Origin of the sequence: Mesorhizobium sp. B3-1-6 (genome assembly GCF_006439555.1) — a bacterium.
Taxonomy (GTDB): Bacteria; Pseudomonadota; Alphaproteobacteria; order Rhizobiales; family Rhizobiaceae; genus Mesorhizobium.
In genome coordinates this window covers 1-56,420 of record NZ_VFTM01000001.1, presented here as the reverse complement: position 1 = coordinate 56,420, position 56,420 = coordinate 1, and the positions used below count along the sequence as shown (strand labels likewise).

General features: G+C 64.7%; 54 protein-coding genes and 1 pseudogene (1 of these 55 running past the window's edge). 40 read left to right on the top strand and 15 right to left on the bottom strand.

The window, feature by feature from the left end:
* From FJ414_RS00280 to pcaQ, 7 genes are all read right to left on the bottom strand, one after another.
* Positions 1–189, bottom strand: the 5' end (the start) of a protein-coding gene (locus FJ414_RS00280) for a coniferyl-alcohol dehydrogenase (RefSeq protein ID WP_140640814.1). It extends 597 nt beyond the left edge of the window; 189 of the gene's 786 nt are visible here — the first part of the coding sequence; its start codon is at positions 187–189; the stop codon falls past the left edge of the window.
* Between the two features lie 2 nt (positions 190–191).
* Complete coding sequence (locus tag FJ414_RS00275; RefSeq protein WP_140640103.1) at positions 192–1,253, bottom strand: branched-chain amino acid ABC transporter permease; 1,062 nt, start codon at positions 1,251–1,253, stop codon at positions 192–194.
* Complete coding sequence (locus FJ414_RS00270; protein ID WP_140640101.1) at positions 1,250–2,146, bottom strand: branched-chain amino acid ABC transporter permease; 897 nt, start codon at positions 2,144–2,146, stop codon at positions 1,250–1,252. Before FJ414_RS00270 ends, FJ414_RS00275 begins: the two co-directional genes overlap by 4 nt.
* Positions 2,143–2,871, bottom strand: a complete 729-nt coding sequence (locus FJ414_RS00265; RefSeq protein ID WP_140640099.1) for an ABC transporter ATP-binding protein — start codon at positions 2,869–2,871, stop codon at positions 2,143–2,145. Before FJ414_RS00265 ends, FJ414_RS00270 begins: the two co-directional genes overlap by 4 nt.
* Positions 2,868–3,599, bottom strand: coding sequence for an ABC transporter ATP-binding protein (locus FJ414_RS00260; protein WP_140640812.1), 732 nt, complete (start codon positions 3,597–3,599; stop codon positions 2,868–2,870). The genes FJ414_RS00265 and FJ414_RS00260 overlap by 4 nt, the downstream gene beginning before the upstream one ends.
* A gap of 28 nt (positions 3,600–3,627) precedes the next feature.
* Positions 3,628–4,944 carry an ABC transporter substrate-binding protein gene (locus FJ414_RS00255; RefSeq protein ID WP_140640097.1) on the bottom strand — a complete coding sequence of 439 codons (1,317 nt, stop codon included), beginning with the start codon at positions 4,942–4,944 and terminating at the stop codon, positions 3,628–3,630.
* A 181-nt stretch (positions 4,945–5,125) separates the two neighbouring features.
* The gene (pcaQ, locus tag FJ414_RS00250; protein ID WP_140640095.1) at positions 5,126–6,043 is read right to left on the bottom strand and encodes a pca operon transcription factor PcaQ; all 918 of its coding nucleotides are present in this window, start codon (positions 6,041–6,043) and stop codon (positions 5,126–5,128) included.
* Positions 6,044–6,111: 68 nt separating this feature from the next.
* On the opposite strand from pcaQ, the gene pcaD reads away from it, so the two are divergent.
* From pcaD to pobA, 6 genes are read left to right on the top strand one after another with little or no spacing between them, the layout of a single operon-like run.
* Positions 6,112–6,948, top strand: a complete 837-nt coding sequence (pcaD, locus tag FJ414_RS00245; RefSeq protein WP_181181475.1) for a 3-oxoadipate enol-lactonase — start codon at positions 6,112–6,114, stop codon at positions 6,946–6,948.
* Positions 6,941–7,339 (top strand): 4-carboxymuconolactone decarboxylase, encoded by a 399-nt coding sequence (gene pcaC / locus FJ414_RS00240; RefSeq protein ID WP_140640091.1) that lies wholly within the window; start codon positions 6,941–6,943, stop codon positions 7,337–7,339. Before pcaD ends, pcaC begins: the two co-directional genes overlap by 8 nt.
* On the top strand, positions 7,332–8,084 hold the full coding sequence (gene pcaH / locus FJ414_RS00235) for a protocatechuate 3,4-dioxygenase subunit beta (protein WP_181181474.1): 753 nt from the start codon (positions 7,332–7,334) through the stop codon (positions 8,082–8,084). The genes pcaC and pcaH overlap by 8 nt, the downstream gene beginning before the upstream one ends.
* Positions 8,084–8,698, top strand: a complete 615-nt coding sequence (gene pcaG, locus FJ414_RS00230; protein WP_140640087.1) for a protocatechuate 3,4-dioxygenase subunit alpha — start codon at positions 8,084–8,086, stop codon at positions 8,696–8,698. The genes pcaH and pcaG overlap by 1 nt, the downstream gene beginning before the upstream one ends.
* 11 nt (positions 8,699–8,709) lie before the next feature.
* Positions 8,710–9,762: a 3-carboxy-cis,cis-muconate cycloisomerase gene (locus FJ414_RS00225; protein ID WP_140640808.1), complete on the top strand. Its 1,053-nt coding sequence runs from the start codon at positions 8,710–8,712 to the stop codon at positions 9,760–9,762.
* Positions 9,762–10,934, top strand: a complete 1,173-nt coding sequence (gene pobA / locus FJ414_RS00220; RefSeq protein ID WP_140640085.1) for a 4-hydroxybenzoate 3-monooxygenase — start codon at positions 9,762–9,764, stop codon at positions 10,932–10,934. The genes FJ414_RS00225 and pobA overlap by 1 nt, the downstream gene beginning before the upstream one ends.
* A gap of 13 nt (positions 10,935–10,947) precedes the next feature.
* Here the strand turns inward: pobA and pcaF are convergent, their stop codons facing one another.
* From pcaF to FJ414_RS00205, 3 genes are read right to left on the bottom strand one after another with little or no spacing between them, the layout of a single operon-like run.
* Complete coding sequence (pcaF, locus tag FJ414_RS00215; RefSeq protein ID WP_140640083.1) at positions 10,948–12,153, bottom strand: 3-oxoadipyl-CoA thiolase; 1,206 nt, start codon at positions 12,151–12,153, stop codon at positions 10,948–10,950.
* Entirely contained in the window at positions 12,154–12,957 is an 804-nt protein-coding gene (locus FJ414_RS00210) for a CoA-transferase subunit beta (protein ID WP_140640081.1), read from the bottom strand.
* Entirely contained in the window at positions 12,954–13,811 is an 858-nt protein-coding gene (locus FJ414_RS00205; protein WP_140640079.1) for a CoA transferase subunit A, read from the bottom strand. Before FJ414_RS00205 ends, FJ414_RS00210 begins: the two co-directional genes overlap by 4 nt.
* 107 nt (positions 13,812–13,918) lie before the next feature.
* Between FJ414_RS00205 and FJ414_RS00200 the strand changes: the two genes are divergently transcribed.
* The 8 genes from FJ414_RS00200 to FJ414_RS00165 all read left to right on the top strand — a co-directional run bounded on the left by FJ414_RS00200 (position 13,919) and on the right by FJ414_RS00165 (position 21,375).
* Positions 13,919–14,689, top strand: coding sequence for an IclR family transcriptional regulator C-terminal domain-containing protein (locus FJ414_RS00200; protein ID WP_140640077.1), 771 nt, complete (start codon positions 13,919–13,921; stop codon positions 14,687–14,689).
* A 93-nt stretch (positions 14,690–14,782) separates the two neighbouring features.
* Positions 14,783–15,508: a GntR family transcriptional regulator gene (locus tag FJ414_RS00195; protein WP_140640075.1), complete on the top strand. Its 726-nt coding sequence runs from the start codon at positions 14,783–14,785 to the stop codon at positions 15,506–15,508.
* A 2-nt stretch (positions 15,509–15,510) separates the two neighbouring features.
* Positions 15,511–16,542: an ADP-ribosylglycohydrolase family protein gene (locus FJ414_RS00190; protein WP_140640073.1), complete on the top strand. Its 1,032-nt coding sequence runs from the start codon at positions 15,511–15,513 to the stop codon at positions 16,540–16,542.
* On the top strand, positions 16,539–17,507 hold the full coding sequence (locus FJ414_RS00185; RefSeq protein WP_140640071.1) for a PfkB family carbohydrate kinase: 969 nt from the start codon (positions 16,539–16,541) through the stop codon (positions 17,505–17,507). Before FJ414_RS00190 ends, FJ414_RS00185 begins: the two co-directional genes overlap by 4 nt.
* A 39-nt stretch (positions 17,508–17,546) precedes the next feature.
* Positions 17,547–18,626 carry an ABC transporter substrate-binding protein gene (locus FJ414_RS00180; protein WP_140640069.1) on the top strand — a complete coding sequence of 360 codons (1,080 nt, stop codon included), beginning with the start codon at positions 17,547–17,549 and terminating at the stop codon, positions 18,624–18,626.
* 27 nt (positions 18,627–18,653) lie between these two features.
* Positions 18,654–19,523, top strand: coding sequence for an ABC transporter permease (locus tag FJ414_RS00175; protein ID WP_140640067.1), 870 nt, complete (start codon positions 18,654–18,656; stop codon positions 19,521–19,523).
* Positions 19,523–20,311 carry an ABC transporter permease gene (locus tag FJ414_RS00170; RefSeq protein WP_140640065.1) on the top strand — a complete coding sequence of 263 codons (789 nt, stop codon included), beginning with the start codon at positions 19,523–19,525 and terminating at the stop codon, positions 20,309–20,311. The genes FJ414_RS00175 and FJ414_RS00170 overlap by 1 nt, the downstream gene beginning before the upstream one ends.
* Positions 20,311–21,375, top strand: coding sequence for an ABC transporter ATP-binding protein (locus FJ414_RS00165; RefSeq protein WP_140640063.1), 1,065 nt, complete (start codon positions 20,311–20,313; stop codon positions 21,373–21,375). Before FJ414_RS00170 ends, FJ414_RS00165 begins: the two co-directional genes overlap by 1 nt.
* A gap of 33 nt (positions 21,376–21,408) precedes the next feature.
* On the opposite strand, the gene FJ414_RS00160 is transcribed toward FJ414_RS00165, so the two are convergent.
* Positions 21,409–22,437: a LacI family DNA-binding transcriptional regulator gene (locus FJ414_RS00160; RefSeq protein ID WP_140640061.1), complete on the bottom strand. Its 1,029-nt coding sequence runs from the start codon at positions 22,435–22,437 to the stop codon at positions 21,409–21,411.
* Between the two features lie 352 nt (positions 22,438–22,789).
* Between FJ414_RS00160 and FJ414_RS00155 the strand changes: the two genes are divergently transcribed.
* The 14 genes from FJ414_RS00155 (at position 22,790) to FJ414_RS00090 (ending at position 36,926) form a co-directional block, all read left to right on the top strand.
* Complete coding sequence (locus tag FJ414_RS00155) at positions 22,790–24,403, top strand: extracellular solute-binding protein (RefSeq protein ID WP_140640059.1); 1,614 nt, start codon at positions 22,790–22,792, stop codon at positions 24,401–24,403.
* Between the two features lie 81 nt (positions 24,404–24,484).
* Positions 24,485–25,345, top strand: coding sequence for a carbohydrate ABC transporter permease (locus tag FJ414_RS00150; protein WP_140640057.1), 861 nt, complete (start codon positions 24,485–24,487; stop codon positions 25,343–25,345).
* Positions 25,342–26,298, top strand: coding sequence for a sugar ABC transporter permease (locus FJ414_RS00145; RefSeq protein WP_140640055.1), 957 nt, complete (start codon positions 25,342–25,344; stop codon positions 26,296–26,298). The genes FJ414_RS00150 and FJ414_RS00145 overlap by 4 nt, the downstream gene beginning before the upstream one ends.
* On the top strand, positions 26,295–27,380 hold the full coding sequence (locus FJ414_RS00140; RefSeq protein ID WP_140640053.1) for an ABC transporter ATP-binding protein: 1,086 nt from the start codon (positions 26,295–26,297) through the stop codon (positions 27,378–27,380). The genes FJ414_RS00145 and FJ414_RS00140 overlap by 4 nt, the downstream gene beginning before the upstream one ends.
* Positions 27,381–27,383: 3 nt before the next feature.
* Positions 27,384–28,445, top strand: coding sequence for an ABC transporter ATP-binding protein (locus tag FJ414_RS00135; RefSeq protein ID WP_140640051.1), 1,062 nt, complete (start codon positions 27,384–27,386; stop codon positions 28,443–28,445).
* A 35-nt stretch (positions 28,446–28,480) separates the two neighbouring features.
* On the top strand, positions 28,481–29,569 hold the full coding sequence (locus tag FJ414_RS00130) for a Gfo/Idh/MocA family oxidoreductase (protein WP_140640049.1): 1,089 nt from the start codon (positions 28,481–28,483) through the stop codon (positions 29,567–29,569).
* A gap of 61 nt (positions 29,570–29,630) precedes the next feature.
* The gene (locus FJ414_RS00125; RefSeq protein ID WP_140640047.1) at positions 29,631–30,545 is read left to right on the top strand and encodes a sugar phosphate isomerase/epimerase; all 915 of its coding nucleotides are present in this window, start codon (positions 29,631–29,633) and stop codon (positions 30,543–30,545) included.
* A gap of 60 nt (positions 30,546–30,605) precedes the next feature.
* Positions 30,606–31,550: a substrate-binding domain-containing protein gene (locus FJ414_RS00120; protein ID WP_140640045.1), complete on the top strand. Its 945-nt coding sequence runs from the start codon at positions 30,606–30,608 to the stop codon at positions 31,548–31,550.
* Positions 31,551–31,610: 60 nt separating this feature from the next.
* Positions 31,611–32,615, top strand: a complete 1,005-nt coding sequence (locus FJ414_RS00115) for an ABC transporter permease (RefSeq protein ID WP_140640043.1) — start codon at positions 31,611–31,613, stop codon at positions 32,613–32,615.
* 2 nt (positions 32,616–32,617) lie between these two features.
* Positions 32,618–33,394 (top strand): ATP-binding cassette domain-containing protein, encoded by a 777-nt coding sequence (locus tag FJ414_RS00110; protein ID WP_140640041.1) that lies wholly within the window; start codon positions 32,618–32,620, stop codon positions 33,392–33,394.
* A 4-nt stretch (positions 33,395–33,398) separates the two neighbouring features.
* The gene (locus tag FJ414_RS00105) at positions 33,399–34,580 is read left to right on the top strand and encodes an aldose 1-epimerase family protein (protein ID WP_140640039.1); all 1,182 of its coding nucleotides are present in this window, start codon (positions 33,399–33,401) and stop codon (positions 34,578–34,580) included.
* Positions 34,581–34,647: 67 nt separating this feature from the next.
* On the top strand, positions 34,648–35,733 hold the full coding sequence (locus FJ414_RS00100; RefSeq protein ID WP_140640806.1) for a fatty acid desaturase family protein: 1,086 nt from the start codon (positions 34,648–34,650) through the stop codon (positions 35,731–35,733).
* Between the two features lie 45 nt (positions 35,734–35,778).
* Positions 35,779–36,093 carry a MocE family 2Fe-2S type ferredoxin gene (locus tag FJ414_RS00095; RefSeq protein WP_140640037.1) on the top strand — a complete coding sequence of 105 codons (315 nt, stop codon included), beginning with the start codon at positions 35,779–35,781 and terminating at the stop codon, positions 36,091–36,093.
* Between the two features lie 29 nt (positions 36,094–36,122).
* Positions 36,123–36,926 carry a 3-methyl-2-oxobutanoate hydroxymethyltransferase gene (locus tag FJ414_RS00090; RefSeq protein WP_140640035.1) on the top strand — a complete coding sequence of 268 codons (804 nt, stop codon included), beginning with the start codon at positions 36,123–36,125 and terminating at the stop codon, positions 36,924–36,926.
* Between the two features lie 13 nt (positions 36,927–36,939).
* Here the strand turns inward: FJ414_RS00090 and hutH are convergent, their stop codons facing one another.
* Together hutH and FJ414_RS00080 are read right to left on the bottom strand one after the other, a co-directional pair.
* Entirely contained in the window at positions 36,940–38,436 is a 1,497-nt protein-coding gene (hutH, locus tag FJ414_RS00085) for a histidine ammonia-lyase (RefSeq protein ID WP_140640033.1), read from the bottom strand.
* Positions 38,433–39,434, bottom strand: coding sequence for an ornithine cyclodeaminase family protein (locus FJ414_RS00080; RefSeq protein ID WP_140640032.1), 1,002 nt, complete (start codon positions 39,432–39,434; stop codon positions 38,433–38,435). The genes hutH and FJ414_RS00080 overlap by 4 nt, the downstream gene beginning before the upstream one ends.
* Before the next feature lie 111 nt (positions 39,435–39,545).
* On the opposite strand from FJ414_RS00080, the gene FJ414_RS00075 reads away from it, so the two are divergent.
* The 12 genes and pseudogenes from FJ414_RS00075 to FJ414_RS00020 all read left to right on the top strand — a co-directional run bounded on the left by FJ414_RS00075 (position 39,546) and on the right by FJ414_RS00020 (position 54,141).
* Entirely contained in the window at positions 39,546–40,988 is a 1,443-nt protein-coding gene (locus FJ414_RS00075; RefSeq protein WP_140640804.1) for an MFS transporter, read from the top strand.
* 281 nt (positions 40,989–41,269) lie between these two features.
* Positions 41,270–42,256: an ABC transporter permease gene (locus FJ414_RS00070; protein WP_140640030.1), complete on the top strand. Its 987-nt coding sequence runs from the start codon at positions 41,270–41,272 to the stop codon at positions 42,254–42,256.
* Positions 42,257–42,346: 90 nt separating this feature from the next.
* Positions 42,347–43,372, top strand: a complete 1,026-nt coding sequence (locus tag FJ414_RS00065) for a sugar ABC transporter substrate-binding protein (protein WP_140640028.1) — start codon at positions 42,347–42,349, stop codon at positions 43,370–43,372.
* A gap of 78 nt (positions 43,373–43,450) precedes the next feature.
* Positions 43,451–45,574, top strand: a complete 2,124-nt coding sequence (locus tag FJ414_RS00060; RefSeq protein ID WP_140640026.1) for an SMP-30/gluconolactonase/LRE family protein — start codon at positions 43,451–43,453, stop codon at positions 45,572–45,574.
* Positions 45,571–46,626 (top strand): hypothetical protein, encoded by a 1,056-nt coding sequence (locus FJ414_RS00055; protein ID WP_140640024.1) that lies wholly within the window; start codon positions 45,571–45,573, stop codon positions 46,624–46,626. The genes FJ414_RS00060 and FJ414_RS00055 overlap by 4 nt, the downstream gene beginning before the upstream one ends.
* Positions 46,626–48,122 (top strand): sugar ABC transporter ATP-binding protein, encoded by a 1,497-nt coding sequence (locus tag FJ414_RS00050; RefSeq protein ID WP_140640022.1) that lies wholly within the window; start codon positions 46,626–46,628, stop codon positions 48,120–48,122. Before FJ414_RS00055 ends, FJ414_RS00050 begins: the two co-directional genes overlap by 1 nt.
* Before the next feature lie 381 nt (positions 48,123–48,503).
* A complete protein-coding gene (locus tag FJ414_RS00045; protein WP_140640020.1) occupies positions 48,504–48,911 on the top strand; it encodes a carboxymuconolactone decarboxylase family protein in 408 nt (135 codons plus the stop codon).
* Positions 48,912–49,118: 207 nt separating this feature from the next.
* Positions 49,119–49,952: a metallophosphoesterase gene (locus FJ414_RS00040; protein WP_140640018.1), complete on the top strand. Its 834-nt coding sequence runs from the start codon at positions 49,119–49,121 to the stop codon at positions 49,950–49,952.
* Entirely contained in the window at positions 49,952–51,109 is a 1,158-nt protein-coding gene (locus FJ414_RS00035; RefSeq protein ID WP_140640016.1) for an ABC transporter ATP-binding protein, read from the top strand. Before FJ414_RS00040 ends, FJ414_RS00035 begins: the two co-directional genes overlap by 1 nt.
* A pseudogene (locus FJ414_RS00030) lies at positions 51,102–52,025 on the top strand (sugar ABC transporter permease). The gene FJ414_RS00035 and the pseudogene FJ414_RS00030 overlap by 8 nt, the downstream one beginning before the upstream one ends.
* Positions 52,022–52,852, top strand: a complete 831-nt coding sequence (locus tag FJ414_RS00025) for a carbohydrate ABC transporter permease (RefSeq protein ID WP_140640014.1) — start codon at positions 52,022–52,024, stop codon at positions 52,850–52,852. The pseudogene FJ414_RS00030 and the gene FJ414_RS00025 overlap by 4 nt, the downstream one beginning before the upstream one ends.
* Positions 52,853–52,875: 23 nt before the next feature.
* Entirely contained in the window at positions 52,876–54,141 is a 1,266-nt protein-coding gene (locus FJ414_RS00020; RefSeq protein ID WP_140640012.1) for an ABC transporter substrate-binding protein, read from the top strand.
* Positions 54,142–54,194: 53 nt separating this feature from the next.
* Here the strand turns inward: FJ414_RS00020 and FJ414_RS00015 are convergent, their stop codons facing one another.
* Positions 54,195–55,082 carry an amidohydrolase gene (locus FJ414_RS00015; protein ID WP_181181472.1) on the bottom strand — a complete coding sequence of 296 codons (888 nt, stop codon included), beginning with the start codon at positions 55,080–55,082 and terminating at the stop codon, positions 54,195–54,197.
* The gene (locus tag FJ414_RS00010; protein WP_140640008.1) at positions 55,082–56,212 is read right to left on the bottom strand and encodes a VWA domain-containing protein; all 1,131 of its coding nucleotides are present in this window, start codon (positions 56,210–56,212) and stop codon (positions 55,082–55,084) included. The genes FJ414_RS00015 and FJ414_RS00010 overlap by 1 nt, the downstream gene beginning before the upstream one ends.
* Positions 56,213–56,420: the final 208 nt, after the last annotated feature.

The window sequence follows — 56,420 nt, the reverse complement described above, 5'->3', positions numbered from 1 at the left end:
CCGCGCGACGAGATCGTCGACGCCGGCCTTGGACGAGAGGTCGGCCTGGACGAAGACGCCCTGGTGGCCGGCCGGCTCGCGCATGTCGACGCCGATCACGTCGGCGCCGAGTTGGCCGGCGAGTTCCGCGGTGCGCGCACCGATGCCCGAGGCGACGCCAGTGATGAGGATCGTCTTACCTAACAGGATGCTCATGCCTTCTCCCGAGAATCGGTGGTCTGCAGCGGCGAAGCAATCTCGCCGGTCGGATTTGATGCCCCCGCGGGAAGCCTGACGCGGTAGCCGACCGACAGCAGGCGCCAGCCAAACCGCTCCTCGAGCGTGCCCCAGAGGCCTCGCGGCAAGAGCAGCGAGAAGACGAGCGCCGTAGCGCCGAGCCCGATCAGGTACCAGACGCCGGTGCCGCCGAACCAGGTTTCGATGAGGAAGAAGAGCAGCGCGCCGAGGATGGCTCCCTCGAAGGTGCCGATGCCGCCGACCAGCACCATGAAGATCATGTAGGCCGTCCACTGCACGCTGAAATAGGTCTTTGGCTGGAAGGTGATGGCAGTCGCCAGCCACAGCGCGCCGGCGACGCCGATGCCGAAGGCGGCGAGCACGAAGAGCAGCCGCTTGGTGCCGGTGACGCGCACGCCGACGGAGGCTGCCGCATCCTCATTGTCGCGGATGGCGCGGATGGCCGCACCGGTGCTGCCGCGCAGCAGGCCGAAGAGGATCGCGAGCAGCGCCGTCATCGATGCCAGCGCCAGCCAGTAGATGGTCAGCCTGCGTGTCGATGCATCGTAGACGTTGAGCGAGATCAGCGACGTGCCGGTCTCGCCCTGGATCAGCCGATCGAGATTGACGAGCAGGTGAGTAAGGGCGGCGATCACCCACATGCCGATGGCGAACTCGCCATTCTTCAAGCGCAGCATGAACAGCGAGATCGGCCACGACACCGCGCCGACAATGACCGCTGAGACAAAGAGCGAGACGAATGGATTGAGCCCGGCATTGGCGAGCCGGATGGCGAAATAGGCGCCGAGCCCGAAGAACACCTGCTGGCCGACCGACACCAGTCCGCCGAAGCCGGCGAGCGCGTTCCACATGGCGGCGAGGATCACATAGATGAACAAAGCGGTCATGCGGTCGACGGCGCCGGCGGACAGGAACTGCGGCGCGATGGCGAGCAGCAGGATGACGGCCGCCACGCCGATGCCGGCAAAGCGCGAGGCGGCGGTGCCGCGCTCGATGACAGGGGAGGCGGCGCTCATGATGCCTTCCCCGTGGAGATGCGCAGCAAGCCGCGCAGGCCGAGGCCGGAGGTGTAGAGGCGGATGAACAGAACGATCAGGAAAGCGACATGGCCGCCGATGAGAAAACCTTGCGGATGTATCTTGGCGCCGAGCGTCTGGGCGAGCGCCAAGACGATGCCGCCGATCAGCGTTCCCCAGAGCGAACCGGCGCCGCCGATCACGGCCGCCTCGAAGGCGAACAGAAGTTGCGTGGCGCCGGCATAGGGATCGAAGGTGGCGCGCATCCCGAGGAAGGCGCCGGCGAGACCGACGGTGACCATGGCGATCGCCGCGGCGATGGCGTTGGCGCGGCGCGCATCGACGCCGACCAGCCCCGCCGTATCAGGGTCTTCCGAAGTCGCACGGATCGAGCGGCCGAGCCCGGTGCGGGTCAGAAACAACTGCAGTCCGCCGAGCATGACGACGGCGGCGACGAAGATGATCACCGCGAGCTTGCCGACATAGATGCTGCCCGGCCATTCCCAGGAATCGTAGGACAGGCTGCCGATGAAAGGCGCCAGCGAGCGCGTGTCGGCGCCGAATTGTTCGAACAGCACATTGTCGATGACGATGGCGAGACCGAAGGTGGTGAGGATCGGCAGCAGCGCGCCACCGCGCGCGCTGTGCTCGAGCAGGAAGCGCTGCAAGGCCCAGCCGATCGCCGCCATCAACGGCAGCACGATGAGCAAGCCGAGGTAGGGCGGGATGTGGAAGCGCGAGGCGAGCAGCCACAGCGCGAAGGCCGACAGCACGGCGAGGCTGCCATGCGCAAGGTTGATGATGCGCATCACCGAGAACATGAAGGAGAGGCCGCAGGCGATCAGCGCGTAGTAGCCGCCAAGCAGGATGCCCTGGACGATCTGGTTCATCATGCCGGCACGCCTGTGGCGCCTTTCCGGTGCAGGCCGAAATAGGCTTTGGTCACCTCGTCGCGCGAAACGGTCTTGCTGTCGCCGGCGAGCGCGATCCGGCCCTCCAGCATGCAGATGACCTTGCTGGAGACGGAGAGTGCGCGGTTGAGATCCTGTTCGACGAGGATGATCGTCGTGCCGGAACTGATCAGCCCCTGCAGCGAGGCGTAGACGCGGTCGACGACCAGCGGCGACAGGCCGAGCGAGACTTCGTCGAGCAGGAGGAGGTCGGGATTGCTCATCAGCGCGCGGCCGATCGCCGTCGCCTGCTGCTCGCCGCCCGAGAGATGCCCGGCCTTGGCGTGGCGGCGCGGTTTGAGGTTGGGGAAGGTTTCGAGCACGCGCTCGACGCTCCACTCGCCGGGACGACCGGCGCTGCGGCCAAGCAGGAGGTTTTCCTCGACCGTCATCTGCACGAAGAGCCGCCGGCCCTCGGGCACCAGGGCGATGCCCTTGCGGACACGTTCATGCGAAGGCACGCCGGAAAGGTCGGCGCCGTCGAAGACCACGCGGCCGGAGGCTGCCTGATGAGCGCCGGCGATTGCCCTGAGCAATGTCGTCTTGCCAGCGCCGTTGGCGCCGACCAGCGCCAGCGTCTCGCCGCGTTCGACGCCGAAGCTGGCGCCGCGCACTGCTTGAAGCAGGCCATGCCGGACAACGAGATCCTCGACCGACAGCAGGCTCATTTCGGGCCTCCGCCGAGATAGGCGCTGATCACCTGCGGGTCGGCCATCACCGCGTGCGGCTCGCCGTCGGCGATGACCTTTCCGGCATCCATGCAGATCAGCCGCTCGGCCACCTGCAACAGGATGTGGACGATGTGCTCGATCCAGACGATGCCGATCTTGCGGCGGCGCAATTCGCGGATGGTCTCGACGAGTTCGCTGGCCTCGCCGTCGGTCAGGCCGCCGCCGATCTCGTCTAGCAGAAGCAGCGTTGGTTTTGCGGCGAGCGCGCGCGCCAGTTCCAGCCGCTTGCGGTCGAGCAGGCCGAGCGTCTCGGCGCGCCGGTTGGCGACGCCAAGCATGCCGCACAGTCTCAGCGAGCCGAGCGCTTCCTCATAGGCCTCGTCGCGGCCGAGCCCGGCGCCATGCGAGGCGGCGACGAAGACATTCTCGAAGGCGGTCATGCCGCCGAAGGGTTTCGGCACCTGATGGGTGCGCACCAGACCCAGCCGGCAGCGCTGCGTTGCCGGCAGCGCGGTCACGTCACCGCCCTTGAAGGCAATCGTTCCGGCGCCCGGCGGATAAGCGCCCGAGAGTACGCTGAGCAGCGTGGTCTTGCCGGCGCCGTTGGGGCCGACGATGCCGACCGCCTCGTCGGCGCCCATGGCGAAGTCGATGTCGTCGAGCACCACAAGCGCGCCGAAGCGCTTGTGGATGCCGGCGGCGCTGAGGATCGCACCGTTGGGCATGGCGTTCACGATGCAGTACCTCGACAGATCAGCCGTTGTAAGGCTGGAGCTTGGCCTCGACCGGCACGTTCGGGTCGGTGGCATTCTCGGTCACGACATAGTCGAGCGGGAATTTCGAGCCTTCCTTGGCGGCGACCCATTGCGTGCCGATGATCGGGCCGGGCGAGACATTGGGGACCGGGCCGCTTGTGAAGTCGACCTTGCCGCCCATGGTCTCGGTCTTGAGCGTGCTCAGCGCCTTGGCGACAGCCGCCTTGTCCTTGGCGTTGGCGCTTGCCTTAAGAGCTGCGAAACCGGCATCGAGCAACGACATCGAGGCGCCGAGCTGCTGCGTCCATTGCTTGCCGCTCGCTGCCTCATAGCCATCGGCAAGCTCGGTGCCCGAAACGCCGGTCAGCGACGACTTGTAGGGGAAAGCCTTGTGCCAATAGGCGGCGCTCGAAATCTTCATGCCGAGGTCGCCGAGCGCCTCGATGTCGGACGGGAACAGGCCAGTCTTGGCGACCTGGGCGATCTTGATCTGCCGGGTCAGGCCCTGCTGCGCGGCCTGGCGCCAGAAGGCGGCGAAGTCGGGCGGGATCGGGAAGGAGTTGAAGATCTCGACGCCTTCCTGCTTGAACAGCGCGATCTGCGAGGAATAGTCGGTGGTGCCGGTTTCGTAAGCGCCGGGATCGACGATGGTGAAACCCTGCTTGGCGAGCAACGGCGCCAGATGGGCGCGGATGGCATTGCCGTCGGCGTCGTTGGGGTACATGACGCCGACCTTCTTGTTGGTCTCGATCAGGTTCCACTGCGAGATATAGGCCTTGAAGAATTCCTCGACGCCGAAGCCAAAATGATAGGTCCATTTGAACGGCGAGGGCTGGCCCGGTTTGGCGCCTCGGCCGAAATACCAGGCCTCCCAGGGCATGACCGTCGACAGGCAAGGCACGCCGGCAGCCTCGCAGGCGTCCGCCACCGGATTGATGACCTCCGGCGTCGAGACGGCGAGCATCAGGTCGATCGCCTGGTTGTTGATCAGGTCCTTGGCGAGCTGGCCGGCGCGGGACGGATCCGACTGGGTGTCCTGGTCGACAATCTCGACGCTGTATTTCTTGCCGCCAAGCTCGATGCCGTTGGCCAGGGCCTTGCGGGCAAGATCCAGCACGTAGCCGTCGGTCTCGCCGAAGCCGGCGAGCGGGCCGGTGCGCGGGCTGACGAAGCCGACCTTGAGCGTGTCGGCGGCTTGCGCGAAGGCCCTGCCGCGGCCGAATGCCAGCGCCGCGCCGCCGGCCACCGAAGTGGCGATGAACTGGCGCCGTGAAATACCCGACAGAGCGGGTTTGCTGCCGATAATATAAGACATCTGCTCCTCCCTCAGTCGCCGTTCGACGCAGCGGCAAACGGGTCTTCCGTTTGCGGCCGGACGGCACGGCTTTCGATCCTCCGAAGGCCACATTGCACTAGCGGTTTGGTTCGGTAAAATGATATTTTACGGTGTTTCATTAACCCCTGGGTTAGTGGAATTCGAACCAATAAGCTGATCGTCAGGCGTGGTGCCGTGCTGCCTCGCGGATCGTCTGCAACAGGATGGTGAAGGCGGGTGAGGGCGCGGTGTCGGTGCGCATGGTCAGGCCCACCGGCCCCTTGGTCTCCGCCGTATCCACCGGCAAGGCGACGAAGGCGCCGCTGGCGATCTCATTGGCGACCACGCCCGCCGAGATGATCCATACCGCGTTGCTCTGGCGCATGAAGGAGCGGCCGAAGGAATCGGAAACGGTTTCGATTTCCGTGGCCGGCGCGGTCATGCCGTTGGTTATGAAAAGCCGGTCGACGAAAGGCCGGATGACGGATTCCCGCGTCGGCATCAGGACGGGAAACTCGTCAAGCCGCGCGAAGATGTCGGCGTCCGGCTCGGCCAGGGGATGTCCGGCCCGCACCACGAACAGCACCTGCTCGGAATAAAGGTGCTCGAAGAAGAAGCCGGTCATGTGCTCCGGCGCCGCGAGGCGGCCGACGACGAGATCGAGCGCGCCGACGCGCAGCTGTTCGAGCAGCACCGCATTCTCTCCGGTGACGATCTTGAGCGCGGCGCCGGTGTTTTCCTCGAGGAACAGGTTCATGGCGAGCGGCATCACCCGCGCCGATACGGTCGGCAGCGCGCCGATGCGGATCGGGTCGCGATTGAGGGCGCCGTCCTGGCGCACGGAATCGACGCCGCGTTTCAGCGCCGAAATCGCCGAGCCGGCATGTCCAAGGAAGATTTCGCCGAGACGCGTGACGCGAATACCGCGCCCGTCGCGTTCGACCACGGCTATGCCGAGCGCTTCTTCGAGCTCACGCAAGGTCTTGGTCACGGCCGGCGCGCTGACATGCAGGAAGTCGGCCGCGCGCGCGACGCTGCCTTGCCGCGCGACTTCGAGAAACGCCTGAAGATGGCGGAAGCGGATCCGGCTTTCGGCCATGGTTCGATAACCTCAGAGTTAATGAAACGCCGCAAAATATCATTTTACCGAACCAAACCGCTCGTGCAATGTGGCTTCGGAGGATCGAAATCGTGCCATTCGTCAGCATAGGCGGCGTCACGCTGCATCACCGCCATGTCGAGGCGCCCGGCACGTCGCGTCCGATCGTCTTCATCAATTCGCTGGGCACCGATTTCCGCATCTGGGACGACGTCGTCGCGCGGCTTGCTGGTGAAATGCCGATGCTGGTCTACGACAAGCGCGGCCACGGATTGTCGGACTTCGGCGGCGGCGTACGTTCCATCGACGACCATGTTGATGATCTGGACGCCCTCATCGACCATTTCGGTTTCGACAAGGTCGTGCTCTTCGGCCTGTCCGTCGGCGGCATGATTGCGCAGCGGCTCTATGCCCGCCATCCCGAATGTGTAGAGGCTCTGATCCTCAGCGACACGGCGCACAAGATCGGCACCGCCGAAAGCTGGAACACGCGCATCGCGACTGTCGAGCGCGACGGCATCGAGGCGATCGCCGAAGGCATCATGAAAGTGTGGTTCACGCCGCAATTCCATGCCAAGCGTGCGGCGGACCTGGCCGGCTGCTGCAACATGCTGACCAGGCAGGCACTGCCTGGTTACATCGGCACATGCATGGCGGTGCGCGATGCCGATTTCACCGACAGCGCGCGACGCATCGCGGTGCCGACGCTTTGCATCGTTGGCGACCAGGACGGTTCGACGCCGCCGGATCTTGTCCGCTCGCTGGCCGGAATGATCCCCGGCGCACGCTTCGAAGTGATCCGCGATGCCGCGCATATACCGTGCATCGAGCAGCCCAAAGCGCTCGTCACTCTGATCCGCGATTTCGTCGCCTCATTGCCTGAGGGAAAGTCTGCTCATGGATGATGTCACGAAGAACCGCTACCGGACCGGGCTCGAGGTCCGCCGCTCCGTGCTCGGCAGTCCGCATGTCGACCGCGCCGAGGATGCAGCGACCGATTTCGATCGGCCGTTCCAGCAGTTGATCACCGAAGCCGCCTGGGGAACGGTATGGGCGCGACCCGGCTGGTCGAAGCGCGAGCGCTCGATCGTGACGCTGGCGCTGCTTGCAGCGCTCGGCCATGACGAGGAAGTGGCCATGCATGTGCGCGCCACCGCCAATACGGGCGCCTCGCGCGACGACATCTGCGAGGCCTTCCTGCATGTCGCGATCTATGCCGGCGTGCCGGCCGCCAACCGCGCCTTCAAGATCGCCAAGCAGGTGTTCGCGCAGATGGACGGAGCCGATCATGGCTGAGGCCGGCTCCAACCAGGCGCCGGAAACCGGCGCCTTCTTCCAGCGCGACCGCCAATGGCATCCGCCGGCGTTGACGCCGAACTACAAAAGCTCGGTGCTGCGTTCGCCGCAGAAAGCGCTGCTGTCGTTCGACAACACGCTGTCGGAATTGACCGGCCCGGTGTTCGGGCACGCGATGCTCGGCGAGCTCGACAACGACCTGATCCACAATTTCGCCAGACCCGGCGAGAGCGCCATCGGCGAGCGCATCATCGTTCATGGACGCGTGCTGGACGAGCGCGGCAAGGGCGTACCGGGCGTGCTGCTCGAATTCTGGCAGGCAAATGCAGGCGGCCGCTACCGTCACAAGAAGGACGGCTATCTAGCGCCGCTCGATCCGAATTTTGGCGGCTGCGGCCGCACCATCACCGGCGAGGACGGCGGCTACGCGTTTCGCACCGTCAGGCCCGGACCGTATCCCTGGCCGAACGGACCGAACGACTGGCGGCCGGCGCACATCCATTTTTCCGTGTTCGGCCACGGCTTCGCGCAGCGGCTGATCACGCAGATGTATTTCGAGGGCGATCCGCTGATCTGGCGCTGTCCGATCGTCGGCGGCATTTCCAACAAAGTCGCGGTCGAGGCGCTGATCGCGGCGCTCGATATGCAGTCGACCATCCCGATGGACGCGCTTGCCTACAAGTTCGACATCGTGCTGCGCGGGCGGCGCTCGACGCTGTTCGAGAACAGGCCGGAGGGCAATTGATGACGCAGTCGCTCGACCGGCTGAAGGAGAGCCCTTCGCAGACCGCCGGCCCTTATGTGCATATCGGGCTGACGCCCAATTTCTGCGGTATAGGCGGCGTCTATGCGAGCGACCTCGGTTCGGCGATGGTCAACGGTGAGACCAAGGGCGAGCGCATCGAGTTGCGCATCCGCGTGCTCGACGGCACCGGCACGCCGCTCAAGGACGCGCTGGTCGAGATCTGGCAAGCGGATGCCGAGGGGATCTACAGTTCACCGGCCGAGATGCGCGGCGCCGCCGATCCAAACTTCCAGGGCTGGGGCCGGCAGCCGACCGACATGGAAACGGGCGTCTGCCTGTTCCGGACGATCAAGCCGGGCCGGGTACCGTTCCGCGACGGGCGACTGATGGCGCCTCATATCACGCTGTGGATCGTGGCGCGTGGCATCAATATCGGCCTGCACACCAGGCTCTACTTCTCCGACGAGGAGAAGGCCAATGCCGAGGACCCTATCCTTGCGCGCATCGAGCATCGCCTGCGCGTGCCGACGCTGATCGCCGAGCGTCAGGGCAATACCTACGTCTTCGATATCCATTTGCAGGGTGAAAAGGAGACGGTCTTCTTCGACAGCTGACCGTGGCCGCCATGACCGTTTCGCCCTTCGATCACCCGCTGCTTTCCGGCCTGCTCGGCGACGAAGAGGCGGCCAGGTATTTTTCCGTCGAAGCCGACATCGCTGCGATGCTCGCTTTCGAGCGAGCACTGGCCGAGGCGGAAGCCGAACGCGGCGTCATTCCACTTGATGCCGCGGCAGCGATCGTGAAAGCACTGGGATCGTTCCGGCCGGATACGTCGAAGCTGAAGGCGGGCGTCGCCAAGGACGGTGTGGTGGTGCCGGAACTGGTGCGCCAGATAAAGGCTGCTGTCGGAGCGCCGCACGATACGCACGTTCATTTCGGCGCGACCAGCCAGGATGTCATCGATAGCTCGCTGGTGCTCAGGCTGCGCGGCGCGGTCGACCATATCGGCCTGCTGCTCGGCGAGAATATCGTGCGCCTCACTGGGCTGGAACTGGAGTTCGGGAGCCGCGAGCTCATGGCGACGACGCGCATGCAGCCGGCAATACAAATAACTGCGCGCGATCGGGTCGTTTCGTGGCGGGTGCCGCTTGAGCGTCACCAGGAACGCCTGAAAGAGCTCTCGGGTCGGTTGCTAGTGGTTCAGTTCGGCGGCGCCGCAGGCACGCTGGAAAAGCTCGGCGGCAAGGCCGGCGCGGTGCGCGCCGCGCTTGCCGCCAAGCTCGGTCTTGCCGATGCGCCGCAATGGCATAGCCAGCGCGATACGCTTGCCGAATTCGCCGGCTGGCTGTCGCTGGCGACCGGCGGCCTCGGCAAGTTCGGACAGGACGTCGCGCTGATGGCGCAGACGGGCTCCGAGATCAAGCTGTCCGGCGGCGGCGGTTCCTCGGCCATGCCGCACAAGCAGAATCCGGTGAAGGCGGAAACATTGGTGGCGCTGGCGCGCTTCAACGCCACGCAGCTCTCCGGGATGCATCAGGCACTGGTGCATGAGCAGGAGCGCTCGGGCGCGGCCTGGACGCTGGAATGGCTCATCCTGCCGCAGATGGTCGTGGCGACCGCGGCCGCGCTCAGGCTTGCGGCCGAGTTGGCCGGACAGATCGGGAGCCTCGGTCATTGATGCGCACACGGGTCGCCATCATAGGGTCCGGACCGTCCGGCCTGCTGCTCGGTCAGTTGCTCGCCACCATTGGCGTCGAGACGATCATGCTTGAACGGTCGAGCCGCGAGCATGTGCTTGGACGTGTGCGCGCGGGTGTGCTCGAACAAGGCACGGTCGACCTGCTCGGCCAAGCGGGCGCGGCGGACAGGCTGCACGCCCAGGGCCTGCCGCATGCCGGCATCTCGCTCGCCTTCGATGGCCGCGCGCATCGCATCGACATGACAACGCTTACCGGCGGCAAGCATGTCACCGTCTATGGCCAGACCGAGGTGACGCTCGATCTGATGCAGAAGCGCGAGGCGGTGGGACTCCCGACCGTCTTCGAAACATCGAATGTCGCGCTGCACGATTTCGGCGGCGCGTCGCCCTTCGTCACCTACGACAAGGACGGCCTCACGCATCGCATCGACTGCGACTTCATCGCCGGCTGCGACGGCTACCACGGCGTCAGCCGCAAATCGGTGCCGAAAGGCGCGCTGAAGACGTTCGAGCGGCAATACCCATTCGGCTGGCTGGGCGTGCTGGCGGAGGTGCCTCCGGCCGACCACGAACTGGTCTATGCCAATCACGAGCGCGGTTTTGCGCTCTGCTCGATGCGGTCGCCGCAGCGCAGCCGCTACTATGTGCAGGTTCCCGCCGATGAGCGCGTCGAGGTCTGGTCCGACGACCGCTTCTGGGACGAGTTGCGCGCGCGCCTGCCGCCGCGGATAGCGGCCGCCGTCACCACTGGGCCGTCCTTCGAGAAGTCGATCGCGCCGCTGCGCTCCTTCGTCGCCGAGCCGATGCGCTTCGGCAGGCTGTTCCTGGTCGGAGACGCTGCCCATATCGTGCCGCCGACCGGCGCCAAGGGCCTCAACCTCGCTGCCAGCGACGTGCGCTATCTGTTTGCCGGACTTCGCGAATTCTACAACGGGAAGTCAGAGGCCGGGCTAGACGCCTATTCGTCAAAGGCGCTGGCGCGTGTGTGGAAAGCGGTGCGCTTCTCCTGGTGGATGACGACGATCCTGCACCGTTTTCCCGAGACAGGCGAGTTCGGCCAACGCATCCAGGAAGCCGAGCTCGACTATCTCGTGCATTCCAAGGCTGCATCCACGGCGTTGGCCGAAAACTACGTCGGCTTGCCCTATTGATCTGCCTGGGCGGTCAGACCCGCTCCAGCGCGATGGCGATGCCCTGGCCGACACCGATGCACATGGTGGCCAAAGCCAGCTTGCCGCCGCGCTCGCGCAGCTCGAGCGCCGCAGTACCCGTGATGCGGGCGCCGGACATGCCGAGCGGATGACCGAGCGCGATCGCGCCGCCATTGGGGTTCACATGCTCCGCCTTCTCGGAAATTCCGAGTTGGCGGAGCACGGCAATGCCTTGGGAGGCGAAGGCTTCGTTCAATTCGATGACGTCGAATTGTTCTGGCGTCAGGCCGAGGCGGGCGCAAAGCTTCTTCGTGGCCGGCGCCGGTCCGATGCCCATGATGCGCGGCGCCACACCGGCGACGGCACCGCCGAGGATGCGGGCGATCGGCGTCAGGCCATGCTTCTTCGCGGCTGCCTCGGACGCGATGATGAGAGCGGCAGCGCCGTCATTGACGCCGGAAGCGTTGCCGGCGGTGACGCTGCCGCCCTGGCGGAACGGCGTCGGCAGTTTGGCCAGCGTCTCGATGGTGGTGCCAGCGCGGGGGTGTTCGTCCTTCACGACGATGATCGCGTCGCCTTTCCTCTGCGGGATGGTCACCGGCGCGATCTCCTTCGCCAACCGGCCATTGGCTTGCGCGGCTACCGCCTTGTCCTGGCTGCGTACCGCGAAGGCATCCTGGTCGGTTCTGCTGACGGAAAAATCCTCGGCGACGTTCTCGCCGGTCTCCGGCATGGAGTCGACGCCATACAGCTTCTTCATCAGCGGGTTGACGAAGCGCCAGCCGATGGTGGTGTCGTAAATCTCGGCATTGCGTGAGAAGGCCGTGTCGGCCTTCGGCATGACGAAGGGCGCGCGGCTCATCGATTCGACGCCGCCGGCAATCATCAGCTCCGCCTCGCCTGATTTGATGGCGCGCGCGGCGATGGTGACGGCATCCATGCCCGAGCCGCACAAACGGTTGACGGTCGAACCTGGAATGTCCTGCGGGAGGCCGGCAAGCAGCAGCGCCATGCGCGCTACATTGCGATTGTCCTCGCCGGCCTGGTTGGCGCAGCCATAGACGACGTCATCGACGGCCGCCCAGTCGACGCGGGCATTGTGCCCGACCAGCGCCTTCAACGGAATCGCGCCGAGATCGTCGGCGCGGACGGAGGACAGCGCGCCGCCGAAGCGGCCGATGGGCGTGCGGATGTAATCGCAGATGAAGGCTTCGGTCATCTAGGTAGCTTTCCCTTTGGCGGCCCCTTGATGCGCCGCCTTGGTGCGGGCCTGCAGGTCGCGCAATGTCTTCAGCTCGAGTTCCGTCGGCGCCGGCGTCTCGTCAAGGGCCTGCGCGAACTTGACCGTCCAGCCACAGGTTTCCTGCACCTGCTCGCGGCTGACGCCCGGATGCAGCGAGACGACGGTGAATTCCTTGGTCACCGGGTCCGGCTTCCAGATGGCGAGGTCGGTGATCAGCAAAGTCGGGCCGGCCGTGTCGATGCCGAGGCGCTCGCGATGATCGCCACCGTCGCCATGGCCGAAGGAGGTGAAGAAGTCGATCTTCTCGACCATGCCGCGCTTCGACTGCGCCATGGTGATGTAGACCTGCCTCGACGAGGTGGCGATCTCCGGCGCGCCGCCGCCGCCGGGCAGGCGGGTCCTGGGATGCGCATAGTCGCCGATGACGGTGGTGTTGATGTTGCCGAATTTGTCGAGCTGGGCGGCGCCCAGGAAGCCGATCGAGATGCGGCCGCCCTGCAGCCAGTAGCGGAACATCTCCGGCACCGCGACGGTGGTGACCGCCGTCTCGCACAACTCGCCGTCGCCGATCGACAGCGGCAGCACATCGGGCGCCGTGCCGATGGTACCGCTCTCATAGATCAAGGTGATATCCGGCGCATGCGTCAGCCGCGCGATGTTGCAGGCGGCCGACGGGGCACCGATGCCGACGAAGCAGACATCGTCGCTTTTCAGGGCGCGGCTGGCGGCGATCGTCATCATCTCGTTTGGGGTGAAGCCCATATTCTTCGCGTCGCTCATGCGGCTTTCCTCAGATGCTCGACGCGACCGGCAAAGTCGTCCGCGTTGCTCTCGATGACGTTCTTCTGGATCCACGCCTGGAAGCGGTCGCGGTCGGCGGCGATCTCGTCCCATTCCAGATAGGCGGCGTTGTCGCGCTCGTAATAGCCATGCGCGTAGGAGGGGTGCGAGCCGCCCGGCACGACCGAGATCGCCGCGATCGTCCAGTTCGGCAGCACGGTAAGATTGGGGTGGAGGTCATCGAAATTGTCGACCACTTCCTCGACCGTCACCACGGCGCGCTTTGCGGCAAGAACGGCCTCCTTCTGGATGCCGATAATGCCCTCGACCAGCACGTTGCCTTTCCGGTCCGCCTTCTGCGCATGGATGAAGGTGACGTCGGGCCGGATCGCCGGAACGGCGGCAAGCACCTCGCCGGTGAAGGGGCAGGTCACGGATTTGATGTTCGGATTGACCGCGGCGAGACCGGCGCCGCGATAGCCGCGAAACACCGCGCAGGGCAGGCCGGCGGCGCCCGCCTCATAGCCATTGGCCATGCCGGCGTGGCTGTGTTCCTCGACCTCGATGGCGCGGGGAAAGCCGTTCTCGATGGCGTCGCGGGCGCGCCTGAGCAGGCCGACGCCCGGATTGCCGACATAGGAGAAGACGACCTTCTTCGCCATGCCCATGCCGATCATCTGGTCGTAGATCAGGTCGGGCGTCATACGGATCAGCGTCAGGTCGCGAAAGCCCTGGCGGATCGCCTCATGCGCGGCAGCGGTCGGGATCAGATGCGTGAAGCCCTCGAAAGCGACGGTGTCGCCGTCATGCAGATTCTCCGCGACCGCCTCTTTCAGCGGCAGGAACTTGACCATCTCCGGGCTCCGTGGTGCGAAAAAGTTCGTATTGCGAACATGTGTTTCATATGAGATACTTTTAACTCCAACCTTTGCATTGAGTCAACGCCGGCCTGGAGGTGCTCGTGGAAGAGGAAGCAGTTTCACGCGATCATGTCGGTTCGCTGGAGCGTGGCCTGGCGGTGATGGAAATCCTCGCGCGCCACCCGGCCGGCATGACGCTGACCGAGATGGCAGAGGAGGCGGATCTCACGCGAGCGGGGGCCAGGCGCTTTCTGCTGACATTGGTCGCGACGGGCTATGCGACGCAATCCGGCCGGCTGTTTTCGCTGTCGCCGCGCCTTCTGACCGTCGCGCGGACCTGGCTCGGCGGTGCTTCGCTCTGGACCTTCGCGGCGCCTGTCATGCGCGAGGTGGCCGGCAAATTCGACGAAGCCTGCAACGCGGCCGTGCTGTCGGGCGAAGACGTCGTCTATGTGGCGCGCATCCCTGGACGGCGTATCCTGAGCGTGGCGCTCGACGTCGGCACGCGGCTGCCGGCCTATTGCACGTCGATGGGGCGGGTGCTGCTTTCCGGCCTGCCGACGGATGATTTGAAGACTTTCCTTGCTGAAGCGTCCATCGAGCGGCGGACTTCGAAGACGATCACCGGCCGCGCCGCGCTCGGCAAGGCCATAAACAAGGCGAGAGCGGAGGGCTTCGCCGTCGTCGACGAAGAGCTGGAGCTCGGCCTGCGCTCCATTGCGGTGCCGATCGTCGATCGCGCCGGCCGCACAGTCGCCGCCATCAATGTCTCGACCCAGTCGGCGCGTTTCTCGGTCGAGGCGATGGAGCGCGAGATCCTGCCGGTGCTGCGGAAGGCCAAGCAGCGCGTCGAGGAATTCTTCTTCGTTTGATGCCCAACCGACCGTTGGGCCGAAGGCCGTTGACGGTTCATTTCAAATACGCTAATGAACAGGATTATACAGGTTCATTGAACAGGTATCGATATGGCCCGTCGCGCGATGCAGATCACCCCCGGCACGGGCAAGCCCGAGCAGATCGCAACGGTTCTGGAACATGAGATACGCTCCGGCCTGCTCGGCTTCGGCGACCGCCTGCAGAGCGAGAGCGAACTTGTCCAACGCTTCTCCGTCAGTCGCAACACCGTCCGCAAGGGACTGGAGGAACTGTCGAGCCGCGGGCTGATTACCACCAAGGTCGGCATCGGCTCCTTCGTCACCTTCGACGGCATGCCGGTCGACGACGCGATCGGCTGGTCGCGCGCGCTTGCCAATGCGGGCGCCAATGCCGAGACCCGCACCTTGCGGCTCGAGATCATCGAGGACACGGAACTGGCGGCAAGGCTCGGCGTCGAGAGCTCGTCCTTCATTGCGGTCGACCGCGCCCGCACCAATGCCGATGACGGCCACGCCATCTCGATCGAGCGCAGCCGCCTGCCGCTATCGCCCGAATTGGAAGATATACCCCTGCGCGGCCTGCGCGAAGGCTCGCTGCACCAGACGCTGCGCGGGGCAGGGCTGGTGCCCGATCACGGCGAGGAGTGGGTCGATATCGAGATGCTGAGCGCGGCCGACGCCGCGATCCTCGCCTGCGCGCCCGGCACGCCGTTCCTGCGCACACGCCGCCTGACGCGCGCCGCCGACGGGCGCGCCATCGAATTCGTCACCAGCCTGCTCAACCCCGCGCATTTCGCGCTTCACCTGGAGTTCTGAGCATGGCGGCCGACGCGATTGATCGGGCAATGGGCGCGCTGATCGGCGGGGCGCTTGGCGATGCGCTGGGCATGCCGACGCAGCTTCTGTCGCCGGCCCGCATCGCCGCGCTCTACGGCCATGTCGAGGATTTCGTCGCGCCTGCCGCCGACCACCCGGTGTCGAAGGGACTGCCGGCCGGCGCGATCACCGACGACACCGAGCAAGCGCTGCTGCTTGGCCGCATCCTGGTCGAGTCCGGCGAGCGCTTGGACCATGCGCGCTGGGTCAACGCGCTGCTCGACTGGGAGCGCGACGTCAAGGCGCGCGGCAGCTACGACCTGCTTGGACCATCGACCAAGCGCGCCATCGACGCCATCAACAGCGGCGTGCCGGCCGAAGAGGCCGGACGCAGCGGCGACACCAATGGCGCGGCAATGCGCATCGCGCCGGTCGGCATCATGATGCCGCCGGAGCCGCTCGACGCGCTGGTCGCTAAAGTCGCGGAGACCTGCCGGGCCACGCACAACACCTCGATAGCCATTGCCTCGGCCGCGGCGGTCGCCGCCGCGGTCAGTCTCGGTGTCTCGGGTGGCGACTGGCGAGCCGCTTCCGGCCATGCCGCCGCGGCTGCAAGACTGGGTGCGGCGCTCGGCCATTGGGTCACCGGCGGCGACATCGCCGCGCGCATTCTCTGGGCGCAGTCGCTTGTCCGCGGCAAGGCGGAGAAGGAAGCAATCAAGCTGATCGTCGACCTGGTCGGCACGGGCGTCGCCAGCCAGGAATCGGTGCCGGCGGCATTCGCGGTGCTGGAGGTCGCGCAAGGCGATGCATGGCGAGCTGCGGTGATCGCGGCCAATCTCGGCGGCGACACCGACACGATCGGGGCGATTGCCGCCGGCATGGCCGGCGCCTGCGCCGGCCTGTCGAGACTGCCGCAGGATCGCATCCCCGAATTGCATGGCATCGACATCGCGGATGTCCGCGCGCTGGCTGGGGATCTGGTCGCGGTCCGGACGGCCAAGACCGGTCCAGGCAAGGAGAACGCGGCGTGAGTGGGCGGCTCGTCCATGTCGGCAGCGCGGTGGTCGACTATGTCTACCGCATCGACGCCTTGCCGGCGGCCGGCACGGAAAAGACCGCGACGAGCTACGCCCGCGTCGCCGGCGGCGGCTTCAACATGATGGTCGCGGCAAGCCGCAGCGGCATGAAGGTGGTGTTCGGCGGCCAGCTCGGCACCGGACCGGACGGAGACTTCCTGCGCGCCGCCTTTGCCGCCGAAGGCATCGAGGCGCTGACGCCGCCGTCGCCCCTCATGGATAGCGGCAATTGTGTTGCCATGATCAGCAGCGACGCGGAGCGAACCTTCGTCTCCTGGCCGGGCGCCGAGAGCCGGCTCACGCTCGACATGATGGCGCCCGTCCACGTCGTTCCGGGCGATTGGGTTTTCACCTCCGGCTATACGCTGAGCTATCCCGGCAGCCGCGACGCGCTCACCGACTGGATCGAGGGGCTGCCGGCCGACATTCCTTTGGTCTTCGATCCGACGCCGGTGATCGCCGATATTCCGCGGCCGATCCAGGACAGGGTGCTGGCGCGCGCGACCTGGCTGAGCTGCAACACCGACGAGGCCGCAGAGATTGCCGGCGCCGGCGACGCCCAAACCGTCGCCATCCGGTTGCTCGCCGAGCATTGCCCCAGAGCCGAAGGCGTCGTCATCCGCGCCGGCGCGCATGGCTGCCTGGTGCGCATGGCCGACGGCGGTACCCGCGCGGTGCCCGGCTTCGAGGTGGAGGCCGTCGATACCAATGGCGCCGGCGACACGCATATCGGCGCCTTTGTCAGTGGCCTGTCGCACGGCATGCGCCCTTGCGAGGCGGCCCGTTACGCCAACGCCGCTGCGGCCCTTTCCGTCACCCGCCATGGCGGGTCTTCGGCGCCGACCGATGAAGAGATCCAGGAGTTCCTGACCCAGCGCGGCGCAGCGACGGCCGCGCTTGGCCGAGCGAAAGCGACTTAACAAGCCCGTCAATCAGGCAAACAATGAGAGGAAAATACCATGCGCATGCCCAGACTGACCGCTTTTCTGACGGCCACCGCCGTCTTCGTCTCCGCATTCACGGTTTGTGTATTCCCTTTGGCAGCACAAGCGGCCGAGGAAGTGCATGTGCTCAACTGGAAGGGCTATGGCGCCGACGAGCCGTGGGCGGTCGCCAATTTCGAGAAGGCGACCGGCTTCAAGGTGGTCAACGACTTCTTCAACTCCGAACAGGAGATGCTGACCAAGATCCGCACCAATCCCGGTCTCTACGACGTCGTCATGATCAATGCCGCCTTCAACGACCAGGCGATGGCCGGCAAGCTGATCCAGCCGATCGACGTCTCGAAGCTTTCCAACTATGCCGACATCGCCAAGGACAAGGCCGGCTCGCCGATGCTCAACCATGACGGCAAGGTCTATGGAGTGCCGTGGGTCTGGGGCCTGACCGCTCTCGCCATCAATGACAAGTCCTTTGACAAGCCGCCGACGAGCATCGCCGAGATGTGGGACCCGGCGCATAAGGGCCGCGTCATCATCCGCGACGACGCCGTCGAGGCGGTGCAGTTCGGCGCGCTCGCTTCGGGGCAGAACATCAACGACATCAAGGATATGGAGGCGGTCAAGGCGAAGCTGACTTCGCTGATGCCGCAGATCAAGACCTTCTGGAGCTCGGAAAACGACTGGAACCAGATGGTCGCTTCCAACCAGATCGATATCGGCACCTATTGGAGCGGTTCGGCCGATCGCGCCAAGACGCATTTCAAGCTGCCGGTCTCGCTGGTCATCCCGCAGGAAGGCTCGGTCGCCTGGCTGGATGCGTTCTCGATTCCCGTCGGCTCCAAGAACGTCGCCGGAGCCGAGGCCTTCATCAACTACATGATCGACCCGAAATTCTATGTCGAATGGGTCACCAAGGTCGGCGCGCCGGTTTCGGCCAACACCAAGGCGGTCGATGCGCTGCCGGAGGACGCCTTCAACCGCAAGGTCATGGGCAGCCCGGATGTCGCCAAGCGCATCCAGTTCCAGGCGCCGATCACCGACGAGCAGCGCGAAAAATACCTGGCGCTGTGGCAGGAGCTGAAGGTCAACGTGAAGTAATCGGCGTCTTTCGGGGAGGAGAGGCAAATGGCTGACCAGCTTGCGATCGGTTCGCGCCGCGGACTGAAGCCGGCCCTGCCGCTTCTCCTTCCCGCCTATCTGTGGCTGACGGTGGCGATCTTCCTGCCGCTGTCGGCCATGGTGTTCTTCTCCTTCATGACCGACCTGCCGCTGGCAGGCAAGGAATGGGCCTTCACCCTCGGCAATTACGCGGCCTTCTTTTCGCAGAGCCTCTATTTGACGCTGCTGCTTTCATCGCTGCGGCTCGGCCTCGAAGTGACGCTGTGGTGCGTCGTCATCGGCTATCCGGCGGCTTATGTGCTGGCCAAGGTGCTCAAAGGGCGCAGCCGCGAGGCGATCTTTCTGCTCGTCATCCTGCCGTTCTGGTCGAACGGGCTGGTGCGGATATTCTCCTGGGCCATGGTGCTGCGCGAAGGCGGCATCCTCGACACGGCGCTCAACGCGGTGCTGCCGTTCAAGATCAACATCGATCTCATGTATTCCTATCCGGCCGTCATCATCGGCCTGGTGCACTCTTATGTGCCCTACATGGTGCTGACCTGCTACCTCACGCTGCAAGCGATCGACGACTCGCTGATCGAGGCGGGACGCTCGCTCGGCGCCTCGCGGCGGCAGGTGCTGTGGCGGATCATCATCCCGCTGTCGATGCCGGGCCTGATCGCGGGTGCCGCGCTGATCTTCGTGCCGGTCGTCGGCTCCTTCATGGAGCCGCGCATCCTCGGCGGCCGCACCGGCACCTTCTACGGCACCGTCATCGAGGACCAGTTCGTCGCCGTGTTCAACTGGCCCTTGGGCGCCGCGCTTTCCTTCATCCTGCTCGCGGTCGTGCTTATCATCCTGGCGCTGGCGGCGCCGGTCCTGCGGAGGGCCGGCTGATGGCGACGACACGCATCCTCGAATGGCTCGGGCGCTTCTACATCGTGCTTCTGCTCGGCTTCCTCTATTTGCCGATCGTCATCATGGCGGCGATGTCCTTCAACGCCTCGCCCTTCTACCAGCTGCCGTTCGAGTGGACGACGGACTGGTACGCCTCGCTCTGGCAGAACGACCAGCTGATCGCGGCGACCTGGAACAGCATCGAGATCGCCGTCATCACCACTTTGATCTCGACCGTGCTGGGCTCGATGGCCTCGCTGGCGCTCTATCGCTACGAGTTCCGCGGCAAGAAAGTGCTGCAGGCACTGCTCTTCCCGCCGATCGCCATTCCGTGGCTGATCACTGGCACGGCGATGCTGATCTTCTTCTTCGGCGTCGGCATCGGTCGTGGGCTTGTCGCCATCCTGCTCGGCCATGTCGCGCTGGCGCTGCCTTATGTGATCGTCGTCGTCTCCGCGCGGCTGCAGACCTTCGCGCCTGAGCTGGAAGAGGCGGCGCGCTCGCTCGGCGCCAACCAGTGGCAGGTGACCATGCGCGTGACCTTGCCCTGGATCATGCCCGGCGTGATCGCCGGCGGGCTGTTCGCCTTTGCCGTGTCGTTCGACCAGTTCGTCGTTTCGTATTTCCTGTCGACGCCCGGCCAGACCACGCTGCCGGTCGAAATCTACGCCGCGATCCGCAAGGGCTTCACGCCCGAGATCAACGCGGTCTCGACGATCATCATCGTGGTGTCGATGGCGCTGATGCTGCTCACGGCGCGCTTTTTCAAATTCGGCGGAGAAAAATGATGGCTGGCGTCCAGGTCGCGAACGTCTCCCGCAGTTTCGGCGCGCACAAGGCGCTGGACGACGTGTCGATCGATTTCGCCGATGGCGGCTTCTACGCGCTGCTCGGGCCATCGGGGAGCGGCAAGACCACGCTGCTTCGCCAGATCGCAGGCTTCGACTTTCCGGACGCCGGCCGCATCGCCATCGGCGGCGAAAGCGTCGAGCGCGTGCCGGTCGAAAAGCGCCGCATCGGCATGGTGTTCCAGAACTATGCGTTGTTCCCGAATATGAGCGTCGCCGACAATGTCGCCTTCGGCCTCTCGGTGCGCGGCGAGCCGAAGGCGACGATCGCTTCGGAGGTTCAGCGCGCGCTCGATCTCGTGCAACTCGGCAAGCTCGGCGCGCGCAAGCCGCACCAGCTCTCCGGAGGCCAGCGCCAGCGCGTGGCGCTGGCGCGGGCCATCGTCACCAAGCCGCGCGTGCTCCTGCTCGACGAGCCGCTCGGCGCGCTCGACAAGGCGCTGCGCGTCGACATGCAGATCGAGCTGAAGCGCATCCAGCGCGAGATCGGCATCACCACCATCTTCGTCACGCACGATCAGGAAGAGGCGCTGACGATGAGCGACCGCATCGGCATCCTGCGCGACGGCAGGCTGGTGCAGGAAGGGCCGCCGGAGGAGATCTACGACAGGCCGCAAAGCGAGTTCGCCGCGACCTTCCTCGGCGACGCCAATATTTTTCGCGGCGATGCGACCGGCTCCGGGATCAAGCTGCCGGACGGCACGACGATCGCGGCATCGACAGGCGCATCGGTGCCGGCCGGGGCCAAGGCGAGTTGCGCGGTCCGGCCCGAACGCATCCGGATTTCGACCGGCGCGGGGAAGGCTGATGAAGGCAACGCGAACACGCTCAAGGGACAAGTCTCGAAACGCATCTTTGCCGGCAACAACAGCACCTATTTCGTCGACCGCGACGGCCAGACGCTGAAAGTGATCGTCCAGAACACGGGCGCCGAGCGGCTTGCCGAAGGTCAGCCCGTAGTTCTTAGCTGGTCGCCGGACAGCACGGTGCTTATCGCGGCCTGAGACTGCCGATCCTCGCAGCCGGGCTGAGATCGCTCAAATCTCCGGGATGCTCTCGCGGAAGATCACCTGCAGCCGCGGCTGGTGGAGCTCGTAGGGCAACCCCCTGACCGAGTGGGACAGGATGTTGAGCGCCTCCCTGGCCTCGACGCGCGGGTTCTGGTCGATCACCGCGTCGAGCGTGCCGTCGAGCAGGAGTTCCTTGGTGCCGTCCGTCACCTCATGGCCGAGGAAGATGATCTCTTTGGCGCGTCCGCGTTCCTTCAGCGCGCGGGCGATGCCGGTGTTGCCGGCGCCGACATTGTAGATCGCGGCGAGGTCGGGGTGGCGCTCGAGCAAAGCGGAAGCCTCCGAATAGGCCTTTTCGCGGTCGTCGAGCATTTCACGCATCTCGACGATCTCGAGGTTGGGGGACTCTTCGGCGAGGATATGGCGGAAACCCATCTCGCGTTCCTCATGGCCGCGATAGGCGAGCGAGCCTGCGAACAGCGCCACCTTGCCCGGACGTCCGGCACCCATGAAGCGGTTGAGAAGATAGCCGGCCAACCGCCCGGCAGCGCGATTGTCGATGCCGATATAGGCGACCCGCGGCACATGCAGGATGTCGGAGGCGATGGTGACGACCTTGATGTCGCTGGCCGACAGCGAGCGGATTGCCTCGCGCACCGTCGGATGGTCGAGCGCGATCACGCCGACGCCTTGCGTCTGGCCATGCAGGTCCTGCAGCAGGCGGGCGAGCCGGTCGGGGTTGAAGCCTTCGATGGTCGTCACGCGGACGTCGAGATCGGGCCGCGTCAGCGCCTGCGCCTCGATGTGCCGGTGCAGCAGCTTGATGAAGGAGTTGGTGCCGGCGGGCAGCGCGAAGTCGAGCCTGATCGTCTGTCCCGGCGCGGTTCGCTGCGGCACGCCGTTCGGCGTCTCGGCGATATAGCCAAGGCGCTGCGCCATCTCGATGACGATCTCGCGCGTGCGGGCGCGCACGCCTGGCCGGTTGTTGAGCACGCGGTCGACCGTGGCCGGAGAAACGCCGGCTTCCCGGGCTATGTCTGTCAGGGTTGACCGCACGTCGAGCACCTCATCGCAAGCATCAAAATCACGCAGCTTCCACTCAGTTCCGGAAAGCGCCTCGGCGGCGACCGTGATTCTGATGTGAAATGATGTAACCGCCCTTGGCTTGCGCGCAAGCCGGCGCGCTACATAAGGCGGCGAAGGTCCGGCCAAGGCGGTCGGATCGAGGCGAAAGCCCCTCAAATCCAAGCAATGGGTGCGATGTGATGGGTTCGGCGGACTGCATTTTCTCCCTCATTTGCGATCTTATGACGTGTTTTGAGTATTTATGATGTTGACAGGCTTCACGCGCTGTCGTCAATATCCCTCACGTGGGCCATGGAGGAACAGGCCCCGAGGGAGGAATTCGATGTCTCATTTGATCCGCATGTCGCGGCGCCGCCTGCTGGCGTCCGGAGGAAAGGCGGCGGTGTTTGTCGCCGCGACTGGTATTGCACCGCAGTTCATTCGTCCCGGCCGCGCCTTCGCGGCGGATGCGCTGGCGCCCGGCATGACCGGCGGGCCGACCGGCTTCGACGGCGCCGAACGCTATCAGTACGGGCCCGACACGCCGGAAGGGCGTGCGGTCGAGGCGGCCAAGGCCCTGAAGGCGGCCGGCAAGGCGCCGGCGAAGATCGTGCTTGGCCTCTCCGACGGCTCGATCGGCCAGCTGACCAAGCCGTTCCCGGCCGGCGCGCCGTCGATCAAGGACCTGTGGGAGAAGGAAACCGGCATCCAGATCGAGATCGTCGGCCTGCCGAACGGCCAGGAATTCACCAAGACGATGCAGGACATCTCCACCAAGGGTGGGGCCTACGACATCTATTCGACCGAATGGAACCGCCTTGGCGATCTCGCCGAGACCGGCGGCATCGCCAAGCTCGACGACTTCGTCGCCAAGCACAAGCCGGAATGGGACGACCCGAAGCAGGGTTACGTCAACGGTGCCAAGGGCGTGTCGCTGCTCAACCAGTATCGCGGCTCGACCTACGGCGTGTCGCTCGACGGCGACTTCCAGACATGGGTCTACCGCGCCGACCTGTTCGGCGACGCCGCGGAGCAGAAGGCGTTCAAGGACAAGTACGGCTACGACCTTGCGCCGCCGAAGACCTGGAAGCAGCACAGCGATGTCGCGGCCTTCTTCCAGCGGCCGGACAAGGGCCTGTTCGGCTCCACCGACCTGCGCAACCAGGGTTGGGGCTACACCAACTGGTACCAGCGCTATGTCTCGATGGCCTCGCCCAACCAGTTCCTGTTCGGCGACGACGGCAAGCCGCTGATCAATTCCGAGCAAGGCATCGCCGCCACCAAGGAGTATGTGGATTCGCTGGCGCATCATTCGCCGGACGCGATCTCGTGGGGCTGGCCGGAGCAGTATGGCAATTTCGCCAAGGGCGGCGCGGCGATGACCTGCGCCTTCTCCAACCTGCCGAAATTCCTCGACAATGCCGGCAACAAGGATTCCGCCGTCACCGGCAAGATCGGCTCGATGCTACCGCCGGGACGCGAGATCGACGGCAAGCTGATCAGCCGCTCCGTTCTGTGGTTCTCGCTGACCGGCATGGTCTCGTCGCAGTCGAAGAATCCGGAGGCTGCTTACCTTCTGCTGCAGTGGCTGGGCTCGGCCCGCATCTATGCCTGGATGAGCGCCAATCCCGGCGGCTATCTCGATCCGTTCCGGCTCTCGGATTTCGCCGATCCGCTGGTCCGCCAGACCTATCACGCCTACCACATGGACGTCGTTCGCGAGACGGTGGCGCGCACGGTGCCGACCATCAACTATCCCGGCGCCACCGCCTTCCACAATGCGCTCGACGAGAACCTGATGGCGTCGCTGACCAAGGCCAAGACGCCGGAGCAGGCCATGGCCGATACCGAGCGCGAGTGGAAGAAGATCGCGCGCCGCATCGGCGAGGACAAGCTTCTCGAAGCCATCAAGACCAACAAGGAGGCATGGCCCACCGTTCTCGATCCGATCAGCTGATCCGTCTCCCTGGATCAGAAAAGGAGGGGAGGGGCGACTGCTCCTCCCCTTCGCCAGCAACGCCACCAGCAAAGCAGCCAGATGAAGCGTTCCGTTCCTTTCGAGATATTCCGCTACGCCGCGATCCTCGCGGCGATGGCGGTGACGCTGGTGCCGATCCTGTGGATGGTGTCGATGGCCTTCAAGCCGATCGGCGAATGGTCGGCGACGGGCGCCGACCTGACCTGGTGGCCGAAGCAGCCGACGCTTGCCAATTTCCAGTTCGTGTTCGGCCATTCAACCAACGACCTGATCGTCGCGCTCGACCACACGGCGCTGAAGCCGATCCTGTCGTCGCTGCTTTCGGCGGTGTTCGGGACCGCGATTGCCATGTCGGCGGGCACTGCCGCGGCCTACGGCCTGTCGCGCTTCGGCTCCGGCCAGAACCTGCCGCTGGCGCTGATCCAGCTGAGGCTATTTCCGCCGATGGCCGTCATGATCCCGGTGATGATCATGTGGGCATTCCTCAATCTCAACGACACATGGTGGGGGCTGGCGCTGATCTACGGCATCGTCACGCTGCCCTTCGCCTTCTGGCTGATGAAGACCTTCTTCGACGACATGCCGCGCGAGATCGAGGAGGCAGCACTTGTCGAGGGCTGCTCGCGGCTGCGCGTCTTCACCCGTATCACGCTGCCGATGATGCGCGCGCCGCTGGCGAGTGCCGCGCTCTTCGTGTTCATCCTCAACTGGTCGGATTACCTTATCGCGTTGCTGCTCACCACGCGCGAATGGGTGACGATCCCCGTCTACATGGCGTCGCTGTCGTCCTCGATGACCGGACAGCTCTATGGCGCCAAGGCCGCGCTCGGCCTGATCGCGGCGGTGCCGCCGGTCATCATGGGCATCGCCATCCAGCGCCACCTGGTGCGCGGGCTGACCTTCGGAGCGCTCAAGCAATGAGCGCGGTGACGGCGACGATTTCGGAGGACGAGATGGGCGCGCGGACAAAGCCCGCCACGCCTGACGAGGGCTCGAGGCTGGGCTTCCGACTGACCTTGCCGGCGCAGATCCTGGTGCTGTTCATCTCGGCCTTTCCGCTGCTGATGCAGCTTTACATCAGCGTCACCGACTGGTCGCCGCTTTCGGGCGCCGGCTGGTGGAACGCCTGGGAGATGTGGAACAGTTTCGCCAACTACACCGATCTCGCGGCCGACACCCGCTTTTGGAGCGCGCTGCAGCGCACGGCGATCGTCATGCTGGTCTGCGTGCCGGCGGAGTTCCTGCTGGGCCTGGCTCTGGCGACGCTGTTCGCCGACGAGTTTCCCGGCAAGCGGATCTTCTATTCGATCCTGCTGATGCCGATGATGGTCGTGCCCGCGGTCGCCGGCTATATGTTCTTCATGCTGTTCCAGTCGGGCGGCCCGGTGAACGATATCCTGTCGAGGATCGTCGGCACGCCGGTGACGATCGCCTGGCTCTCCGATCCGAACCTGGCGCTGATCGCGGTCATGATCGCCGACATCTGGCAGTGGACGCCGCTGATGTTCCTGATCCTGCTCGCCGGCCTGGTCGGCGTGCCGGAAGACCAGATGAAGGCGGCGACGCTGCTCGGCGCCAATGCCTGGCAGCGCTTCATCACCATCGTGCTGCCGAAGATGAAGACGATCATCATCATCGCGCTGGCGATAAGGGTGATCGAGAACTTCAAGATATTCGACACGCTCTACATCATGACCGGCGGCGGTCCCGGCGTGGCCACCGAGACGATCTCGGTCTACATCTATAAGGTCACCACGCAGGACCTGATCTGGGGCTATGTGGCGGCGATCGCGCTGGCCATCCTGATCGTGCTTTCGATCGTCGCGGTCTACGCCATGAAGCGCATGGCGAAGGCGCAGGAGGTGCCGGCATGAGCGCCATCCACCTCAAGAACCTGGTCAAGACATTCGGCGACTTCACCGCGCTGAAGACGATGGACCTCGAAATCGCCGACGGCGAGTTCATGGCGCTGCTCGGGCCGTCCGGCTGCGGCAAGTCGACGACGATGAACATGATCGCCGGCATGGAGGAACCGACCAGCGGCAAGATCCTGTTCGGCGAGCGTGACATGGTCGGCGTGCCGATGGGGCGGCGCGGCGTCGGCTTCGTCTTCCAGAACTACGCCATCTTCACCCATATGACGGTTCGGCAGAACCTCGCCTACGGACCGAGGATGCGCGGCGCCGCCAAGGCCGACATCGATCGCCGCGTCGGCGCCATCGCCGAGATGCTGCAGCTGACACCGCTGCTCGACCGCAAGGCGGACCGGCTGTCGGTCAACATCCTGCAGCGCGTGGCGATCGGCCGCTCGGCGATCATGGAGCCGGCGATCTTCCTGCTCGACGAGCCGCTGTCCAATGTCGACGCCGCCTTCCGCGCGGTGATGCGCACCGAGCTCAAGCAGCTGCAGCGCCAGTTCAAACAGACGATGGTCTATGTCACGCACGACCAGCTCGAAGCCATGACCATGGCGGACCGCATCGCGGTGATGGATCATGGCGTGCTGCAGCAGGTCGGCACGCCGCTCGAGGTCTACAACAATCCGGCCAACGTCTTCGTCGCGCGCTTCATCGGCGCGCCCGGCATGAACCTGCTGAAGGGCAGGCTGGCGGAAAGCGATCGCGGACTGGTGATCGATCTTGGACCTCTCGGCGTCACGCCGCCCTTGCCGGATGAACTGGCTTCAGCTGCGAGAGCGGCGCGCGGCGACGTGCTCTACGGTTTCCGGCCCGAGCAGGTGGCGCTTGCCGAGCGCGGGCTGTCGATGCCGGTAAGCTTCGTCGAACGGATCGGCGCGCGCACCATCGTCCATCTCGGCGAAGGCGAGAGTGCGGTGAAGGCGGTATTCGAGAACGATGTCGGGCTGTCGGTCGGGCAGACGGCGGTCGTCGCGCCGCCGGCCTCGTCGGTGCGCGTCTTCGACGCCGCCACCGGCCTCGCAGTGAAGGCGGGCTGAGACATGGCCGATATCGTTTTCCGCAATGTCACGAAGCGCTACGGCAGCACGCTTGCCGTCGACGATGCTTCCTTCACCGTCAACGACAATGAGTTCTTCTGCTTCTTCGGGCCGCCGCTGTCCGGCAAGTCGACGATCCTGCGACTGGTGCTTGGTCTGGAAGTGCCGGATCAAGGCGAGATCCTGATCGGCGGCAAGCCGGTCAACAGCGTCTCGCCGGCCGAGCGCAACGTCGCCATGGTGTTCCAGAACCTGGCGCTGTTTCCGCATATGAGCGCGCGCGACAATGTCCGCTTCCCGCTGGTCGAGCGGAAGGTGGCCGAGGCCGAGATAGAGAAGCGGCTGGCCGACGTCGCCGCCAAGCTGCACATCGGCCACATCCTGCACAAGCCGCCGGCGCAGCTTTCCGGCGGCGAGCGGCAGCGCGTGGCGATCGCGCGCGCCCTGGTGCGCGACCCGGCAGCCTATCTGATGGACGATCCGATCTCGGCGCTCGATGCGCGGCTGCGCGAGGAGACGCGCGTCGAGCTGAAACGCATCCAGCGCGAGCTCGGCAAGACGCTGATCTATGTCACGCACGACCAGGAGGAGGCGATGTCGGTCGCCGACCGCATGGCGATCCTGGAAAATGGCCGGATCCGGCAGATCGGCGCGCCGGCCGAGATCTACGATCGGCCGGCAAGCGCCTATGTGGCGCGCATGCTCGGCTCGCCGATGATGAACATCCTGCCGTCGGTGCACGGCGTGGGTGGGATCGAGGCTGCTGAAGGGACAATACGCATCACCGGTGTCAAGGCGCCGACCGAGGCGATCGAGATCGGACTCAGGCCGGAAGACCTCAAGGTCCGGCCCTGGACGGACAACGGGACGGTGGAAGGCCGCCCGGCGCGGGTGTTCGAGGTCGAGCCGCTCGGCGGCTACACCGTGGTGACGCTCGCGGCAGGGCAAGCGCGGCTTAGGGCACTGCTGCGCGGCCAGCCCGATATCAGGCCGGATGCGATGGTGACGATATCCTGCGAGCCGGGTCGCGTGCATTATTTCGGCCAGGATGGAGGCGCGCTGTGACGGCGGCCGCGAGGAAAGAATTTCGGGAGGAAGAGATGGCAGGCAAAGGCTTCGAGCCGGACGTCAAGGTTCGCACCAGGGATTACAAAATCGGCTGCGTCGGCGCCGGCATGATCATGGCCGAGTGCCATCTGGCGGCTTACAAGGAAGCCGGCTTTCCGGTGGTGGCGATCGCCTCGCGCACCAAGGCGAATGCTGAGAAGGTCGCCACCCGCTGGGACATTCCGACCGTTCACGACACGCCGGAAAAGCTGATCGAGGATACCAACGTCGACATCATCGACCTGGCCTTTCCGCCTGACCAGCAGCCGGCGCTGATCCGGCACGCGCTGAAGCAGAAGCATATCAAGGCGATCCTGGCGCAGAAGCCCCTGGCGCTGTCGGTCGAGGAAGCCGTCAAACTGCGCGACGAGGCGGCGAAGGCCGGCAAGATCCTCTCGGTCAACCAGAACATGCGCTACGACCAGTCGATGCGCGTGTTGAAGCAGATCATCGACAGCGGCGCGCTCGGCGACATCGTCTTCGCGCAGATCGACATGCACGCGATCCCGCATTGGCAGACCTTCCTTCAGGGCTACGACCGGCTGACGCTCGCCAATATGAGCGTGCACCACCTCGACGTGCTGCGCTTCCTGTTCGGCGATCCGGACGAGATCACGACGCTTACGCGCAAGGACCCGCGTACTCAATTCGACCATTCCGACGGCATCACCGTGTCGACGCTGCGGTTCCCGTCGGGTGTGCTTGCCGTGTCGCTCGAGGACGTGTGGTCCGGCCCGCGCCAGGACGGCTACAAGGACGACCAGCATATCAACTGGCGTGTCGACGGCACGAAGGGCGTCGCCAAGGGCACGATCGGCTGGCCGACCGGTGCCGCCTCGACGCTGACCTACGCTTCGGCCGAGACGACCGGCGGCGAATGGATGAGCCCGAGCTGGGAAACGATGTGGTTCCCGCACGCCTTCATCGGCGTCATGGAGCAGTTGCAGCACGCGGTGAAGACCGGCACGCCGCCGGCGCTCTCCGTCGCCGACAACGTCAAGACCATGGCGCTGGTCGAGGCAGGCTACCGCTCGATGGCCTCGGGCCGCACGGTCAAGCTCTCCGAAATCCCGACAAACTGAAACAATCCAATCAACTGAAATTACTGGCAACTGAATCGCTTACAGGGAGGAATTCAAGATCATGATGCAGGCAGGCATTTTCACGGGCTATTTCCCGTACGGCCTCGAAGAGACGGCGCAAAGGATCCGCGGCCTCGGTTTCAACACGGTGCAGCTCGATCTCCATTTCAAGGATGTCGACCTGTCGGCCGGCCAGATCACCAAGGACAAGGCGAAGAAGGTGCGCGACACCTTCCGCGACCATAACCTGCCGGTCTGCTGCGTGTCGGGCTATACCAACATCATCCACCCGGACAAGGCGGAGCGCGAGAAGCGCGTCGGCTATCTCAAGGAGATCATCCGCAATGCGCGCCATTTCGGCTCGCCTTACGTGATCTCGGAGACCGGCACCTACAACACCGAGTCCGACTGGGTGCATCACCCGAAGAACAAGACCGAGGAAGGTTTCGAGGAATGCCGCAAGGTGATCGCCGACCTTGCACAGACGGCTTACGACCACGGCGCGGTGTTCCTGCTCGAAACCTATGTCAACAATGTCGTCGGCTCGGTCGAGGAGACGGTGAAGATGTTCGCGCAGGTCGACCATCCCGGCCTTGGCCTGCTGATGGACCCAACCAACTATTTCGAGACTCACAACATCGACCGGATGGACCAGATACTCAACCAGGTCTTCGACACGCTGACCGACAAGATCAGAATAGCCCACGCCAAAGACGTGAAGCGCTCGGGCGACGACAAGTCCGAGAAGCATGCCGATATCGGCGACGCCGACGCGATGGAAAGCCACACCTTCCGCGGTGTCGGCGAAATCGAACTGCCGGCGCCGGGCCTCGGCTCGCTGAACTACGACCTCTATCTTCAGCGGCTCGCCGAAAAGCATCCGAACATCCCGATGATCATCGAGCATCTGTCGGAAGACGACGTGCCGCGCGCCAAGAAATTCCTCGACGGGAAGCTGCGCGCCAGCGGTCTGTGAGATCGCAGGCGCCGCCCATTCCGGAGCGGCGCCTGCATTTGCAAGATAGGAGGAAACGAGATGTTGAAGTTTGGATTGAAGCTGGTCGCTGCGGCGACGGTGCTTGCCGGCGTCGCGTTCGGCTCGGCCGCGCAAGCGCAGGACGGCCAGAAGACGTTCTATCTCTTGTCACATGGCGGCCCGTCGGACGCGTTCTGGATCGACTGGAATGCCGGCGCGACCAAGGCCTGCGACCAGCTCAAGGTGACCTGCAAGATCTCCTTCAGCGGCGGCGACATGGCGGCCCAGAAAGAGGCTTTCAACTCGGCGCTGGCCGCCAAGCCGGACGGCATCGCCACGACGTCAGCGCAGCCCGGACTGTGGACCGAGGAAGTGAAGGCCGCCAAGGCTGCCGGCATACCGATCGTGTTCTTCAACACGGACGATCCGGCGACCGGCCGCCAGGCCTATGTCGGCGCCGACCTCAAGGAAGCCGGCGCCATCTGGGCGAAATATCTCGTCGACCGCAAAATGGTGAAGCAGGGCGACAAGGTGTTCCTGCCGGTCGAGGTTCCGGGCGCCAGCTACCAGCAGCTCGAGACGGAAGGCATCGCCAGCGTCTTCGATCCGCTCGGCATCAGGTATGACGTGGTCGACTGCGGCACCGATCCGGCCGGCATCATCGCCAAGATGACCGACTACATGGTCGCCAATAATCCGCCGGCGATCATCGCGCTGGGCGATTCCGTGGCGGCCAGCGTCAAGCGGGTGTTCGACGGCGCCGGCATTCCGGCCGGCAAGATCCCGGTGGTCGGCTGGGGCAATTCCAAGGAGACGGCGCAGGCGGTGAAGGACGGCTTCGTCAACGCCGCCGCCTGGCAGTATCCCTCGGCGCAAGGCTTCATGCCTGTCGCGCTGCTCGGGCTTGCGGCTTCGGGCGAGCCGATCGGCTACGACATCCACACCTTCGGCCTCTACGACGCCTCCAGCGTCGAGCCGATCCTGAAGCTCTACGACAAGAAGTGAGGAACTGGCGCCCGCCGCGTGAGCGGCGGGCGCCACGCAGCAAGCATGGTTCAACAGGTCATGGCAGTCACCGCGGAAGACGGCGCACGAGGGGCAAGGAGCAGGTCGAGGCTGATGCGCTCGCCGCAATTCTCGTCTTTCGTCATTCTCATCATGCTTCTCGTGGTGTTCGGCGTCGCCGACAGCAATTTCCTGTCGCCGCTCAACATCTCCAATATGATGGCGTTCCTGCCGGAGCTCGGCATCATCGCGCTCGGCATGACGCTGCTTCTGACTGCCGGCGAATTCGACCTGTCGGTCGGCGCGGTGTTCGGCCTGGCGCCGGTGGTGGTGATGCTGCTGGTGCAGAACGCCGGCGTCGATATCGGCGTGGCGCTGCTGGCGGGGCTTTTGCTGTGCATCGTCATCGGCGCGATCAACGGCGTGATCGTCACCAAGATCGGCATCTCGTCCTTCCTGGTGACGCTGTCGATGCTTTTGATCGTGCGGGGCGCGGCGCTCTACATCACGCAGGGCTTTCCGCTGAAGTCGTGGGACCAGCCGGGTTTTTTCGTCACGCTGCTCGCCGGCAGCTTCAATGTCGGTTCGTTCCGCTTCTACACCTCGCTGTGGTGGTTCGTCGGCCTGTCGCTGCTTGCGGTCTACATCCTGCGCTACGCCAAGCTCGGCAACTGGATCAGCGCCATCGGCTCCAACCGCAACGCGGCGGTGGCGCGCGGCGTGCCGGCCGACGCGGTCAAGATCTGGCTGTTCGTCCTGACCTCGGTGCTTGCCGGGCTCGCCGGCATGATCAGCGCCTTCCGCATTTCGGCGGCCTCGCCGGTGGCGGGAACCGGCTACGAGCTCGAAGTGATCGCCATGGTGGTGGTCGGCGGCACGGCGCTGACCGGCGGCCGCGGCACCATCCTCGGCACCATCGTCGGCGCGCTGATGCTGCGCGCGATCCGCAACGGCATCGTGCTCGTCGGCGTGCCCGGGCTCGCCTACAACATCTTCGTCGGCGTCATCATCCTCGCCATGCTCATCCTGCACGCACTGCTGCAGAAAAACGCCGCAAGGAGCTGATGATGATGCAGGAAGTGCTCCGGCTGCAGAATCTGCAAAAATCCTTCGGCAGCGTGCGCGCGCTGAAGAATGCCTCGCTGACGCTCAAGGAAGGCGAAGTGGTGGCGCTGCTTGGCGACAACGGCGCCGGCAAATCGACGCTGATCAAGGCGATCTCGGGCGTCTTCCCGATCGATCGCGGCGACATCTATGTGCGCGGCGAGAAGGTCTCGATCCGCTCGACGCGCGAGGCGATGGACCTCGGCATCGAGACCATCCACCAGGACACATCGCTTGCGCCGGACCTCAGCATCGCGCGCAACCTGTTCCTCGGCCGCGAGCCGGTCAATCTCAAATGGCTGGGCGTCTTCGCGCCGCTCGACCTCGCCAAGCTGCGCAATGCTGCTTCAGCGCTGCTGAAGCGCGTCGGCATCTCGAAGAAGCTCGACGCCGACGCGTTGGTCTCGACGCTTTCCGGCGGCGAGCGGCAGTCGATCGCGATCTCGCGCGCCATGCAGTTCGCCGCCAAGGTGATCATCCTCGACGAGCCGACCAACAATCTCGGCGTCGAGGAAACGCATGGCGTGCTGCGCTTCGTCAAGGAGATGCGCGAGGCCGGGCATTCGGTGCTCTTGATCACCCACAACATCCACCATGTGTTCGAGGTCGCCGACCGCATCATCGTCATGCGCCGCGGCGAGATCGTCGCCGAACAGACGGTCGCCGACACCGATCTTTTGACGGTGGAAAGCCTGATAACCGGCGCCGACCTGTCGGCCCTGATGAAAAGGGCGCAGTGACGGCATGGTGAAGCTCTACGGACAAACGCTTTCGCGCCGGCAGGTCGCCGAACGCTCCGGCATGCTGTCGCAATTCGCCGGGGTGCGGCTGATGACGCTTGGCGACGGCGTCGAGCGCGGCATCCGCATGCTCGAGTTCCGCACCGGCTCGGGCCTGCGCTTCACGGCGTTGGTCGACCGCGCGCTCGACATCGCCGATTGCGAGTACAAGGGCCAAGCGATCGGCTGGCATTCGCCGAGCGGGTTTCGCAACCCAGGCCTGCACGATTATGAAGGCGAGGACGGCTTTGCCTGGGGACGGTCCTTCTCCGGCCTGCTGGTCACCTGCGGCCTCGACCACATTCTCGGCCGCAACGAGGTGCCGGCCGAAAACTACAACTATCCTGGACGCAAGACCGTGACGCATTCGCTGCATGGGCGCGTCGGCACCATTCCGGCGCGGCTCACCGGCTATGGCGAGGCCTGGGACGGCGACCGCTGCGTGCTGTGGGCGGAAGGCATCGTCCAGCAGGCCAGCGTGTTCGGCGAGGATCTGCACCTCATCCGCCGCATCGAGGCCGATGTCGGCGGCAACGAGATCCGGCTCTCGGACCGTGTCGTCAATCACGGCTTCCACCGCACGCCGCATATGTATTTCTACCATGTCAATGTCGGGCATCCGCTGCTCGACAAAGGCTCGCGCTATTTGGCGCCGATCCGCGACGTCGTCTGGGCCGCGCATGCCGGCGAGCGCTACGAAGCGCAGGAGGTCGGCTACCGCACCATGCCTGAGCCACAGCTCGGCTTCAGCGAGCAGGTCTGGCAGCATGAGCTGGGCGCCGACGCCACGGGCGAGGTGCCGGTGGCTGTCGTCAACGACCGCCTCGGCCTCGGCTTCGAGGTCGTCACCCGCAAGGACCAATTGCCTTGCTGTTATGAATGGCAGAATTTCCAGGCCGGGCAGTATGCGCTTGGCATCGAGCCGTCGACGCACCATGTGCTCGGCAATCTTGCCGCGCGCGAGCGTGGCGAGATGATCTGGCTGGAGCACGACGAGACCCGCGCCTATGACGCGGTGTTTCGCGTCCTCGACGGCAAGGAGGCGATTGCTGGTGCTGAACGCAGGATCGCTGCCATCGCCCGCCAGCCCGAGCAGGATTATCCTCAGCCCTCCGGCAAGTTTCCAAGACTGGCGGGCAGGACATGAGCGCGACAAATATCCATAGCAAGCCCTCCGGCCGGCGGACCGGATTTGATTGGAGGCCGATTTGACCATGGCGAAAAAGCGCGACTACAGCCTTGTCGGCGAAAGCACACGTACGGCGATCGAGACCGGACTTGCCTCGGCCGAGTGGTATCACACCGACGTGGCGCGCAAGACCATGAAGGAATTGATGCAGCGCTCCGACGGGCCGGCGATCCGCGACACCATCATCTGGATCGCCGCGATCCTGGGCTCGGCCGCCGGCATCGTCTGGTTCTGGGCCACCTGGTGGGTCGTGCCGTTCCTGTTCGTCTATGGCGTGCTCTATGGCTCTTCGAGCGACTCGCGCTGGCACGAATGCGGCCACGGCACTGCCTTCCGCACGCGCTGGATGAACGACGTCGTCTATCACATCGCCTCGTTCATGCTGATGCGCAATCCGGTGCAGTGGCGCTGGAGCCATGCGCGCCATCACACCGACACCATCATCGTCGGCCGTGACGCCGAGATCGCGGTGATGCGGCCGCCGGATCTCATCAAGGCGGCTTTGGCCTTCACCGGAATCCTCGATTTCCGCTATTCGCTGCCGACGCTGGTGCGCCAGGCCTTCGGCACATTGTCGGACGACGAGAAGAGCTATGTCCCGGAGATGGAGCAGCACAAGGCGGTGACCGCGGCGCGCTGGCATATGGCGGTCTATGTTGCGACGATCGCTGCCGCGATCGCGCTTAAGTCGTGGATACCGCTGGTGCTGATCGGCCTGCCGCGCCTCTACGGCACCTGGCACATGGTGACGACCGGTCTATTGCAGCACATCGGGTTGGCCGACAACGTCACCGATCATCGGCTGAACACCCGCACCGTCTATATGAACCCGATCAGCCGGTTCATCTACTGGAACATGAACTACCATGTGGAGCACCACATGTTTCCGATGGTGCCCTATCACGCGCTGCCGAAACTGCATGAGCTGATCAAGCACGATCTGCCGGTGCCGAACCCGTCGATGTGGCACGCCTATCGCGAGGTCTGGCCGGTGCTGCTCAGGCAGCTGAAATACGAGAACTATTATCTCAAGCGCGAATTGCCGCCGACGGCCAAGCCCTATCGCGGCGAATTTCATGATCTCGACATAACGGCCGCGGCCGCCGAATAGGCGGCGCGCAGCAATCCAGAGAAAGACGATGGCCGGAGAGGGACGATGGCGGAGTGGGTCGAAGCATGCGCGGTGGACGATGTGGACGAGGAGGATGTGATCCGCTTCGACCATGGCGGCCGTACCTTCGCGATCTACCGCTCGCCGGATAATGATTTCTTCGCGACCGATGGGTTCTGCACGCATGAAAAGGCCCATCTGGCAGACGGGCTGGTGATGGACGACATCATCGAATGCCCCAAGCACAATGGCCGCTTCAACTACAAGACCGGCCAGGCCAAGGGCGCGCCGGTCTGCGTCGACCTCAAGACCTATCGGGTCAAGGTCGAGGCCGGTAAGGTGATGATCGATATCGGCTGAAAGCCGTCAGACAAAAACAGGATGTACCGATGAGCCGAAAGAGACCGACCGTTGCCGATCTGCGCGCCATGAAGGGCAAGCGGCAGCTTACTATGCTACGCGTGCTGACGCTGGAGGAAGCCGAGGCCGCCGAACGGGCAGGGGTAGACATCGTCTCGGTGCCGCCGGAACTGGTGCTCAATCCGCAATATCGCGATGCCGCGCCCAGCCTCTTCACCATGCCGGGCGACAATTTTTTCGAGATCGGCACCACCGACGATTTCGTGCGCTGGTCATTCCGGCTCTACAAGGCCGGCGCCGACGCCGTCTATTGCAGCGCCGGCTACGCCACGATCAAGCGCATGGCCGACGATGACATCCCCGTCATTGGTCATGTCGGGCTGATCCCGTCGCGCGCCACCTGGACTGGCGGCTTCAAGGCGGTCGGCAAGACCGCAGATACGGCCATGCAGGTGTTCGAGGCGGTCAAGCAGCTGGAGGCCGCCGGCGCCATCGGCGCCGAGATCGAAGTGGTGCCGGTGGAGGTGGCGAAAGCGATCTCCGAGCGCACTTCGCTGATCATGCTGTCGATGGGCGCGGGTACGGGCTGCGATGCGCAATATCTGTTCGCCGAGGATATTCTCGGCACCAATCGCGGCCACATGCCGCGCCACTCGAAAGTCTACCGCAACTTCGCCGCCGAATACGATCGGCTGCAGGCGGAACGTATCGCGGCGTTTTCGGAATATGTCGCCGACGTCAACAGCGGCGCCTATCCGGAAGACAGGCATATCGTGCACATGGACCCGGACGAGCTCACCCTCTTCATGAAGAAGGTGGACGCAAAGTCCTGATCCGCCGCGAGCTTCAGCCTGCAGCTGGTAAACCTTGCCAGATTCCGCTGGCGAGGACGGCATAGAGCGCCTCGGAATCAATGCCGAGCGGCCTGTCTTCGTTGAGCGTGGCCACATGCGAACGTACGGCCGCGTGGATTGCGCCCGTGGCCGGCGCGAGCGTTATGCCCTCGCGCAAATCGACGGCCTGCGCCGCCGCCATCAGCTCGAAGGTAATCAACCGCCGCCACAGCACGGTCATCTCGGCGCATTTGGCGACAGCGAGCGGCGTCTGCGTCGCGTGATCCTCGACGCCTTCGGACACCGGCAGGAAATCGAGCATTACCGGATTGGCCTTGTGACGGATCGCGGCCAGGATAGCCGTCACCGTTTTCTGCAGCGGGACGAAGCCCGCCGAGGCGCCGCCGATCGGCGAGAGGTATTTCGGCAGGCCGTGGCGGGTCGAGCCGGTGAGCTGGATGAAGCGCGCGGCTGACGCCGCCGCGCATTGCGCGATCGCCAGGCCAAGCGTCTCGAAGGCGAGCGCCAGCGACGCGGTGTGGAAGTTGCCGGTCGACATGACCAGCTCATCCTCGGCAAGCACCAGCGGATTGTCGGCGGCGGCGTTGAGCTCGATCTCGACCGCCAGCCGCGCATGGTCGATCGCCTGGATCAGCGCGCCATGGATCGAGGGCATGCAGCGGATCGACAGCGGATCCTGGATCGTGGTCGGCGCCGGCGCTTCATCGCGCGCCAGCAGGTCGCGCAGCGCCTTCGCCGCAAGCTGCTGGCAGGCGCCAGGGCGTGCCTGGTGCTGGCGCGGGTCGAGGATGGTGCGGTTGGCGCCAATACCTTCCATCGTCAGCGCGCCGGCCTGCTGTTGCTGTTCGAGCGCCGACAGCGCATCGGTCAGCGCCAGCGCCCCGGTGCCGGCCGAAACCGCCGAGGCGTTGATCAGGGAGAGGCCGTCCTTCGGCGAGAACGTGACGGGCGCAAGCCGGGCCATCATCAGCGCCTTGGCGGCAGGCATGCGGCGGCCCTGGTATTCCGCTTCGCCTTCGCCGATCAGCACCCTGGCGATCGCCGTCATCAGCAGGAGGTCGCCGGCGCCGATCGAGCCAAGCGATGGCATCACCGGATGCACGCCGGCATTGAGCGCCTCGACCAGCGCCGTGAACACGCGCGGCGACAGACCCGAACCGCCGGAAGCGAGCATCGCAAGGCGGGCGAACATCGCCGCCCGCACCGCCGGCACGGGCAGGGCCTCGCCGACGGCGGCGCTGCGGCCTTCGATCAACTGGCGCTGGAAGGCGCTCGCGTCGCCTTCGACCGCGGTGACGAGGTTGGCGCCGAGGCCTCTGTTCAACCCGTAGATCTGCTGGCCACCGGCCGCGGCGGCATCGAGGACCTGGCGTGCCTTGGCGAGCTTTTCGAGGACGGCAGGCGTGACCTCGACCTTGCAGGCATTGCGCGCGGCGGCAACCACATCCTCGATGCTGACGCCGGCGCCGGTGAGAACGAGCGGGCTCATGCGAAGCGCAGCCGCTGGCCGATGCCTTTTTCGCCGGCCTTGGCGAGCATGGCCTTGCCGAGCGCAATGTCGGAGAGCGAGAGGCCGCGATGCCAGAATAGGATCGTCTCGCCATCGCTTTGCCGACCTGGCTTCAGGCCGGCCGCGATCTGGCCCAGTTCGGCGTGGAGCGTCGCCTCGCTCAGCCGTCCCGTCTCGACATGGGCGCGCAGCGAGCCGAACTTGCCGCCCTTGCACTGCCCCCAGTCGTCGACGACGATCTTTTGCATGATGTCGGTGAGCGACAGTTCGACGGCGCTCATCGTGCCGTAGGGCACGACCAGCGCGCCCCGCTTGATCCACTCGGTCTTGAGCAGCGGCTGCGGCTCCGGCAGCCGCGAGGCCTCGACCACGATATCCGCGCCTTCGACGCAGCTTTTCCAGTCAGCCACGGCCAGGACCGGCTTGCCGAGGTCGGCGGCCAGCTTCGCGGCGAAGGCGTCGCGGCTTTCCGGCCGGCGCGAGTGGACACGGATCTCGTCGAAGTCGAAGAGATGATCGAGCAGGCGCACATTCCAATAGGCGGTGCCGCGCGCGCCGATATGGCCGAGCACCTTGGACGACTTCTTCGCCAGATGCCTGGCGCCGATGGCGGTAACGGCGCCGGTGCGCATGTCGGTGATGACGGTGGCGTCGAGGATGGCGCGCGGCGTGCCGGTGCGCGGGTCGAAAAGGTTGAGAATGCCGAATTCCGACGGCAGGCCGTGCTTGTAGTTGTCGACATAGTCGCCGACGATCTTCACGCCGGCGGCGTCGAGCGGCGCCACATAGCCGCGCAGCACGTTGAAGTGGCCGTGGAAGGACGGGTCGGGCTCGAGATGGACGCGCGGCTCGATCACAGTCCGGCCGTTGCCCTGCGCGACGAGCCCGGCTTCCACGGCGCCGATGATCTCGGCGTCGGTCATTGCAAGCGCTTCGATGTCGAGAGCATTGAGGTAGTCGATATAGATGGGCTTCATGCGTTTTCCTCGGCCACCCCGGGCTCATCCATAACAGGCGAAACGGCGACACGGAAGTTTGTTGGATAAGCTCTGGACTGGATCATGCTTATGCTGTTCAACCAGCGCGTCATGACCAGCATCCCCGACAACGAAGACGTGTCCCGGCCGATGGATTCCGCAAGGCAGTCGCGGCGCGTCGCGCTGATCGTGGCGGTCGCCTTCTTCATGCAGCTGCTGGATTCGACGATTATCTCGACCTCGCTGCCGCAGATGGGGCAGTCCTTCGGCGTGCCGGCGGTGGCGATGAGCATCGGTATCACTGCCTATATGCTGACCATGGCGGTGTTCGTGCCGCTGTCGGCGTGGCTTGCCGACCGGTTCGGCGCGCGCAACATCTTCCTCGTGGCGATCGCGCTGTTCACGCTGGCCTCGATCGCCTGCGGCTTTTCGCGGAGCCTGACGGAGTTCGTCGCGGCCCGCATCGTGCAGGGCCTTGGCAGCGCGCTGATGACACCGGTGGGCCGTATCCTGGTGCTGCGCAACGCCGAAAAGTCGGAGTTGCTCAACGCCACGGCGCTGATCACCTGGCCCGCGCTGTTCGCGCCGGTGGTCGGTCCGGTGCTCGGCGGCTTCATCACCACCTATCTCTCCTGGCATTGGAACTTCTTCATCAACGCTCCGCTGGGGCTGGCCGGACTTGCGCTGGTCGCCCGGTTCGTGCCGGGCGATCGCGTATCCGAGGCGAAGCCGTTCGATTGGCCGGGCTTTTTCTTCACCTCGCTCGGCCTTGCGGTGATGCTTTACGGGCTTGAACGCCTGGCGCATCCCGAGGAAGGCTTGCTGCCGACGATAGGCTCCGTCGGCATTGGCATAGTGATCGGCGGGTTCGCCGTTCGCCACCTCTTGCAGGCCCGGCATCCGCTGCTCGACCTTTCGGCCTTCAAGATACTGACCTTCGCGATCTCGACGCTTGCCGCCGGTACGGTCTTCCGTGTCGCGATCAACGCCACGCCTTTCCTGCTGCCGCTGCTGTTCCAGGTCGGCTTCGGGCTGCGTCCAGTCGATGCCGGTCTGTTGGTGCTGGCCTATTTCCTCGGCAATCTCGGCATGAAGACCGTGACCACACCGACGCTGAGGCGCTTCGGCTTCCGCACCGTGATGGTGGTGAACGGAGCGATCGCATCGCTGGCGATCATGGCTTGCGGCGCGATCTCGCCGCAGACGCCGCTGGCGCTGACCGTCGCGCTGATGCTGGTTGCTGGTCTCACGCGCTCGATGCAATTCACCGCTTTGAACACGCTTGCCTTCGCCGATATCGGCGCGCCGCAGCGAAGCTCGGCCGCGACGCTCTCCAGCATGCTGCAGCAGATAGCGATGCTGTTCGGCGTGGCGATCGCGGCGGCGATCCTCAATTTGTCGCAGATCGTCAGGGGCGAAGCCGTGCCCGACCTTGCCGACTTCAGAATCACCTTTGTTTCGATCGGCCTGCTCGGTCTCGCCGCGGCGATGCGCTTCCTGGTCCTGCCGGCCAATGCCGGGGCTGAGGTTTCTGGCCATTCGACGAACAATTGAGGTCGCGCCGGTCGCACTTTTCGGACTTAAATTGCGTCGGCTCCGCCGCCGTCGAACGGGCTCTTCCGCCGACCGGGCGATCGGGGCCAACGGATTGCCAAAAGCTCAGGAGTTTCCGGCTATTGCGCCAGACTCGGCAATCGATGCGTCCACTTGGAAAATAGTCGGAGAGGCGCGGGTCTTGAACGCGGATTCATTTGACGAGCCACTGTTGAGCCGATTAGCTTTCGGGCGGGATGGGAGCCGACACGGCCTTGCCATCGGGGCGAAAGACATAGGCGATGAATGCGATCGGCTGGCCGAACTGGAGGCGCCTTAATCAAGAAGGCATCGTCTTTGCCATAGCCATCCTGCTGTTCGCCGCCGCTGCGCTGGGCCTGCCGGGATTCCTGACAGCTGACAATCTGGTGGCCATCGTTCGCTCGGTCTCTGTGCTTGGCATTCTGGCGCTCGGCATGGCGGTCGTCATCATCGGCCGCGGCATCGACCTGTCGGCGGTGGCGATCATGGCGATGTCGGTCGCCTGGTACCTGCAATTGCTCAACACCGGCACCTCGGACGGGCTCGCCTTCGTCTATGTGCTGGCGGGCGTGCTCGCCATCGGCCTGCTCAACGGCTTTCTCGTCGCCTATGCCGACGTCCCGGCTATATTCGTCACTTTGGCCACCGGCTCCTTCGTGTTCGGCTATGTGCGCTCGCAACTGATCACCCAGGATGCCGTGCCGGTGCCCGGGGGGCACTGGGTCGAGCTGCTCGGCGGCGTCCGCTTCCTCGATATTCCGGTCGAGGTGTTCGTCTTCGCCGGGCTGGCCTTCCTGGTCTTCCTGTTCCTGCGCTACACCAAATGGGGCCGCTTCATCTATTTCGCAGGCGACAATCCGGTCGCCGCCCGCAACATCGGCGTCCCGGTGCGGCCCATGCTGGTGCTGCGCTATGTGCTGTCGGCTTTCGTGGCCCTGATCGCCGGCCTGCTGACGGCGGCCAGCCTGCATTCGATCAACACCCGCATCGTCAATTCGACGCTGCTCTACGACATCGTGCTGGTTGCGGTGATCGGCGGCATCGGCCTTTCGGGCGGCAGGGGCGGGGTGCGCAACGTGCTGGTGGGAGCGGCGCTGATCGGCATCCTGCTCAACGCCATGACCATCATCGACATTCCGCTGCTCTACCAGAACCTGATCAAGGCGGCGATCCTGTTAGGGGCCATCATCGTCGACGGCATCATCAATCCGCGCGACGAACAGACGGCGCAACAAGGCGACATTTAGAGCAGATGGGCTAGCCCCATCTTGCTCTCGGGGTACCCGGAGCGATCGCGACGATCGGCCGGCAATGAAAACCGAACCAGAGGATGTGACATGAAACTACTCAGAACATTGATGGCCGCCGCCACGGCGCTAGCCGTTACCGCCTTCGTGGCGCCGAGCTTCGCCGCCGACGACCCGGGTCCGGCCGCCTATGCCAAGTCGCTCAACGGCAAGCGTGTCATGCTGGTGCCGCTGGCGATGGGCTTCGACCTGGCGCAGGGCTGGGCGCACTATCTGAAGAAGGAAGTCGAGGCCTGGGGCGGCACCTTCGAGACCCGTGACCCGAACTGGGTCGTGGATGCCGGCGCGCAGGCGATCACCGACGCCATCGCTTCGGACACGCGGCCTGACGTGCTCATCATCCATGCGCCCGACCTCAACTCCTATTCGAAGCTGATGAAGAAGGCGCAGGCCGCCGGCACCTATGTGCTGCTGGTCGACAATCCGGCCAACTTCCCGGCCGACGCCTTCGTCGGCAGCGACTGGGACAAGCTCGGCCAGCTCGAAGCCGAAGCGGCGATCAAGGGCTGCGGCGAGAATTCCTCCAAGAAGATCGGGCTGGTGCAGGGCGACCAGGCGAACTCCTCCAGCCTCTACCAGTATGCCGGCATCATGAAGGTGCTGGAGAAGCATCCCGACTTCCAGGTGGTGGCAAAGCCCGACTCGAACTGGGACGCGACCACCTCGCGCAACGTGACGACGACGATGCTGCAGCAGCACCCGGACATCTGCTCGATCATCGACTTCTGGGATGGCGACGCCACCGGCGCCTCGGCCGCGATCCGCGACGCCAAGCTCGACGGCAAGGTGTTCCTGGTCACCACCGGCGGCGGCGAGAAGGCGGCCGATTGCGACAAGCTCGTGGACGGCACCTATGGGGCCGTGGTGATGACCGATCTTGCCCGCCAGTCGGGCGACATGAACGCCGTCATCAAGTTCCTGCTGCAGAGCGGGCAGCCGGCGGGCACCTCGCACACCTATATCTACACGCTGGAGAAAGCGACGACCAAGGCCGACCTCAAGCCCGACAGCTGCTGGGACCTGAAGGCGCTGCAGGCCGAAGCGGCGGCGAAATAAGCAGCGCAGCCAGACAGCATCCGCGAGGTGGCCGGATCATTCCGGCCACCTCTTTCCCACTGATGACAGCAGCAGCCGATGAATTTTCGTGAACGCCTCCAGGCCTGGCGCTACAATCTCGTGCCCGACCATCTGGTCGGCGAGATCCTGACCAAACGCTGGACCGACAACGCCATACCTTTCCTGGCGCTGGTGGCGACGCTCAGCGTGTTCGGCTCGATCATTCCGGGCTTCTTCAAGCTCACCTCGCTGCAGGAATCGACCCGCCAGCTGGGCGAGTTCTCGCTGGTGGTCATCGGCATGACCGTGGTGATGCTGGGCGGCGGCATCGATCTTTCGGTCGGCTCGATCTTCGCGCTGTCCTGCTTCTCGGCCGTCTACGTCTTCTTCATTCTCGAACAGTCGATCTGGCTCGCATTGGCCGCGGCACTTTGCACGGGGCTCGTCTTCGGCGCCATCAATGGCTACCTGGTCGGCTATCTCAGGCTGCGCGCCTTCCTCACCACGCTGGTCACCTTCATTTTCGGGCGGGCGCTGTTCGACATCCTCGTCACCACATATGCCGCCGACGTGCAGCTTTCCCAGGCGAGCTCCGATGTGCTCGACTTCATCGGCGACGGCACGTTCTGGGGTCTGTCGGTCTCGGTCTGGCTGGCAATCGTCCTGGCCATCGTCACGCATATCGCGCTGACGCGATCGCGCCCCGGCTGGCATGTGCTGGCGGTCGGCGGCTCCCGGCGCTCGGCGCATAATGCCGGCATCCGGGTGCGCCGCACCGTGTTCATGACCTATGTTTTCTCCGGCTTCTGCGCCTCGATCGGCGGCTTCCTCATCGCCTGCCGGTTGAGCGGGGCGGGGCCGGGCACCGGCCTCAATCTCGAGATCATGGCGCTGACGGCAGCGGTGGTCGGCGGCGTCAGCCTGGGCGGCGGACGCGGCTCTGTGGTCAAGGGCCTGATGGGCGCCATCATCGTGCTTACCATGACCAACGGTCTGATCCGGCTGGGTTACGGCACCGGCACCAACCAGATGGTGCTCGGCATCCTGCTCGCGGTCGCCGTCACCATCGACATCCGCTGGCTGAAGAACCGCCACAAGGTGCTGAACGAGGTCTATGTCGCGCCAGTCTACCTCAAGATGGGTGAGACGCAATCAGCCGCGCCTGGTTCCGGCACGTCCTACGAACTCGACAACCGGCTCTCTGCCGCGGACCATATCGGGCTCGGCGAACTGGAAGGGCCGGAGGACGTGATCCTCGACCGCGACGACCATCTCTATTGCGGCACGCGCCATGGCGAGATCGTCCGCTTCTTCGCGCCTGACTATGTGAAGTCGGAAGTGTTTGCCCATATCGGCGGCTTCCCGCTGGGCCTGGCCTTCGACAAGGAAGGCAATCTGATCAGCTGCGTCGGCGCCATGGGGCTCTATTCGGTCTCGCCGGAGCGGGATGTGAAGCGCCTGTCGGCCGAGACGACGCGCTCCTGGACCTCGATCGTCGACGATGCGCGGCTGCGCGATCCCAACGATTGCGATATCGCGCCGGACGGCCGTATCTATTTCACCGATTCCACCAAGCGCTATGACGCCCACGATTGGGCCTTGGACTCGATCGAGAACCGCGCCACGGGCCGCCTTCTGGTCTACGACCCGAAGGACGGTTCGACCAAGACGCTGCTCGACGGCTATCGCTACACCAACGGCGTGTGCATGGCGCATGACGGCAAGTCTCTGTTCTTCGCCGAAAGCTGGGCCTGCCGCGTGCACCGCTACTGGCTGGAAGGACCGAAGGCCGGTACCGCCGAATGCGTCATCCGCGACATGCCGGGCTACGCCGACAACATCAACCGGGCCTCCGACGGCAATTACTGGATGGCCTGGCTCGGCATGCGCACCCCGAGCTTCGACCTGTCGCTGCGCCACCCTGATATGCGCAAGCGCATGACGCGGCGCCTGCCGCAGGACGAGTGGCTGTTCCCCAACATCAACACCGGCGGGGTGGTGAAGTTCAACGAGAAGGGCGGCATCGTCGAGACGCTCGGCGATCTTTCCGGCAACGCGCATCCGATGGTGACCTCGATGCGCGAGCACAAGGGTTATCTGTTCGTCGGCGGCATCCTCAACAATCGCATCGGGCGCTACAAGATCGCCGGCGCGGATCCGAACTGGACGAGCCCCGCTTCCTATTGGGGAGGCAAGCCATGATCCTCGATCCGATCCTGGATGTCTTCCGCGGCAAGGCGGTCACCATACCGCCGCTCGACGGCGCCTTCCGCCCGAACACGCGGCTGGACGACGCGCCGGCCTTCGCCGGGCTGATCGAACCGGACAATCTGGTGATTGCCGACGAGCGGCTACTCGCATCCAGCGGCAACGCCGTCCATTCGCTTGCCGGCGGAGCCGAGGCCGAGATTGTCGAGACCTTTCCGTCCCCCATCACCGCACTGGCGCAGTCGCCGTCAGGCGACCTGACGGTGGCGCTCGAAAGTGGCAAACTGCTGATTGGCGGCAAGGATGTTTCACTGCCGGCTGGCGTGCGCTGCATCACCGCGCTTGCCTATGCCAAGGATGGCACGCTCTGGTTGGCCAACGGCTCGGCCGAGCATGCGCCGTCGCAATGGGCCGCCGACCTGATGAAGAAGGGCGTGTCCGGCTCGCTCTGGAAGCGAGACCCAGCCGGCGGTGACTTCCGCAAAATGGCTGGTGATCTCGCTTTTCCCTATGGGCTCCATCCCGTCGGCAGCGATGTGCTGGTGAGCGAGAGCTGGCGTCATCAGCTCATCCGCTTCGATGGCGCGACCGGAAACCGTTCGACCGTATTGACGCATCTGCCCGGCTATCCCGCTCGCCTGTCGCCATCTGGCGACGGCGGAGCGTGGCTGACCCTGTTTGCGCCGCGCAACCGGCTGATCGAATTCGTGCTGCAGGAAACGCATTATCGCCAGGACATGATCGACCAGGTGCCGCCGGCCTACTGGATCGCGCCGGCGCTGGCCTCCAACCGCAGTTTTCTCGAGCCGCTGCAATGCGGCAGCATCCGCACCATGGGCATCCACAAGCCGTGGTCGCCCAGCCGCTCCTACGGGCTCGTCGTGAAGCTCGACCGGACCCTGCAGCCGCAATTCAGCCTGCACAGCCGCGCCAATGGCACGCGCCACGGCATATGCAGCGTTGCGGAACAGGACGGCCGCCTGTTCATCGCCTCGAAAGGCGGCGATTGCGTGCTTGCCGTCGCCCTCGCTTCGGGAGGTTTCTGATGGAACCGATCGTCCGTCTCGAAGACGTCACCAAAACTTATCGCGGCGTGCCGGCAGTGAAGAATGTCAGCTTCGATCTGAGGAAAGGCGAGATCCACGCGCTGCTCGGCGAGAACGGCGCCGGCAAGTCGACGCTGACCAAGATCATCGCCGGCGTCGTCGATGCCACCTCCGGCAAGATGTTCCACAAGGGCGTCGAGACGGCTTACGCCTCGCCGCATGCCGCGCTGGAAGCCGGCATTGCCATGGTGTTCCAGGAGACCAGCCTGGTGCCGTCGATGACGGTGGCGCAGAACCTTTATCTCGGCACCGAGAAATTCCTCAACCGGCTGCGCGGCACCTACATCTCGGCGCAGCAATTCCTGCAGTCGCTGAATTTTCAGGTCGATCCGAACGCGATGGTGGCGACGCTTGGCGCGGCCAAGCGGCAGATGGTCGAGATCGCGCGCGCCGTCCACCACAATGCCGAGATCATCATCTTCGACGAGCCGACGGCGACGCTGACGCCTGAGGAGAAGCGCCATTTCTTCGCGCTGATCCGCCGGCTGAAGGCGCGCGGCGTGTCGATCGTCTTCATCAGCCACGCGCTGGAAGAGGCGCTGATGATCGCCGACCGCATCACCATCCTGCGGGACGGCGAACTGGTGATCACCGACGAGACATCGGCCTTCGACCGCGACAGGATCGTCGCCGCCATGGTCGGGCGCTCGCTGTCGGGGCAGATCTACCGCCAGCGCGACGACACGAAATTGCGCAAGGCGGGCAAGAAAGTGCTCTCGGTGCAGGACATCTCGATGAGCAACATCGTGCGCAACAATTCCTTCTCGATCTTCGAGGGCCAGATCACCGGCGTGTTCGGGCTGATCGGCTCCGGCCGCACCGAGACCTTCAAGATCGTGTCGGGCATCTACAAGCGCGATTTTCGGCGCGGTGGCGCGATCGAGCTCGACGACAAGCCGGTGCGCTATCTCGTACCGAGCGAGGCGGTGGCCGACGGCATCGTCTACGTCACCGAGGACCGCAAGAGCGAAGGCATCTTCGAGACGATGGGCATCGCCGAGAACCTGTTCGGCGGGCTGCTCGCAGCGGGCCGCGAAAAGGCCTGGGTGATCAACCAGCAGGAGATGCGGCAGCTTTCCGCCGAATGGACCAAGACGCTAAACATCAAGGCGATCAACGACAATGCCCGCGTGGTCGAGCTTTCCGGCGGCAACCAGCAGAAGGTGGTGATCGGCAAGGGGCTTGTGCAGCAGCCGCGCATCGTCATCTTCGACGAGCCGACCCGCGGCGTCGATGTCGGCGCCATCGCCGAGATCCACCAGATCATCAACCGGCTGGCCGACGAAGGGCTCGCCGTCGTCGTCATCTCGTCCTACCTGCCGGAGATCATGAACCTTTCCGACCGCATCTTGGTCTGTCGCCAGGGCCGCATCGTCGAGGAGTTCTCGCCGGCGGAGGCGACGGAGGAGAAGATTATGTATGCGGCGGTGCACTAGGGTAGCAGGGGAATGGCCGACGATCGCACACCACGGGAGATTAGCCGAGGCGTCCGTCATTTCGTCATCCACGGGCGGAGCAAGGAGCGAAGCGACGCAGCGCAGACCCGAGGATCCATTCCGTGACTTTTAGGCGTCGCTACGGTCCAGAACTCTGCTCCGCTGCACCCTTCGTGCGAGGTCATGGCATGGATCCTCGGGTCTGCGCGCGTCGCTTCGCTCCTTGCTCCGCCCTAGAATGACGACGCTGAGGTGCTTCGGCCAATCTCCGCAGTCGCGTGCTTTCCCGCGCTAAAAACTAGCCGGACAAACTGCTTAGTCGTCTATGCGCAACCCTTGATTTAACGACCTCGACGGCGATTCAAACGAAAGGACCACACCATGGCCACTACAAAGCTGCTCACCGATGCCGAGGTCGACAAAATCCCGGCGGTGAAGGCCGTGTTCGACGATATCCGCGCGACGCGGAAATCCGACTTCGTCAACAATTTCTGGCGTGGGCTGGCCAACGATCCGGCGGCGCTGAAGCGGGTGTGGGAACAGCTCAAGGCGGTGATGGTCGCCGACAGCGCCATCGATCCGCTGACCAAGGAAATGATCTACATCGCGGTCTCAGTCGCCAATGGCTGTTCCTACTGCATCCACTCGCACACGGCCGCCGCGCGGGCCAAGGGCATGACCGACGCGCAACATGGCGAGCTGGTGTCGATCATCGGCCTGGCAGGGCAGACCAACCATCTGGTGACATCCCTGCAGATTCCAGTCGACCCGCAGTTCGAGGTGAAGTGAGTCGGGGGAGCGTCACGGCGTTTCCGTGTCGCTGCCAGCAAAAAAATATCGTCCGGCGGCGGCCGTTCGCGCATTTCACAGGCTTGTGTGCTTGAATCAAACTTTGCCCCGGCACTGTTAAGGAAGTGACATGTAACGGCACTAAGGAAGCCGCACGCGCAGTCGTTCGCCCTTGGTTTCCGGCACGGCTTTCGCGGCGGAGCCGTCATGAAAATCGTTCAGATCACCGATACCCATTTCAGCCCGACCAAGCCGCATTTCAACGGCAATTGGGAGCCGCTGGCCGACTGGATCGAGCAAAGCGGCGCCGATCTCGTCATCCACACCGGCGATCTGACCGTCGACGGAGCCGACAAGGATGACGACATCAGCTTCTGCATGGGGCTGATGCGGGAGATATCCAAACCCATGCTGCTGGTGCCCGGCAACCACGACGTCGGCCATCTGCCGGGTTCGCTGCAGCCGGTCGATGCGGCACGGCTGGAGCGCTGGCGCCGTCTGGCCGGTCCTGACTACTGGTCCGAGGATGCGGGAAACTCGCGGCTCATTGGGCTAAACAGCCAGGTGATGGGCTTCAACGATGCCGCGGAGGAAGCCCAGTTAGAATGGCTGTGGAAAACGCTGGAAAGCCGTGGCGGCCGCCGCGTCGCGATGTTTGCCCACAAGCCGCTTTTTGTCGACGATCCGGACGAAGGCGATACCGGCTATTGGAGCATCCGGCCGACCCAGCGCAGGCGTCTCTACGATCTGATCGCCGCCCACGACGTGGCCCTGCATGCGAGCGGCCACCTGCACTGGGCGTGGAAGGGCAAATACGCCGGCACCTCCCTGGTATGGGGGCCGTCCGCCGCCTTCATCGTCGACACCATGGAACGCAAGATGCCGGGCGAACAACTGATCGGCGCCGTCATGCATCATTTTGATGACGCGGTCGCGAGCGAGATCGTCGCCGTTCCCGGCATGACCCTTCATGTCCTCGATGACGTGGTCGAGGAAGTCTATCCGCACGAGGCCCACAAGGTCCGCAGGAAGGCTGGGTGATGGGCGTGCTGTCGCTGCGTGGCCTGAGCAAGGCCTTTGCCGGCAACGCCGTCCTGAATGGCGTCAGCCTCGATGCGGAACCCGGCGAATTCATCGCCCTGGTCGGCCCGTCGGGGTGCGGTAAAAGCACCTTGCTGCGTATTCTCGCGGGACTCGACCATGCCGATGCCGGTGAGATAATGGTCGGTGGCAAGGACATGTCGAACATTGCCGCGGCCAACCGGAACATCGCCATGGTGTTCCAGTCCTACGCGCTCTACCCGCATCTGACGGCTGGCCAGAACATCGCCGTCCCGCTTGCCATGAAGCGGCTGAGCCTCACGCAGCGCCTGCCGCTGATCGGCGCTTGGCTACCGGGCCAGGGGGAGATACGCGCCGGCATCGCGCGCGATGTGCGCGAGATGGCCGCCTTGCTGAAGATCGACCATCTGCTCGACCGCAAGCCCGGACAGATGTCTGGCGGGCAGAGGCAGCGCGTGGCGCTGGCGCGCGCGATGGTGCGCCATCCCAGCATCTTCCTCATGGACGAACCGCTTTCCAACCTGGATGCCAATCTGCGCGTCCATGCGCGTGGCGAGATCGTGGAATTGCACCGGCGCGCCGGTGTGCCAACGCTCTATGTGACGCATGACCAGGCCGAGGCGCTGTCGATGGCCGATCGCGTCGCCGTCATGATCGGCGGCCATCTGCTTCAGCTCGCCTCGCCTGAGACGATCTATAACGACCCCACCCATATCGAGGTCGCGCGGTTCGTCGGCCAGCCGAGGATCAACATCCTGCAGGCGATCGCCGAAAACGGTCGTGTCGACTTCGAAGGCATGCGGCTGGCTTTGCTGGAGAAGGTGGCGAACGGCCCGATCAGCCTCGGCATTCGCCCGGAATTCGTCAAGCTGTCCCCCAGCGGGCGGAGCGGCGTTGCCGGGCGGATTGAACGGCTGGAATTCCTCGGCTCGGAAGTCATTGCCCATTGCCGGCTCGACGTCTCCGGCGACAGCGTCATCGCCAAGCTGGCGCCGCAGGAGGCGAAGGACCTGATCGGTGGAATGCCGGTGGGCATCCTTCTGGCTCCTGAGCAGGCGATGGTCTTCGGGCCTGAGGGACGCCGGCTGCGCATCGCGGAAGTGGCTGGCGCACGGCAGGAGCCGGCCTATGTCTAGCGTCGCGCTGGCGGGCAATGTCCTAAGCGCCGCGGCACTGCGTGCGCGCAGCGAGGACCGGACCGCCTGGCTGCTGGCGCTGCCGGCGATCGTGCTGCTCTTCCTGTTCGTGCTGTTGCCGGTGGTTGCCGTCGTCTTTCTGGGCTTCTCCGATTTCGAGCTCGGCTACGGCAAATTCCGTATCGTCGGCTTCGAGAACTACGCGCATCTGTTCAGCGACCGCACCTTCCGAAAATCGCTGTGGAACACCACTCTCTACACCGCGATGGTCGCCCCGGTCTCGATCGCGCTCGGCTTGGGTGTCGCGCTTCTGATCGAAGGCGAATTGCGCGCGCGGGCTTTCTTCCGCACCGTCTACTTCCTGCCCGTGGCCTCGCTGATCGTCGCGATGGCAACCGTCTGGCAGTATATCTTCCATCCGACTATCGGGCCGCTCAACGCGCTGCTTTCGCTTGTCGGCATTCCCGGCCCGAACTGGCTCGGCGCCTCGAACACCGTCCTCTACAGCCTGTCGATCATCGGCGTCTGACAGTCGGTCGGCTTCAACATGGTGCTGTTCCTGGCCGGACTGACGGCGATCCCGCGCGAGCTCTATGCAGCGGCTGAAGTCGACGGCGCGAAATCGGCGCTCGACCGGTTCTTCCTGGTCACCTGGCCGATGCTCGGGCCGACGACGCTGTTCGTCGTCACCATCAGCATCACCAATGCGGTCAAGGTTTTCGAGACCGTGAAGATGCTGACTGACGGAGGCCCGAACAAGGCGTCCGAAGTGCTCCTCTTCACCATCTACCAGGAGGGCTTCGTCTATATGCGCGTCGGCTATGCGTCGGCGATGACGGTGGTTTTCCTGGCGATCCTCGTCGTTTTGATGTTCCTGCAGTATCGCGTCCTCGACCGGCGGGTGCACTACACATGACCAGCATCCCGGTCGGCCGCATCGTCCGCTTCACGCTGCTTTCGCTCGGAGCGCTGATGATTCTGGCGCCCTACATCTTCATGATTTCGACCGCCGGCAAGACGCAGAGCGACATCTTCACCGCGGCGCTTTCGCTGATCCCGCAGCATCCCTTCTTCGCTGAGAATTTCGCCAAGGCGCTGGAGAGGGTGCCAATGGCAATGCTGCTGTGGAACGGCATCGTCGTGTGCGGACTGATCTTCTTCTTCCAGGTCGCGGTCGCGATCCCTTGCGCCTACGCGATGGCCAAGCTGAAGTTTCGCGCGGCGCGCATGATGATGGTGCTGGTCATGCTCGGCCTTCTGGTTCCCATCCATGCGACCGCTCTGCCGCTCTATGTCGCGTTCGACCGCATGTCGCTGCTCAACAGCTACACCGCGCTGGTCGCTCCGTTCACGATCTCGGTGTTCGCGATCTTCATGTTCCTGCAATTCTTCCGCGCGATGCCCGACGACCTCATCCACGCGGCGCGGCTCGACGGCATGTCGGAGCTCGGCATCATCGCGCGCGTCATCGTGCCCAACGCCTGGCCGGCCGTCACCGCCTTCGCGATCTTTTCCGTCGTCGCGCACTGGAACGATCTCTACTGGCCGCTGATCGTCATCAGCAAGCAGGCCTACGCCACGCCGCCGCTCGGCCTGATGTACTTCCGCGCCGCGGAAGCGGGCGACGACTACGGCGCGCTGATGGCCGCGACGCTGATCATCACCCTTCCTCTCGTCGTCGCCTTCCTGCTCGCGCAGAAGCGCTTCGTCGAAGGCATCACCATGACCGGTCTCAAAGGCTGACCGGCCAACAAGGAGCACGAGCAATGAAGCATTTCTCCAGGATTATTGCCATGGCGGCGGTGTCGCTGGCATCGGCCCTTCCGGCCTATGCCGACACGACACTGACGGTCCACTATCCGATGCCCGGTTTCTTCAAGAACGTGATGGACACGATCTCGAAGAAGTTCATGGAAGAGAATCCCGACATCAAGATCCAGTTCGCCAGCCCGTCCGCGACCTATGAGGAAGGCATCCAGACCATTCTTCGTCAGGCCGGCACCGACGAGATGCCCGACATCACCTTCATCGGCCTCAATCGCCTGCGCATGCTCAACGAGCGCGACGTCGCCGTCGACCTCGGGCCGCTGGTGAAGAAGGACGGCAACATGGCCGAGCAAGGCTTCTCCGACACCATACTGAAGCTCGCGCAGGTGAACGGCAAGCAGATCGGGCTGGCCTTCGCCACCTCCAATCCGATCATGTATTACAACGCCGACCTGGTGAAGGCGGCCGGTGGCGATCCGGACAATCCGCCCAAGACCTGGGACGAGGTGATCGCCCTTGGCGGCAAGATCAAGGCGCTCGGCAACGGTGTCGACGGCATCGACTTCCGCTGGCAGGGCGATGATTGGATGTTCTCGGCGCTGCTGTTTGGCGCCGGGGGCAAGATGCTGAACGGCGACGAGAGCAAGGTCGCTTTCAACAGTCCAGAAGGCGAGAAGGCTGTCGAGCTTATCGAGCGGATGGTGAAGGACGGCGGCATGCCGGTCTTCACCAAGCCGGCGGGCGAGCAGGCTTTCGCGGCCGGCAAGGTCGGCTTCGAATTCCAGACCACAGGCGCGCTGGTCAACACGATCAAGAATGTCGGCGACAAGTTCACGCTGCGCACGGCCAAGATCCCGCTGATCGATCCGGTCAACGGCCATTTGCCGACCGGCGGCAATGCGGTGGTCATCCTGACCAAGGACACCGCGAAGCAGGAAGCCGCCTGGAAGTTCGCCAAGTTCGCCGCCGGCCCGTACGGCGCGTCGGTGGTGGTGCCCGGCACCGGCTATGTCCCCAACAACGAACTCGCCGCGAAATCACCTGATTATCTCGGCGATTTCTACAAGAAGAACCCGCTGTTCCAGGCCGGCCTCAGCCAGATGCCGCTGATGGTTCCGTGGTACGCCTTCCCCGGCACCAACGGAGTCAAGGTGACGCAGACCATCGTCGACAATCTGTCCCGCATCGTCGACCAGTCGGCGACGCCGAAGGAAGCGCTTGCCGACGCCGCGAGCGACGTCGAAGGCATGTTGCCGACGCAATAACTGCTTGCTCCGCAAGCCGTCGCGCCTACCCGGCGCGGCGGCTTTCCGAAGCGCTATACCGGCCGGTAAACCTTCTCCGCCGTGTTCCAGAAGATGTCCGCCTCGGCCTTGGCGCCGTGTCCGGCAACCGCAGCGCGGTGCGCCTTGATCAGTTCGGCATGGCTGGTCCACAGCTTTTCGATCGGGAAGTTCGAGCCGAACATCAGCCGGTCGCTGCCGAGGATATCGATGGCGTTGTCGACGATATAGGCGATGAGCTCCGGGTCGTTGCGGTGAACGAAAGTGCCGAGCCCCGAGAGCTTGGCGTAGAAATTGGGCGCCGCCGAAAGCGTGCGGAGGCCCGCCTTCCATGCTTCGGTCGTTTCCTCACCCATGCCGGTCAGCATGCCAGCATGGGTGAGGATGAAATTCGTCTGTGGGTTTTCGCCGACCAGCCTCAGCCCATCTTTCATCTGCGCCGGGAAAAGCTGCAGGTCGAATGAGAGGCCGTAGTCCTTCAGCCGTGCCACGTTGGCGCGCACCTTGGGATCGATCACCTGGTCGGCGGAGGCGGCGAAGCGGAAGGCTTGCGTTTCGTGCCAGTGGAGCTGCATGCGCACGCCGCGCAGCAGCTTGTATTTCATCAGCCGGTCGATTTGCGGGCGGACGTCGTCGACCGTCATGTCGGCATAGCCGACGATGGCGTGCGGCCAGCCGGTTTCGTCGGCGGTCTTCTGCAGGAAGGCGACCTCTCTTTCGAAATCCTCCTTGGCCCAGTTGGTCTGGACATAGACGGCTTTCTCGACGCCCGAGCCTTTCTGGTCTTCGAGGAACTCCGTGATCGGATAGTCGCGTCGGATCGGCTCGTAGGGGCCGAAGATGCGCGGCACCATCGGGCCGACCAGCCAGGGCTGATCCTTCTGGCGCCAGATGTGGAAATGCGCGTCGATGGCTTTCTGCATCACGATACCCTTTTCCAGATGACTGAAGCCGCAGGCGCAGGACGGGCGAGCGACAGGATGAAATCGGTCAGGCTGCCCACCGACGAGCCGTCGACCAGATCGTCGAGCATCGGCAGAATGGCGCCGAGTGCCGCCGTCGCCGGGCGAAAGCGCGGATCGCCGGCGAGCGGGCTCGCCAGCGACAGCCGGAAGGCGCGGGCGCTGAACCGGCGCATCGCGGTTTCGAGGTCGGAATGGTCGCCGCGTTCCAGTCCGTCGGACAGGATGACGACGCAGGCGCCGCGCGCGAAGGCGGAGAAGCGCGGCACCGACAGGAAGGCAAGCAAAGTCGGCCCCATGCGCGTGCCGCCGTCCCAATCGTCGACGAGCCCTGCAGCGCGCGCTAACGCTTGCTCGCGGCCGCGGATGCGCAGCGCCGAGGTGATGCGGGTGAGGCGGGTACCGAAGGTGAAGACTTCGGCACGGTCCGCGCCTTGAACGGCCGCGTGGGCGAGCTTGAGATAGTCGGCGGTGTGCTGCTTCATCGAGCCGGAGACGTCGATGAGCAAAAGCAGCTTGCGGGGCACGGTCTGGCGACGACGCAGCTGCGGCGCGGGGATGTCGCCGTCGGCGCTGACGATTTCGCTGAGCGAGCGGCGGAGATCGAGCGTGCCGCGCGAGCGGGTGTGCGCGGTGCGAAAGGAACGGCGCGCGGGCAGGGCGCATGCGAGCCTGCGGCGGAACTGGTCATCGGCGCCGCGCCGGAAATCGCGGCTGCTCAGTTGTTCAAGCGCCGAGGACAGTTCGCCACCTTTCTCATGGCGGGCGATCTGTTTCTCTTCCTCGCGCGTGCCGCGATCATCCTTGACGCGGGTCTCATCGTCCTCTTCGCCTTCGACCGTGGGCTTGGCGTCGCCGTAGAAATAGCCGCGGAAATGCGCCTCGAATTCGTCGTGGCGATCGGGCGAGGGGGCCAGTGTTGCAAGGGCGGCCTCGCGGATGTCGTTCATCGAGCGCGGGCCGAGCAGGGTGACCGCTTGCATGAAGCTGGTCACCTGTTCCGGCGCGACGGCGAAGGCGTGGCGACGCAGCAGGCGGGCGAAGCCCAGAAAAGGCGCAGCGGCACGAGGCAAGCTTTCCCCACGCATCATTCCTTCGCGCCCCCCTCTGTCCTGCCGGACATCTCCCCCACGAGGGGGGAGATTAGCAGCGTTGGCGCGCCGCTCAATTCTGTCAGGCTGAAGATTGGCGAAAGCCGGCGCGACATCTGATCTCCCCCCTTGTGGGGGAGATGTCCGGCAGGACAGAGGGGGGCGCTGTCCCGCCAGCGCTGAGAGATAGGCGCGCAATGCCGATTGC

Coding starts and splice junctions, on each gene's coding strand:
- FJ414_RS00175 (WP_140640067.1), top strand. CDS start 18,654: ATGGCTGACCAGCTTGCGATCGGTTCGCGCCGCGGACTGAAGCCGGCC.
- FJ414_RS00075 (WP_140640804.1), top strand. CDS start 39,546: ATGACCAGCATCCCCGACAACGAAGACGTGTCCCGGCCGATGGATTCC.
- pcaH (WP_181181474.1), top strand. CDS start 7,332: ATGGCTGAGGCCGGCTCCAACCAGGCGCCGGAAACCGGCGCCTTCTTC.
- FJ414_RS00275 (WP_140640103.1), bottom strand. CDS start 1,253: ATGAGCGCCGCCTCCCCTGTCATCGAGCGCGGCACCGCCGCCTCGCGC.
- FJ414_RS00165 (WP_140640063.1), top strand. CDS start 20,311: ATGGCTGGCGTCCAGGTCGCGAACGTCTCCCGCAGTTTCGGCGCGCAC.
- FJ414_RS00195 (WP_140640075.1), top strand. CDS start 14,783: ATGGCCCGTCGCGCGATGCAGATCACCCCCGGCACGGGCAAGCCCGAG.
- FJ414_RS00205 (WP_140640079.1), bottom strand. CDS start 13,811: ATGGTCAAGTTCCTGCCGCTGAAAGAGGCGGTCGCGGAGAATCTGCAT.
- pcaD (WP_181181475.1), top strand. CDS start 6,112: ATGTGGCTTCGGAGGATCGAAATCGTGCCATTCGTCAGCATAGGCGGC.
- FJ414_RS00055 (WP_140640024.1), top strand. CDS start 45,571: ATGATCCTCGATCCGATCCTGGATGTCTTCCGCGGCAAGGCGGTCACC.
- FJ414_RS00025 (WP_140640014.1), top strand. CDS start 52,022: ATGACCAGCATCCCGGTCGGCCGCATCGTCCGCTTCACGCTGCTTTCG.
- pobA (WP_140640085.1), top strand. CDS start 9,762: ATGCGCACACGGGTCGCCATCATAGGGTCCGGACCGTCCGGCCTGCTG.
- hutH (WP_140640033.1), bottom strand. CDS start 38,436: ATGAGCCCGCTCGTTCTCACCGGCGCCGGCGTCAGCATCGAGGATGTG.
- FJ414_RS00265 (WP_140640099.1), bottom strand. CDS start 2,871: ATGAGCCTGCTGTCGGTCGAGGATCTCGTTGTCCGGCATGGCCTGCTT.
- FJ414_RS00095 (WP_140640037.1), top strand. CDS start 35,779: ATGGCGGAGTGGGTCGAAGCATGCGCGGTGGACGATGTGGACGAGGAG.
- FJ414_RS00115 (WP_140640043.1), top strand. CDS start 31,611: ATGGCAGTCACCGCGGAAGACGGCGCACGAGGGGCAAGGAGCAGGTCG.
- FJ414_RS00260 (WP_140640812.1), bottom strand. CDS start 3,599: ATGCCCAACGGTGCGATCCTCAGCGCCGCCGGCATCCACAAGCGCTTC.
- FJ414_RS00140 (WP_140640053.1), top strand. CDS start 26,295: ATGAGCGCCATCCACCTCAAGAACCTGGTCAAGACATTCGGCGACTTC.
- FJ414_RS00035 (WP_140640016.1), top strand. CDS start 49,952: ATGGGCGTGCTGTCGCTGCGTGGCCTGAGCAAGGCCTTTGCCGGCAAC.
- FJ414_RS00040 (WP_140640018.1), top strand. CDS start 49,119: ATGAAAATCGTTCAGATCACCGATACCCATTTCAGCCCGACCAAGCCG.
- FJ414_RS00090 (WP_140640035.1), top strand. CDS start 36,123: ATGAGCCGAAAGAGACCGACCGTTGCCGATCTGCGCGCCATGAAGGGC.
- FJ414_RS00210 (WP_140640081.1), bottom strand. CDS start 12,957: ATGAGCGACGCGAAGAATATGGGCTTCACCCCAAACGAGATGATGACG.
- FJ414_RS00060 (WP_140640026.1), top strand. CDS start 43,451: ATGAATTTTCGTGAACGCCTCCAGGCCTGGCGCTACAATCTCGTGCCC.
- FJ414_RS00130 (WP_140640049.1), top strand. CDS start 28,481: ATGGCAGGCAAAGGCTTCGAGCCGGACGTCAAGGTTCGCACCAGGGAT.
- pcaG (WP_140640087.1), top strand. CDS start 8,084: ATGACGCAGTCGCTCGACCGGCTGAAGGAGAGCCCTTCGCAGACCGCC.
- pcaQ (WP_140640095.1), bottom strand. CDS start 6,043: ATGGCCGAAAGCCGGATCCGCTTCCGCCATCTTCAGGCGTTTCTCGAA.
- FJ414_RS00145 (WP_140640055.1), top strand. CDS start 25,342: ATGAGCGCGGTGACGGCGACGATTTCGGAGGACGAGATGGGCGCGCGG.
- FJ414_RS00050 (WP_140640022.1), top strand. CDS start 46,626: ATGGAACCGATCGTCCGTCTCGAAGACGTCACCAAAACTTATCGCGGC.
- FJ414_RS00270 (WP_140640101.1), bottom strand. CDS start 2,146: ATGATGAACCAGATCGTCCAGGGCATCCTGCTTGGCGGCTACTACGCG.
- FJ414_RS00105 (WP_140640039.1), top strand. CDS start 33,399: ATGGTGAAGCTCTACGGACAAACGCTTTCGCGCCGGCAGGTCGCCGAA.
- FJ414_RS00065 (WP_140640028.1), top strand. CDS start 42,347: ATGAAACTACTCAGAACATTGATGGCCGCCGCCACGGCGCTAGCCGTT.
- FJ414_RS00150 (WP_140640057.1), top strand. CDS start 24,485: ATGAAGCGTTCCGTTCCTTTCGAGATATTCCGCTACGCCGCGATCCTC.
- FJ414_RS00155 (WP_140640059.1), top strand. CDS start 22,790: ATGTCTCATTTGATCCGCATGTCGCGGCGCCGCCTGCTGGCGTCCGGA.
- pcaC (WP_140640091.1), top strand. CDS start 6,941: ATGGATGATGTCACGAAGAACCGCTACCGGACCGGGCTCGAGGTCCGC.
- FJ414_RS00125 (WP_140640047.1), top strand. CDS start 29,631: ATGATGCAGGCAGGCATTTTCACGGGCTATTTCCCGTACGGCCTCGAA.
- FJ414_RS00080 (WP_140640032.1), bottom strand. CDS start 39,434: ATGAAGCCCATCTATATCGACTACCTCAATGCTCTCGACATCGAAGCG.
- FJ414_RS00225 (WP_140640808.1), top strand. CDS start 8,710: ATGACCGTTTCGCCCTTCGATCACCCGCTGCTTTCCGGCCTGCTCGGC.
- FJ414_RS00045 (WP_140640020.1), top strand. CDS start 48,504: ATGGCCACTACAAAGCTGCTCACCGATGCCGAGGTCGACAAAATCCCG.
- FJ414_RS00190 (WP_140640073.1), top strand. CDS start 15,511: ATGGCGGCCGACGCGATTGATCGGGCAATGGGCGCGCTGATCGGCGGG.
- FJ414_RS00070 (WP_140640030.1), top strand. CDS start 41,270: ATGAATGCGATCGGCTGGCCGAACTGGAGGCGCCTTAATCAAGAAGGC.
- FJ414_RS00120 (WP_140640045.1), top strand. CDS start 30,606: ATGTTGAAGTTTGGATTGAAGCTGGTCGCTGCGGCGACGGTGCTTGCC.
- FJ414_RS00255 (WP_140640097.1), bottom strand. CDS start 4,944: ATGTCTTATATTATCGGCAGCAAACCCGCTCTGTCGGGTATTTCACGG.
- FJ414_RS00020 (WP_140640012.1), top strand. CDS start 52,876: ATGAAGCATTTCTCCAGGATTATTGCCATGGCGGCGGTGTCGCTGGCA.
- FJ414_RS00135 (WP_140640051.1), top strand. CDS start 27,384: ATGGCCGATATCGTTTTCCGCAATGTCACGAAGCGCTACGGCAGCACG.
- FJ414_RS00010 (WP_140640008.1), bottom strand. CDS start 56,212: ATGATGCGTGGGGAAAGCTTGCCTCGTGCCGCTGCGCCTTTTCTGGGC.
- FJ414_RS00180 (WP_140640069.1), top strand. CDS start 17,547: ATGCGCATGCCCAGACTGACCGCTTTTCTGACGGCCACCGCCGTCTTC.
- pcaF (WP_140640083.1), bottom strand. CDS start 12,153: ATGACCGAAGCCTTCATCTGCGATTACATCCGCACGCCCATCGGCCGC.
- FJ414_RS00170 (WP_140640065.1), top strand. CDS start 19,523: ATGGCGACGACACGCATCCTCGAATGGCTCGGGCGCTTCTACATCGTG.
- FJ414_RS00110 (WP_140640041.1), top strand. CDS start 32,618: ATGATGCAGGAAGTGCTCCGGCTGCAGAATCTGCAAAAATCCTTCGGC.
- FJ414_RS00015 (WP_181181472.1), bottom strand. CDS start 55,082: ATGCAGAAAGCCATCGACGCGCATTTCCACATCTGGCGCCAGAAGGAT.
- FJ414_RS00100 (WP_140640806.1), top strand. CDS start 34,648: ATGGCGAAAAAGCGCGACTACAGCCTTGTCGGCGAAAGCACACGTACG.